Annotated in this window: 47 protein-coding genes and 2 pseudogenes (1 of these 49 running past the window's edge); 19 read left to right on the forward strand and 30 right to left on the reverse strand. The window is 59.9% G+C overall.

What is annotated here, in order from left to right; all coding sequences use genetic code 11:
- Window positions 1-199 precede the first annotated feature (199 nt).
- Together ABRP87_RS05565 and ABRP87_RS05570 are read left to right on the forward strand one after the other, a co-directional pair.
- Complete coding sequence (locus ABRP87_RS05565; protein WP_005285139.1) at window positions 200-445, forward strand: ribbon-helix-helix domain-containing protein; 246 nt, start codon at window positions 200-202, stop codon at window positions 443-445.
- The gene (locus ABRP87_RS05570; protein ID WP_349864295.1) at window positions 442-684 is read left to right on the forward strand and encodes a toxin; all 243 of its coding nucleotides are present in this window, start codon (window positions 442-444) and stop codon (window positions 682-684) included. The genes ABRP87_RS05565 and ABRP87_RS05570 overlap by 4 nt, the downstream gene beginning before the upstream one ends.
- A gap of 215 nt (window positions 685-899) precedes the next feature.
- On the opposite strand, the gene ABRP87_RS05575 is transcribed toward ABRP87_RS05570, so the two are convergent.
- The gene (locus tag ABRP87_RS05575; RefSeq protein WP_349868002.1) at window positions 900-2,726 is read right to left on the reverse strand and encodes a phosphoenolpyruvate carboxykinase (GTP); all 1,827 of its coding nucleotides are present in this window, start codon (window positions 2,724-2,726) and stop codon (window positions 900-902) included.
- A gap of 363 nt (window positions 2,727-3,089) precedes the next feature.
- Here ABRP87_RS05575 and trmB point away from each other — a divergent pair, with 363 nt between their 5' ends.
- The 6 genes from trmB (at window position 3,090) to lipS1 (ending at window position 9,625) form a co-directional block, all read left to right on the forward strand.
- Window positions 3,090-3,866 (forward strand): tRNA (guanosine(46)-N7)-methyltransferase TrmB, encoded by a 777-nt coding sequence (gene trmB / locus ABRP87_RS05580; protein WP_349868003.1) that lies wholly within the window; start codon window positions 3,090-3,092, stop codon window positions 3,864-3,866.
- A complete protein-coding gene (locus ABRP87_RS05585; RefSeq protein WP_005285198.1) occupies window positions 3,867-4,460 on the forward strand; it encodes an NYN domain-containing protein in 594 nt (197 codons plus the stop codon).
- Between the two features lie 14 nt (window positions 4,461-4,474).
- Window positions 4,475-6,628 carry an MMPL family transporter gene (locus tag ABRP87_RS05590; protein ID WP_349868004.1) on the forward strand — a complete coding sequence of 718 codons (2,154 nt, stop codon included), beginning with the start codon at window positions 4,475-4,477 and terminating at the stop codon, window positions 6,626-6,628.
- Window positions 6,629-7,657 (forward strand): lysylphosphatidylglycerol synthase transmembrane domain-containing protein, encoded by a 1,029-nt coding sequence (locus tag ABRP87_RS05595; RefSeq protein WP_349868005.1) that lies wholly within the window; start codon window positions 6,629-6,631, stop codon window positions 7,655-7,657.
- Window positions 7,654-7,992 (forward strand): DUF3054 domain-containing protein, encoded by a 339-nt coding sequence (locus ABRP87_RS05600; protein ID WP_239275399.1) that lies wholly within the window; start codon window positions 7,654-7,656, stop codon window positions 7,990-7,992. The genes ABRP87_RS05595 and ABRP87_RS05600 overlap by 4 nt, the downstream gene beginning before the upstream one ends.
- Before the next feature lie 238 nt (window positions 7,993-8,230).
- Entirely contained in the window at window positions 8,231-9,625 is a 1,395-nt protein-coding gene (gene lipS1, locus ABRP87_RS05605; protein ID WP_349868006.1) for a triacylglycerol lipase LipS1, read from the forward strand.
- 254 nt (window positions 9,626-9,879) lie between these two features.
- Here lipS1 and ABRP87_RS05610 read toward each other — a convergent pair whose 3' ends face one another.
- From ABRP87_RS05610 to ABRP87_RS05635, 6 genes are all read right to left on the reverse strand, one after another.
- Window positions 9,880-11,436 (reverse strand): acyl-CoA carboxylase subunit beta, encoded by a 1,557-nt coding sequence (locus ABRP87_RS05610; RefSeq protein WP_349868007.1) that lies wholly within the window; start codon window positions 11,434-11,436, stop codon window positions 9,880-9,882.
- Complete coding sequence (locus ABRP87_RS05615) at window positions 11,411-16,171, reverse strand: beta-ketoacyl synthase N-terminal-like domain-containing protein (protein ID WP_349868008.1); 4,761 nt, start codon at window positions 16,169-16,171, stop codon at window positions 11,411-11,413. The genes ABRP87_RS05610 and ABRP87_RS05615 overlap by 26 nt, the downstream gene beginning before the upstream one ends.
- A gap of 90 nt (window positions 16,172-16,261) precedes the next feature.
- Complete coding sequence (locus tag ABRP87_RS05620) at window positions 16,262-18,007, reverse strand: FadD32-like long-chain-fatty-acid--AMP ligase (RefSeq protein WP_349868009.1); 1,746 nt, start codon at window positions 18,005-18,007, stop codon at window positions 16,262-16,264.
- 36 nt (window positions 18,008-18,043) lie between these two features.
- Entirely contained in the window at window positions 18,044-18,988 is a 945-nt protein-coding gene (locus ABRP87_RS05625) for a cutinase family protein (RefSeq protein ID WP_349868010.1), read from the reverse strand.
- A gap of 33 nt (window positions 18,989-19,021) precedes the next feature.
- Window positions 19,022-19,549, reverse strand: coding sequence for a hypothetical protein (locus tag ABRP87_RS05630; protein WP_349868011.1), 528 nt, complete (start codon window positions 19,547-19,549; stop codon window positions 19,022-19,024).
- A 2-nt stretch (window positions 19,550-19,551) separates the two neighbouring features.
- The gene (locus ABRP87_RS05635; RefSeq protein ID WP_349868012.1) at window positions 19,552-21,501 is read right to left on the reverse strand and encodes an alpha/beta hydrolase-fold protein; all 1,950 of its coding nucleotides are present in this window, start codon (window positions 21,499-21,501) and stop codon (window positions 19,552-19,554) included.
- Window positions 21,502-21,808: 307 nt separating this feature from the next.
- Here ABRP87_RS05635 and ABRP87_RS05640 point away from each other — a divergent pair, with 307 nt between their 5' ends.
- Complete coding sequence (locus ABRP87_RS05640) at window positions 21,809-22,633, forward strand: GDSL-type esterase/lipase family protein (RefSeq protein WP_349868013.1); 825 nt, start codon at window positions 21,809-21,811, stop codon at window positions 22,631-22,633.
- Window positions 22,634-22,763: 130 nt separating this feature from the next.
- Here ABRP87_RS05640 and ABRP87_RS05645 read toward each other — a convergent pair.
- The 7 genes and pseudogenes from ABRP87_RS05645 to ABRP87_RS05675 all read right to left on the reverse strand — a co-directional run.
- A pseudogene (locus tag ABRP87_RS05645) lies at window positions 22,764-23,009 on the reverse strand (IS3 family transposase); the annotation flags it as partial.
- Window positions 23,010-23,248: 239 nt separating this feature from the next.
- Window positions 23,249-24,283, reverse strand: a complete 1,035-nt coding sequence (locus ABRP87_RS05650) for an alpha/beta hydrolase (protein ID WP_284772114.1) — start codon at window positions 24,281-24,283, stop codon at window positions 23,249-23,251.
- A gap of 139 nt (window positions 24,284-24,422) precedes the next feature.
- On the reverse strand, window positions 24,423-26,117 hold the full coding sequence (locus ABRP87_RS05655) for an arabinofuranosyltransferase AftB family protein (protein WP_349868014.1): 1,695 nt from the start codon (window positions 26,115-26,117) through the stop codon (window positions 24,423-24,425).
- Window positions 26,118-26,179: 62 nt separating this feature from the next.
- Window positions 26,180-27,160, reverse strand: coding sequence for a decaprenyl-phosphate phosphoribosyltransferase (locus ABRP87_RS05660; RefSeq protein ID WP_023024308.1), 981 nt, complete (start codon window positions 27,158-27,160; stop codon window positions 26,180-26,182).
- A complete protein-coding gene (locus ABRP87_RS05665; protein ID WP_349864198.1) occupies window positions 27,153-27,668 on the reverse strand; it encodes a phosphatase PAP2 family protein in 516 nt (171 codons plus the stop codon). The genes ABRP87_RS05660 and ABRP87_RS05665 overlap by 8 nt, the downstream gene beginning before the upstream one ends.
- Window positions 27,658-29,610 (reverse strand): glycosyltransferase, encoded by a 1,953-nt coding sequence (locus tag ABRP87_RS05670; RefSeq protein WP_349868015.1) that lies wholly within the window; start codon window positions 29,608-29,610, stop codon window positions 27,658-27,660. The genes ABRP87_RS05665 and ABRP87_RS05670 overlap by 11 nt, the downstream gene beginning before the upstream one ends.
- Window positions 29,611-29,753: 143 nt before the next feature.
- A pseudogene (locus tag ABRP87_RS05675) lies at window positions 29,754-30,342 on the reverse strand (three-helix bundle dimerization domain-containing protein).
- A gap of 166 nt (window positions 30,343-30,508) precedes the next feature.
- Between ABRP87_RS05675 and ABRP87_RS05680 the strand changes: the two are divergent.
- Window positions 30,509-32,356, forward strand: a complete 1,848-nt coding sequence (locus ABRP87_RS05680; protein ID WP_349868016.1) for a chorismate-binding protein — start codon at window positions 30,509-30,511, stop codon at window positions 32,354-32,356.
- Window positions 32,353-33,105, forward strand: a complete 753-nt coding sequence (locus tag ABRP87_RS05685; RefSeq protein WP_349868017.1) for an aminotransferase class IV — start codon at window positions 32,353-32,355, stop codon at window positions 33,103-33,105. Before ABRP87_RS05680 ends, ABRP87_RS05685 begins: the two co-directional genes overlap by 4 nt.
- Before the next feature lie 121 nt (window positions 33,106-33,226).
- Here the strand turns inward: ABRP87_RS05685 and ABRP87_RS05690 are convergent, their stop codons facing one another.
- The 4 genes from ABRP87_RS05690 to glf all read right to left on the reverse strand — a co-directional run bounded on the left by ABRP87_RS05690 (window position 33,227) and on the right by glf (window position 35,655).
- Window positions 33,227-34,021 (reverse strand): alpha/beta hydrolase, encoded by a 795-nt coding sequence (locus tag ABRP87_RS05690; RefSeq protein ID WP_349868018.1) that lies wholly within the window; start codon window positions 34,019-34,021, stop codon window positions 33,227-33,229.
- Window positions 34,005-34,157, reverse strand: a complete 153-nt coding sequence (locus ABRP87_RS05695; protein WP_349868019.1) for a hypothetical protein — start codon at window positions 34,155-34,157, stop codon at window positions 34,005-34,007. Before ABRP87_RS05695 ends, ABRP87_RS05690 begins: the two co-directional genes overlap by 17 nt.
- Window positions 34,158-34,180: 23 nt before the next feature.
- A complete protein-coding gene (locus ABRP87_RS05700) occupies window positions 34,181-34,396 on the reverse strand; it encodes a hypothetical protein (protein ID WP_023024323.1) in 216 nt (71 codons plus the stop codon).
- A 62-nt stretch (window positions 34,397-34,458) separates the two neighbouring features.
- Window positions 34,459-35,655: a UDP-galactopyranose mutase gene (glf, locus tag ABRP87_RS05705; RefSeq protein WP_349868020.1), complete on the reverse strand. Its 1,197-nt coding sequence runs from the start codon at window positions 35,653-35,655 to the stop codon at window positions 34,459-34,461.
- Window positions 35,656-35,813: 158 nt separating this feature from the next.
- Here glf and ABRP87_RS05710 point away from each other — a divergent pair, with 158 nt between their 5' ends.
- On the forward strand, window positions 35,814-37,715 hold the full coding sequence (locus ABRP87_RS05710; RefSeq protein ID WP_349868021.1) for an N-acetylmuramoyl-L-alanine amidase: 1,902 nt from the start codon (window positions 35,814-35,816) through the stop codon (window positions 37,713-37,715).
- Window positions 37,716-37,734: 19 nt separating this feature from the next.
- Here ABRP87_RS05710 and ABRP87_RS05715 read toward each other — a convergent pair whose 3' ends face one another.
- From ABRP87_RS05715 to serS, 6 genes are all read right to left on the reverse strand, one after another.
- Window positions 37,735-38,565 (reverse strand): HAD family hydrolase, encoded by an 831-nt coding sequence (locus tag ABRP87_RS05715; protein WP_349868022.1) that lies wholly within the window; start codon window positions 38,563-38,565, stop codon window positions 37,735-37,737.
- Between the two features lie 22 nt (window positions 38,566-38,587).
- Window positions 38,588-40,135, reverse strand: coding sequence for a glycerol kinase GlpK (gene glpK, locus ABRP87_RS05720; protein ID WP_349868023.1), 1,548 nt, complete (start codon window positions 40,133-40,135; stop codon window positions 38,588-38,590).
- Window positions 40,136-40,164: 29 nt separating this feature from the next.
- Window positions 40,165-40,902 (reverse strand): MIP/aquaporin family protein, encoded by a 738-nt coding sequence (locus tag ABRP87_RS05725; protein ID WP_284772108.1) that lies wholly within the window; start codon window positions 40,900-40,902, stop codon window positions 40,165-40,167.
- A 12-nt stretch (window positions 40,903-40,914) separates the two neighbouring features.
- Window positions 40,915-42,639, reverse strand: coding sequence for a glycerol-3-phosphate dehydrogenase/oxidase (locus tag ABRP87_RS05730; protein ID WP_239269309.1), 1,725 nt, complete (start codon window positions 42,637-42,639; stop codon window positions 40,915-40,917).
- A 301-nt stretch (window positions 42,640-42,940) separates the two neighbouring features.
- Entirely contained in the window at window positions 42,941-44,572 is a 1,632-nt protein-coding gene (locus ABRP87_RS05735) for a lysophospholipid acyltransferase family protein (protein ID WP_349868024.1), read from the reverse strand.
- A gap of 27 nt (window positions 44,573-44,599) precedes the next feature.
- A complete protein-coding gene (gene serS / locus ABRP87_RS05740) occupies window positions 44,600-45,856 on the reverse strand; it encodes a serine--tRNA ligase (RefSeq protein WP_349868025.1) in 1,257 nt (418 codons plus the stop codon).
- 65 nt (window positions 45,857-45,921) lie between these two features.
- Here serS and ABRP87_RS05745 point away from each other — a divergent pair, with 65 nt between their 5' ends.
- From ABRP87_RS05745 to ABRP87_RS05755, 3 genes are read left to right on the forward strand one after another with little or no spacing between them, the layout of a single operon-like run.
- The gene (locus tag ABRP87_RS05745; protein WP_349868026.1) at window positions 45,922-46,671 is read left to right on the forward strand and encodes a GntR family transcriptional regulator; all 750 of its coding nucleotides are present in this window, start codon (window positions 45,922-45,924) and stop codon (window positions 46,669-46,671) included.
- 27 nt (window positions 46,672-46,698) lie between these two features.
- On the forward strand, window positions 46,699-47,748 hold the full coding sequence (locus ABRP87_RS05750; protein ID WP_349868027.1) for a septum formation family protein: 1,050 nt from the start codon (window positions 46,699-46,701) through the stop codon (window positions 47,746-47,748).
- Complete coding sequence (locus ABRP87_RS05755) at window positions 47,749-48,096, forward strand: metallopeptidase family protein (protein ID WP_349868028.1); 348 nt, start codon at window positions 47,749-47,751, stop codon at window positions 48,094-48,096.
- Here ABRP87_RS05755 and ABRP87_RS05760 read toward each other — a convergent pair.
- Both ABRP87_RS05760 and pheA read right to left on the reverse strand, forming a co-directional pair.
- On the reverse strand, window positions 48,093-48,746 hold the full coding sequence (locus tag ABRP87_RS05760) for a histidine phosphatase family protein (protein WP_349868029.1): 654 nt from the start codon (window positions 48,744-48,746) through the stop codon (window positions 48,093-48,095). The genes ABRP87_RS05755 and ABRP87_RS05760 overlap by 4 nt on opposite strands.
- Before the next feature lie 9 nt (window positions 48,747-48,755).
- Window positions 48,756-49,664: a prephenate dehydratase gene (pheA, locus tag ABRP87_RS05765; RefSeq protein WP_349868030.1), complete on the reverse strand. Its 909-nt coding sequence runs from the start codon at window positions 49,662-49,664 to the stop codon at window positions 48,756-48,758.
- 33 nt (window positions 49,665-49,697) lie between these two features.
- Here pheA and ABRP87_RS05770 point away from each other — a divergent pair, with 33 nt between their 5' ends.
- The 3 genes from ABRP87_RS05770 to ABRP87_RS05780 are packed head-to-tail and all read left to right on the forward strand — an operon-like array spanning window position 49,698 to window position 52,863.
- Window positions 49,698-50,834: an amidase gene (locus ABRP87_RS05770; protein WP_349868031.1), complete on the forward strand. Its 1,137-nt coding sequence runs from the start codon at window positions 49,698-49,700 to the stop codon at window positions 50,832-50,834.
- Window positions 50,831-51,541: a CPBP family intramembrane glutamic endopeptidase gene (locus ABRP87_RS05775; protein WP_349868032.1), complete on the forward strand. Its 711-nt coding sequence runs from the start codon at window positions 50,831-50,833 to the stop codon at window positions 51,539-51,541. The genes ABRP87_RS05770 and ABRP87_RS05775 overlap by 4 nt, the downstream gene beginning before the upstream one ends.
- A gap of 59 nt (window positions 51,542-51,600) precedes the next feature.
- Complete coding sequence (locus ABRP87_RS05780) at window positions 51,601-52,863, forward strand: LCP family protein (protein ID WP_349868033.1); 1,263 nt, start codon at window positions 51,601-51,603, stop codon at window positions 52,861-52,863.
- Window positions 52,864-53,146: 283 nt separating this feature from the next.
- Here the strand turns inward: ABRP87_RS05780 and ABRP87_RS05785 are convergent, their stop codons facing one another.
- The 3 genes from ABRP87_RS05785 to ABRP87_RS05795 are packed head-to-tail and all read right to left on the reverse strand — an operon-like array spanning window position 53,147 to window position 55,736.
- Complete coding sequence (locus tag ABRP87_RS05785) at window positions 53,147-54,067, reverse strand: DUF5926 family protein (RefSeq protein WP_349868034.1); 921 nt, start codon at window positions 54,065-54,067, stop codon at window positions 53,147-53,149.
- 17 nt (window positions 54,068-54,084) lie between these two features.
- Entirely contained in the window at window positions 54,085-54,789 is a 705-nt protein-coding gene (locus ABRP87_RS05790; protein WP_239269321.1) for a glycerophosphodiester phosphodiesterase family protein, read from the reverse strand.
- Window positions 54,789-55,736, reverse strand: a complete 948-nt coding sequence (locus ABRP87_RS05795; RefSeq protein WP_349868035.1) for an L-lactate dehydrogenase — start codon at window positions 55,734-55,736, stop codon at window positions 54,789-54,791. The genes ABRP87_RS05790 and ABRP87_RS05795 overlap by 1 nt, the downstream gene beginning before the upstream one ends.
- A gap of 87 nt (window positions 55,737-55,823) precedes the next feature.
- On the opposite strand from ABRP87_RS05795, the gene ABRP87_RS05800 reads away from it, so the two are divergent.
- Window positions 55,824-57,566: an alpha/beta-hydrolase family protein gene (locus ABRP87_RS05800; RefSeq protein ID WP_239269323.1), complete on the forward strand. Its 1,743-nt coding sequence runs from the start codon at window positions 55,824-55,826 to the stop codon at window positions 57,564-57,566.
- Here the strand turns inward: ABRP87_RS05800 and msrA are convergent.
- Window positions 57,563-57,671, reverse strand: partial view of a peptide-methionine (S)-S-oxide reductase MsrA gene (msrA, locus tag ABRP87_RS05805; protein WP_239269324.1) — the final stretch only. 539 nt of this gene lie beyond the right edge of the window; the window shows 109 of its 648 coding nt (coding positions 540-648); its start codon lies off the right edge, out of view — the gene reads right to left on this strand; it ends in the stop codon at window positions 57,563-57,565. The two genes, ABRP87_RS05800 and msrA, sit on opposite strands and share 4 nt — an antisense overlap.

The raw sequence follows: 57,671 nt of genomic DNA on the forward strand, positions 1-57,671 counted from the left end.
CCGCGTCCACAAAGTCCCTAGACTCCGAGTCCAAAAAGTAGCTGGACTCCAAGTCCAAAAACCTCATGGACATAACACTATCGGGCTAAGGAGTCCCTGCGCAGCGGGAGAAAGAAGCGCTAGTTCAGTAGCCGAGGTAGGACCTAAACTCACAACGCTTCATATCGACAGCGCACAATTTTCGTTATACGATATTTTCATGCCTGTGAACATCACTCAAGACCAACTCGACAATTGGGTTTCCGAAGCAGAAGAAGGCTACGATCCAGAAGTGTTGAAAAAGCGCGGACGTGGACGCCCCGGTCGCGGGGCGGAGCCTGCTCAGGTCGTTGCTGTGCGCCTGACTGCCGATGAACTTAGCGCCCTAGATCGCCTGGCTACGGAAAAGAATCTCACCCGATCCGAGCTTGTCCGCCAAGCAATCAGCGCACTCACGGCGGCATGAGAGCAGCCAAATCTGCCACAAAGCACGGTATCGCAGAAACCGACGGAATCCATGCTGCTTCCTATCCACTGTGGATAGAGCCTCTTGATGATGACCCTAGTCAATGGCGAGAACTCCGCCTCGGTTTTGATACCCATGCTCGACTGCTGGAAACCGTCGTGGTTGTTGCCTCCGACGGGGACGAACTATTAATCCATGTAATGAAAGCCCGACCACACTACAGCAAGCTCATCGAATAACGACGTCCCGATCCTCACCGGTTGAGGCACTCGCCGAGGGGCCCTGTTGGATCCGTGACCAATCCTAGAGACGATTTATTCCCACTTTCGTAGTGCAGGAATCGTTCCGAGGCCTAAACCACAGAATGTGTTGTTTAACCCCAACAAAGATCTAACCCCAGAGCATTACGCTGCTGGGGTTAGCTTTATGCGGGGAATTACCGCGGATAAACGCGTTAGGAAGCTGCGTCCTCCACGCGCTTCTTCAGGGCGCGGAACTGGTCCCACACTTCCTCAGGCACACGGGAACCCAAGAAGTTCAGGTACTCGGCGTTGTCTTGCATATCGCCTTCCCATTCCTTCGGGTCAACGGCGAGTGCGGCGCGAACGTCGTCGACTTCAAAGTCAAGGCCTTCCAAGTCGATGTCCTCGGCGCGGGCGGTGCGTCCGACCACCGTGTCCTCGGCTTCCACGTTGCCTTCGATGCGGTCGATGATCCACTTGAGGACGCGGGAGTTCTCACCAAAGCCCGGCCACAGGAAGCGGCCGTCGTCGCCGCGGCGGAACCAGTTAACCAGGAATACCTCTGGCATGCGGTCGCCGCCCTTTTTGCCCATGTCAATCCAGTGCTGCAAGTAGTCACCGGCGTTGTAGCCCATGAACGGCAGCATGGCCATCGGGTCGTGGCGCAGCGCGCCAACTTCGCCCTCTGCGGCTGCGGTCTGGCCGGAGGACAGCAGTGCACCGATCATGGTGCCGTGGTCCCAGTCGAAGGACTGGGTGACCAGCGGAACCGTGGTCTTGCGGCGGCCGCCGAAGAGGATGGCATCGATCTTGACGCCCTTCCAGTCGTCGTATTCCGGCGCGGCGGTGGGGCACTGGGAAATCGGTACGCAGTAGCGGGAGTTCGGGTGTGCGGCCTTGGTGGACGATGCCGGAGTCCAGTCCTCACCGGTCCAAGAGATGAGGTGCTCTGGTGCCTCCTCGGTCATGTCCTCCCACCAGACGTCGCCGTCATCGGTAAGCGCAACGTTGGTGAACAAGGTATTGCCCGGCTTCATGGTATCCATGGCGATCGGGTTGGAATCGTAGTTGGTGCCAGGGGCAACGCCGAAGAATCCGTTTTCCGGGTTCACAGCGTAAAGGCCGTCCTCGCGCAGGTGCAGCCAGGCGATGTCATCGCCTACGACCTCAGCCTTCCAGCCAGGAATGGTGGGGGTGATCATGGCCAGGTTGGTCTTACCGCACTGGGATGGGAATGCGGCGGCGACGTGGTAGTTCTTTCCTTGAGGGTTGGTCAGCTTCAGGATGAGCATGTGCTCAGCCATCCAGCCTTCTTCCTTAGCCATGACGGACGCGATGCGCAACGCGTAGCACTTCTTGGCCAAGATGGCGTTGCCACCGTAACCGGAACCGTAGGACCAAATCTCCTTGGTCTCTGGGAACTGGGTGATGTACTTATTGTCGTTGCACGGCCAGGCAACGTCTTCTTCGCCTGGCTGCAGCGGGGCGCCGACGGAGTGGAGGGCGTGGACGAAATCGCCGTCCGTACCGATCTTGTCCAGTGCTTCTGCGCCCATGCGGGTCATGATGCGCATGGACAAGACCACATAAGCGGAATCGGTCAACTGCACGCCGAGCTTGGGCTCTGGATCGCTAATCGGGCCCATGCAGAAAGGAACGACGTACATGGTCCGGCCCTTCATGGATCCACGGAAGGCCTCCGTCATTTCTTCCTTCATGGCCTTTGGCGGTGCCCAGTTATTGGTTGGGCCTGCATCTTTTTCCTTCGAGGTGCAGATGAAGGTGCGGGATTCCACGCGGGCAACGTCCGCAGGGTTGGACCGCGCCAAGTAGGAATTCGGGCGCTTTTCCTCATTGAGCTTGATGAGGGTGCCTTTATCGACCAGCTCTGCGGCGAGGCGGTCAGCCTCTTCCTGTGAGCCATCCACAAAAGCCACCTCGTCCGGCTGGAAAAGCTCAACGCTTTCATTAATCCAATCGATCAGTTCTTGATTGTCTGTAGGCAGCTCTCCAACGAGGCCCTGAATGGTGGCGGTCATGAAAAATTCTCCTCTGGATAGGATGTGAAAATCGGGGCATATCACGGCCCAACTTTGCCTTCCGCCTCCAGATTAACCGGCAAAGACAAAATATTGGTCACATTAAGTGTCATTTTTCCCACTCCGGTTATATCCACCGCCGTGAGCGGACATTTACCGAGCACACTGTGGATAATTGTGATATCAAGCGTGATTTTCTCCACACCATTTCGGGGGTATTAAAGTTTCCTATTTACCCATTCTATGCCACAAAGAACCACCCCCGCAGAATCCACCAGTTATCCTCCCTCCCCCCATACGGTGGGGAAAATACCCGGCGCGGCATATTGCTTGCCATGCCTGGACAGGGAAAAATAGGGCGCAATGAATAGCACGGATAATTCTCAAAACACCCCTGCCGGAGAAATGCCGCCGGGCCGCCCGCCGCAAACGGACTTCAATACGGTCTTTGATAATGACCTGGACTACCCGCGCCTGGGCAATGTCACCTTCCGCCGCGGCACGCTCACGGATAACCAGCACCAGCTTTTTGAGCAACGCTGGCCCGAGCTGGGCCGCGTCTTAAGCGATGAGCTTATCGATGTCGATGAGTGGTTCGGCCGCACCGGCGCCAAGACCATCGTGGAAATCGGCTCCGGCACCGGTACCTCCACCGCGGCCATGGCACCGCTGGAGCAAGACACCAATATCATCGCGGTAGAGCTCTATAAGCCTGGCTTGGCCAAGCTCATGGGGCAGGTGGAGCGCGAGGGCATCGATAATATCCGCATGATCCGCGGAGATGGCGTGGAGGTCATGGTGCGCATGATTGCCCCGGAATCCCTGGACGGCATCCGCGTCTTTTTCCCGGACCCCTGGCCCAAGGCGCGCCACCACAAGCGCCGCATCATCCAATCTGGCACGCTCAACCTCTTTGCCTCCCGATTAAAGAAGGGTGGCGTCCTGCACGTTGCGACCGATCACGCCGGTTATGCCGAATGGATAGATGAGCTCGTGCACGTTGAGCCCAGCCTGGAGTACAAGGGCTGGCCGTGGCCGGGTTGCCCGCAATTGGTGGATCGCCAGAACATCACCAAGTTTGAGGGCAAGGGCCTAGATAAAGAACACGTCATTACTGAATATCTGTGGGAGAAGAAGTAAATGAGCACCTATCTACTGGTGTGGGACGCACCCAATATGGATATGGGGCTCGGCTCGCTGCTCGGCGGGCGCCCCACCGCGGCACACCGCCCGCGTTTTGATGCCATCGGCCGGTGGCTGGTCTACCGCGCGGTGGATGTCGATGCGGATCCGCAGGCCGCAGTATTTACCAATGTCTCCCCCGGTGGCGCCGATGTGATTCGCCCGTGGGTAGAGGCCATCCGCAACGTGGGCTTTGGCGTCTTTGCCAAGCCGAAGATCCACGAGGATGATGACGTGGATCCGGATATGATCGACCACATTGAAAAACTGCGCGATGATCTCGCCGGCGTCGTGGTGGCCTCTGCCGATGGTCAGAACTTTCAGCCCTTGTTAGAAGAGCTCATTGATGAGGGCCTGCCTGTTACCGTCCTGGGTTTCCACGAACATGCCTCTTGGGCCGTGGGCCACCCCGAGATCGAGTTCGTTGACTTAGAAGATATTGACGGCGTCTTCCGCGAGCCGCTGCCCCGCGTCAACCTGGATAACCTGCCTGAAGGTGGTGCATGGCTCCAGCCATTCCGCCCGCTGGCTGCGCTACTAAATAATAGCTAGGAGGCTTACCCCACATGTTTGAAAAATGGGGACGATTTTCCTACGCGCACCGCAAGGTCATTCCCATCGTCATCCTCGGTGCCATCCTTGCCCTCTTCGTAGGCTTTGGAACCCAGCTCGAGGAACGCATGAGCCAGGAGGGCTGGGAGGACCCGAAGGCGGCATCGACAAGCGCGGCGCAAATCGAACAAGAAACGTTCGGCCGCGATAATTCCGGCGACGTGATTTTGCTCTTTAGCTCGCCCGATGAGAACTTCGATGCCGCCAAGGAGCACTTGGCGCAGCTCAAAGAGGATTACCCGGACCAGATTGACTCTGTCACCAGCTATTTCGATAGCAAAAATCCCAACCTGGTCAATGATGATCACTCGCTAGCCTTTGCCGCCATTGGGCTCAAGAGCGATGACGAACAAACGCTGAAGGATTTCCGCGCCATCGAGGGTGCGCTGACGGATACCTCCGCGCCGGTCGAGGTTGCCGGCGCCACGGCCGTGGCAGACGCACTCGATGAAGGCATGGCAGAAGATATTGCGCGCGCGGAAAAGGCCGCGCTCCCGCTCGTTGGCCTGCTGCTTCTGGTGGTCTTTGGTTCCGTAGTGGCGGCGTTCATGCCGCTTATCGTCGGTGGCCTATCCATCCTGGGCTCGCTGGGCATTTTGGCCGTCCTGGCCGGTTTCCTGCAGGTCAACGTCTTTGCCCAGGCAGTGGTCACGCTGCTGGGGCTGGGCCTGGCCATCGATTACGGCCTATTTATGGTCTCCCGCTTCCGCGAGGAACTGAACAAGGGAAGCTCCACCAAGGATGCCGTGGCCACCACCACCGCCACCGCCGGGCAGACCGTGGTCTTTTCCGCGGCGATGGTCGCCGTCGCGCTCTCTGGGCTCTTCCTCTTCCCCCAGGCCTTCTTGAAGTCCGTTGCCTATGGCTCGATTTCCGCCGTCGGCCTGGCGGCCCTTTTGTCCGTCACCGTCTTGCCGGCCCTGTTTGGCATGCTCGGGCCCAAGATCGACCTGTGGTCGGTACGCCGTACCTCCCGCACGGCCCGCACCATTCAGGACACCTGGTGGTACAAGCTGCCGCGCTGGGCCATGCGCCGCGCCAAGGGCCTGACCCTGGCCATCTGTGGCCTGCTCATTGCGCTCGCACTGCCGATCATGAGCATCACCTTCGGCGGCATCAACGAGACCTACCTGCCACCCAACCACGACACCCGCGTGGCGCAGGATACCTTCAACGACGAGTTCCCTGCCTTCCGCACCGAGCCGGTCAAGCTCGTGGTGGAAGGCGCCACCAACGAGCAGCTTGTCGATGTCGTCATGCAAGTCCGCGGCCTCGACGGCCTTACCGAGCCCATGGGGCCATCGACCGCCACCAAGGACGGAACCACGGTCCTTTCGGCCGGCATTAAGGACCGCGAGGACTACGCGCGGATCGTCCACGAGCTCGAGGACGTCAAAGCGCCCGAGGGCGTGAACCTGTATGTCGGCGGCACGCCAGCCATGGAGGTGGAATCGCTCGATGCGCTCTTCCACAAGCTGCCGTGGATGGCGCTGTACGTCGTCCTCGCCACCTTCATCCTCATGGCATTAGTCTTTGGCTCCTTCGTGCTGCCGATTAAGGCCATTGTCATGACGCTTCTGACCTTGGGTGCCACCCTGGGCATCCTGACGCTCATGTTCGTCATCGGCGTGGGCTCTGGCGCGCTGAACTTCTCGCCCGGCCCGCTGATGAGCCCCATTCTGGTGCTGATCATCGCCATCATTTATGGACTGTCCACCGACTACGAGGTCTTTTTGGTCTCCCGCATGGTGGAGGCGCGGCGGCGCGGCGATTCCACGGATGAGGCCATCGCCGCAGGCACCGCGCATACCGGCGGCATCATCACAGCGGCGGCCCTGATTATGATCGTGGTGGCGGGCGCGTTCGGCTTCTCCGATATCGTGATGATGAAATACATCGCGTACGGCATGATTTTTGCGCTGCTTATCGATGCCACCATTGTCCGCATGCTCCTCGTACCCGCCGTTATGCACCTGCTGCGCGAGGATAACTGGTGGGCGCCTAGCTGGTTGCACCACTTGACCACTAGGCTTTCTGGTAGTACCACCCGCCGTGGGAAGACCATTCCCTTCAGTGAGTTAAAGCGGCGCCTTGAAGGAGATAAATAATTGAAAAATTGGCTGCAAGTCATCGCCTCGCTCGTCATCCTGGCCATCCTCATCTATGTCTTCCGCGATGAGCTGGACTTTTTAAGCGAAGGCTTCTCCCGGCTCTCCCACGCCGAACCAGGGCCGGTAACGCTCGTGGTCGTTGCCTCTATCCTCTCCGTCGTGGCGATGGGTGAGGTCATGCGCCTGCTTATCCGGGCCGGTGGCGTGGAGGTGGAAGCGACGGAAACCGCCGCCCTTACCTTTGCATCCAATTCTTGGTCCACCACGATGCCCGCAGGCCCAGCCTTTTCTGCCATTTTGACCTTCCACGTGCAGCGCACCTGGGGCGCCTCGGTGGTCCTGTGCGGCTGGTTCTTTGTGCTGTCATCGGCCATTTCCACCCTGTGGCTGGTGCTTATTGGGCTCGGCGGCGTGCTCTTCCTCAATGCCGATATGGCCCTGTGGTCCCTCATCGGCACATTGGCAGCGATGCTGGCGCTCTCCGGCGGGCTCTTCTGGCTAAGCAACCACCCCGAAACGCTCGAGCGCTGGGTAAAAAAGCAGCGGCTGATAAAGGGTTCCAAGCGCGAAGCACTGCTCGAGCACGTAGAGAGCCTCAAGGAAGTGCACCTCACCCGCCGGCAATTCGCCTGGGCGTCGTTCTACTCCTTGGCCAACCGGCTCATTGACATGGTCGCGCTCTGGGGCTGCGTCTGGGCCGTGACCGGCCAAATGCCCACGACCGACTCGGCCGATAACACCACCACCATCGCCGGCGTCGCGCTGGCTTATCTCACCGCCAAGCTGGCCGGCTCCGCCCAGGTCACTCCGGCGGGTCTCGGCACGGTGGAAGCGGCGATCATCGCCACGCTCGTGGCCACGGGCATGACCGCAGTCGATGCCACCAGCACGGCGATCATCTACCGCCTTATCTCTTTTGCCTTCATCACCGCTATTGGCTGGATCATTTACTTCTGGCACTATGCCCGCAAGGGCATTACCTACGCCGCGCTATCCCGTAAAGAAAAAGAAAAGGAAACCGTATGACTTCCACGCGTATCGCTCCGCTCATTGACATCATCGCCTTGATGATTTTCGCCATCGCCGCCCGCCTCGCCCACGGCGGATTGAGCTTTTCCAGCTGGGTCGATGCCTTCTGGCCTTGGGCGGTAGGCGCGCTCATCGGCTGGGCCATCATCCTCGCCACAAAGGTCCAGGGCAAGTGGAAAGAGGGCGTTGTAGTCTGGCTGTCTGCCATCATCGGCGGCATGGCCCTGTGGATCATGGTCAATGGCCGCCTGCCCCATTGGAGCTTCCTCATCGTTGCGACCGTGATGTCCGCCCTGTTCTTCTTTGGCTGGCGGCTATTTGCCCGTAAATAAATACGCCCATCCCATGGGAAAGACGCTTTCCCTAGGGCACACATCAGTCAAATTCAATCATCAGTTTTTGGCTTTGCGCTGTCCACCTCGCCTCTTGTAGGGGTGATCGGCTCAAAATAACATTTCAAACTAATAGTACGGGAAAAGCTTTTAGTGAATAATTGCCCGTATCCGAACACAGAATTTCAAAATCGGATACCGCTCAATTATCCCTACAAGAAGTTGAAAGGCTCCCGTAGTGAAAGCTGCAACCCGTAACTATCTAGCGCTTGTGGCCTCAGGGGTTCTCATCACTGCCGCTAGCCCTGTCGCCGGGGCTATCGATTCTGTCGAATCGGCTCCACCGATTGAAGAGAATTCAGAGCTTCCAGAATCCGCTTTTATTGACGAAGCCCTTAAAGGCTCAGCCCCGGCCAAGAATTCACAAGAGGCGGCGTCAATCGCCGAAGAATCCTCCACACTACCTCCCCTTTCATCAGGGCTGTTGGGTTCAGGTGACCATATTGGAGACCAATACACTGCTTTCTATCATGATCCGGTAGACCTCGATTTTTCGGAGCCAGGACAGCTCTTCCGAACAGAATCTGTGCGCAATCCCAAAAACCCACTTGGCATCAACAACGTTGGCCCTTATAAGGCAGAACGCATGCTCTATTCATCCACCAACCACTCCGGAGAAAAGATCCAAGTAAGCGGGATGGTCATTGAGCCTAAAACCGAGTGGGACGGAGAGGGCCCACGCCCTGTCGTGGCATTTGCGCCGGGTACTCATGGTTTAGCGGACCGTTGTGCCGCCTCCCGTAAAATTGCAGACGGGGTAGGAGACTACGAGCAGTTCTATTTCCATCAGTACCTTAAAAAGGGCTATGCCGTAGTACTCACCGACTATGAGGGGCTTGGCACCCCTGGCATGCACACGTACATGGATCGCGCATCCCAAGGACACACGGTCCTCGATAGCATTCGAGCTGCGCAGCAGCTGGATGGCTGGGACATTAACGAATCCAACCCAGTATTTATCAATGGCTATTCCCAAGGCGGAGGAGCCGCTGCCGCTGCCGCCGAGCTATATGACGACTATGCTCCGGAGCTCAACATCAAGCTTGCGACTATTGGTGCTGCCCCAACAGATCTAACGTTGTTGCCTTCTGCCCTCGATGGATCATTGTATTTCCTCTTCGAGGCGTATGCCCTTTTGGGACTAAGCAACTCCTATGGCGAGGATCTGTACTCGCATCTCAATGACAGGGGCACACGAAAGCTACAGGATGCGACGAATACCTGCACCATGGGGCTTCTTAAAACCGCCGGCACTACCGTGGAGCGGATCAGCAACGATGGCAGGAACGTGCAGGACTTTATTGACAGCGAGCCTTTCCAATCGATACTGGCAGAGCAGCATATTGGCTACGATGCACCCGCTATTCCAGTCGTCATCACGCATGGCCGCGGTGACGACGTTATTCCGTTTTCTACCGCTGAAAAGCTCGTCGATGAATGGACTGAGCGCGGCGCCGATGTCACTTTCATCCCCAATAACGCCCACACTCACCCGACCGGCACCATCCCGCACATCATCGAATCAGTAAAGGCGATCGACGCCGCCCTACAGCACGAGAAGGGAAGCCAGTAAATACTTGCTCTCCCCCTACACCATGTAAAAAGGCTCCGAGGCGAACAAGCCTCGGAGCCTTAAATATGTGCGAAATATTCTCAGCTTAGAACGGCACGTTGATTGGCAGGCCCGCTACGAACTGGTTGTACGCCCAGTAAGCGTAGCCAATGATCTCACCAATCAGGTCGAGAGCGTAGAGCAAATTAAACAAGGGATTCTCCTTCAGCTGTCACGAAACTCTTATTTAGGTATCGCGACGCCGTAGCACCGCGTTACATCGGCGCAATATTGTGCTTTTTGGGCAGGTCATGCGCCGTCTTCGTGGCCAATTGCCGCAGCGCCTGGCGCAGGGCAATGCGCGATTGATTCGGCTGAATCATGGCATCGAGGTAGCCGCGCTCCGCTGCCACGTAGGGCGCAGTCATGGTCTCATCGTAGAAGTCCATGAACATCTTCTTGGTCGTCTCGCGCTGCTCTGGGGTCTCGGCGGCCTCGAGCTGCTTGCCTGCGATCATGACCACGGCGGCGGCCGCGCCCATGACGGCGATCTGCGCGGTAGGCCACGCCAAATTAATATCGCCGCTTAAGTTCTTCGACCCCATGACGGCATAGGCGCCGCCGTAGGCCTTGCGCACGATGAGCGAGACCTTTGGCACGGTCGCCTCCACGACCGCGAAGGCAAACTTCGCACCGCGGTGAATCAGGCCCACCTTCTCTTGCTCCACGCCCGGCAGGTAGCCCGGCGTATCGACGACGAAGACGAGCGGAACGTTATAGGCATCGCAGATGCGGATAAATCGCGCGCCCTTATCGGCGGCATCGGCATCGATGCAGCCGGCCAAGTGCATGGGGTTATTGGCCACAAAGCCCACCGTTTTGCCGTCGATGCGGCCAAAGGCGGTGATCATATTCGGCGCGAAGTTTTCTTGGATTTCGATGAGCTCATCGTCATCGCCAAGCTGGGTGAGCAAATCCATCATGTCGTAGCCGGCGTTGGTGTCATCCGGCATGAAGGAATCTAGATCCTCGTCTTCGGTGATTTCGGCATCGGAAGGAGCGGGGAAGGTCGGCGACTCGTCAAAGCAGGTCAGCGGCAGGTGATCCAAAATATCGCGCACCATGTCAAAGGCGTCTTCCTCAGAATCCACCACGGCAGAGACGTTGCCGTTGAGCTCCTGCTGGCGGGCACCGCCGAGTTCAGCGGAGGTGACGTCTTCACCGGTCACCTCACGGATGACGTTGGGGCCGGTGACATACATTTCCGCTTCCTCATCCACGGCGATGACAAAGTCAGTGGTGACCGGCGCGTAGACCGCGCCACCTGCGGATTTCCCCATCATGATGGAAATCTGCGGGCTGCGGCCAGAAAGCGGCAGCTGGCGGCGGGCAATTTCGGAGTACATGGCCAGCGAGGTCACCGCGTCTTGGATGCGGGCGCCACCGGAATCTTGGATGCCGATGACCGGGCAGCCAATCTTGATGGCCATATCCATGATCTCGGTGACCTTCTTACCAAAGGTGACACCCACGGAACCGCCGTAGACTGTCTTATCGTGGGCATAAATACACACGGGGCGGCCGGAAACGCGGCCGTAGCCCGTGACCACGCCATCGGAATAGATGGCCTCCGGGTCACCCGGGGTCTTGCCCAAGGAGCCGGTTTCGACGAAGGAACCTTCATCCAAGAGCTCGTTGATGCGCTGGCGAGGAGTGGTACGGCCTGCCTCGTCGCGGCGTGTGCGGGAACGCTTGCTGCCTGGATCTTGCGCTTCTTCTAGGCGCTTGCGCAGGTCAGCGAGTTTCTCAGCGGTTGTTTGCTTGGCCGCCACGTATCTTCTCCTCGATCCAATCATTCATATGCTTGCCCACGGTGCCAATGGCTGGCTCGTCCGGCACTGCCAAGTGATCGCCGGGCAGCTGCACAATATCTAGATCCTTAACGATAACGCCCCAGCCGCCATCCGGATCAACCTCAGCGTAGCGCGGCTCCAGCTCGATCGCACCGTCATGCATCCGCTCGGAGCGGAAAAGCAGCACGGGAACGTTGACATCGGCCCAGCGGTGGAAATCGATCTTGGCCAAAATCTGGTTATCCACGAAGGACGCGCGCTGGTGCTCCAGGACGCCGGCGGATAGGCCGTGTTCGGAGGCATCCGTCGTGGCCAAGAATTCCGCCAGCATGGTCATCAAGGCATCCTCGCCCATGGTTTCCAACATCTCGTACGGCGGCTCGAAGTCCAGGCCATAGGTCTTCTTGGCAAAGGCAGCGTAGCGCTCCCACCGGGCGCGGGTTTCTTCCGGCGTATCCGGTGCCGGGTGGGAGGGCTGCGTGGTATCGAGCAAGGAAATGAAGGCGACCTCGGTGCTCTCCTCCCCGCGCTTGCTGCGCTCTGCCAGCTGGTAGGCCACCTCATAGGCCAAGGCGCCACCGAAGGACCAACCGCCAAGGACGACCTTGCGGCCGCGCGCATAGCGAACGATGTCCTCGATATAGGCGGCGGCGCGCTCTTCTAAGGAGCCTTCAATCCTTTCGACGCCGTAAACGGCGACGTCAGTTGGCAGCCGACGGGTCAGCGGCTGGTAGACCACCGTGGTTCCACCGGCCGGGTGGAACATGAATACGGCTGGCCCATCGGCCTCGCGCAGGACGCGAATATTGCCTTCCACCTCGGTTTCAAGCCCCTCGCGGACCAGGTCAGCCAAGGTTTCCAGCGCCTCGGCGTCGAGGACCTGCTGCGCGGTGACGTCGATGTGGGCGCGCTCGCGCAAGCGCTCGGCGATCTGTGTGGCCACTTCTGCAGAGATTTCCGGAAGCGGCGAGGTCACGCCCGCCGGGGCCTTGCTGGTAATGCTTGCCCAAGTGCCAAAGACCATGCGCTCAGAGGCATCGCGCGGGGCGACGCCGACGCCCTGCTCTGAGTCTTGGGTGGTGTCGTCTGCTGCGGCCGCGGGCTCTGTAGCTGTCGGTGCAGCTTCGGCGCTAGCGTCACTATTATCAAAGCGGCCGCCGGCAACGGCCTCCTCAACCATGGTGATGACGTCTGCCAAGGAGGCATCGCGAAGCGCCTGCACCTGCAGCGGTGGAATCTGGAAGTCATTTTCCACGCGGTTTTTAATTCGCATGCCCATTAAGGAATCGAGGCCCAGGTCAATCAGCGGCAGCTCGCGCGGCAGATCCGAGACGTCATAGCCCATGGATTCGGACACGATAAGCGCCAGGCGGTCCTCGACGGTCTCTTGGCGCGGATCCCAGCGCACCGCGTCTACATCCGCGTCATCGGCAGTCGGCTCCGGGGCGGCGCTGCCCTCTGGCACCGCTGCGACCCCAGGGATCGCACCCGCGCCCAAGTCCAAGCCGGAGGCAAAACCTTCCGCCAAGAGCTCAGTCCGGGTCTCCTGCACGCTGTAGACGGCGATGGACATGCCGCCGATGGACGTGGTGACCACGGTGGTAATTTCCCCGTATGGCGGGAGATCGCGGTGTTCCTCCGCGGCCACGATGTGTGCCCCAGGCTGCACCGCTTCTGCGGCGGCCTCCACGATAGCCAGCGCGGACGGGGCTTGGTCGGCGTTGGTGGAAAAGGCCACCTTGCCCTCCGGCAGGTTCACGCGGGTACCGGGCAGGCCGGATACCCCGGCCGAAGGCCGCGCATTGGTCCAGAAACGCTGGCGGTTGAACTGCGTGTACGGCGCTTCCGCCTGCGCGCCCGAGCCCACTACGGCGGCGAAATTCACCGGGTTTCCGGTTACGTAGAGCTTGCTCAATAGATCCAACAAGGACTCGGTGGGATCCACCTTGCGCTTTAGGCTATACAGCAATTGCGCATCTGCCTTGCCCACGGCAAACGCGGTAGACATAAGCCCCATGAGCGCCACCGGGTTCGGCGAAATCTCCACCAGCTGGGTGTGGCCTGCGGCAAAGGCCTGTTCCGTAGCGTCCTGCAGATACACCGGGTAGCGGGTCATGCGCAGCCAGTAATCCTCATCGTGGACGGTGGCGCCGGGGCGGTAGACCTCGCCCTTATCCACGGAGGAAAAGAGCGTCGTGTGCAGCGGGCGGGCCTCCATGCCGGCGATGGCAGCTTCGAGCTCGCCCAAGATCGGATCGACGGCGGAGGTGTGCCCCGCCGCCTTCACGTTGAGGGCGCGGGCGAATTTTCCTTCCCCATCGAGTTTTTCCACCAGGTCCAGTACCGCCTGGCGCGGCCCGCCCACGGTGGTCATGCCGGGCCCGGTATAGACGGCTGGTTCGATGGCTGCATCGAGGGCGGCGATGTCCTCGGCGGACAGCTCGACGACGGCCATGGCGCCTTGGTCGGCCTCGCTAAGCGATGCTTCTCCCTCACCCATCAAGCGCGCGCGGTGGCAGGCAATAATCATCGCATCCCGCGCGGAAATGCCGCCCGCAGCATAGGCCGCGGCGATTTCACCCATGGACATGCCCATAACGCCCGCCGGGCGCACGCCGAAGGAGGCCAATAGGTCCGTCAGCGCGATCTGGATGGCGGTGATGGCAACCTGCGCCGTTTCCGTGTCATAGGTTTGGGAATCGTCCTCAACGATATCCAGGATCGACCAGCCGGACTCGAAATCGACGATAGCGTCGAGTTCTTTCAGCCGCGCGCTAAACAGCGGCGAGAGGGCGATCATGTCCTTCGCCATCTTGCGGTGCTGGGAACCAAAGCCTGAATACACGAAGACCGGACCTTGCACGTGCGGGGAATCCGCCGCGGCAATGCCGACAGACACCTTGCCCTCGGCCACCTGGCGCAGGCGCTTAATGGCATCTTCAGTGGAGCTGGCCATGACGACGGCGCGCGAGCGCGCGTGGTTGCGGCGCGCGACCGTGCGCGCTACATCGGCCAAGTCTGGTTGTTCTGCCTCGAGGAAATCCGCGAGCAGGCCTGCCGCACGCGCGCGGCGGGAGGGCAAGAGGCCGGAGACCGGCAGCGCCACCGTGTCGGTGGATAGCTGCGGCTCGGTGGTACGCGGGGTGCCCTGGTAATCCGTCAAGACGACGTGGGCATTCGTGCCACCAAAGCCAAAACCCGATACGCCGGCCACCTTTTTCCCGGAGTATTCCGGCCACTCGCGCGGGTCTTCAACGACCTCGAGGCGCTCGGCCACGAAATCGATATAGCGGTTCGGACCAGCGTAATTGATATTTGCCGGGATGATATCGTGCCGCATGGCCTCGATGACCTTGATGAGACCCACGACGCCCGCGGCGGATTCGGAGTGGCCGATATTGGTCTTGGCAGAGCCCAAGAGCACAGGCGATTCAATCCCGCGCCCAGCGCCCAGCACGCGACCGAGCGCGCTGGCCTCGATGGGATCGCCCAAGATGGTGCCCGTACCGTGGGCCTCCACATAATCCACGTCCTCGGGCGCCACGCCCGCATCCGCGTAGGCGCGGCGCAGCACGTCTTCTTGCGCTTCTGGGTTAGGCGCGGTCAGGCCATTCGAATGTCCATCAGAGTTGACGGCAGAACCCTTGAGGACGGCTAGGATTTCATCGCCATCATCCTCCGCGTCCTGTAGGCGCTTGAGCACCAGCACGCCGGCGGCATCGGCACGCACGATGCCATCGGCGTCATCAGAAAAAGCATGAATGGCGCTGGTAGGAGAGGTCACGCCGAGCTCCGAAAAGGCGGTGGAGGCGTGCGGAGCGGCCAAGATATTCACGCCACCCGCCAGCGCTACATCGGCGGCGCCGGTGCGCAGATCCTTGATCGCATGGTCAACCGCAACCAAGGAAGACGAGCAGGCCGTGTCCACATTGATGGACGGGCCGCGGAAATCCAGGGCATAGGAAATGCGGTTAGCAACGACCGCCGAGGAATTACCCGTGAGCGCATAAGGGTGCATCTCCGTGGGATCGGCCGTAATCAGCATGCCGTAATCATTATTGGTCGAGCCCATGTACACGCCCGTGTGCGTGCCGCGCAGCTCATTGGCGGGAAGGCCCGCGTTCTCCAGCGCGTGCCATACCAACTCAAGCAGGATGCGCTGCTGCGGATCCATGTTCGCGGCCTCCAGCGGCGATAGGCCAAAGAACTCCGCATCGAAGGATGCAACATCGTCGATATAACCGCCGTCGGTATTTTGCTGCGCGATCTTCTCGCTCATTACCGGATCCGCGCTGTACTCAGACCACCGCCCCACCGGCAGCGGCCCCGTGCCCGCGCGCGATTCCGCGAGCATGGTCCAAAATTCCGGCACATCTTTAGCGCCTGGGAAACGTCCGGACAAGCCGATAACCGCAATATCAGAACCCTGCGCGGCGCGAGTTGTGCGCTGCACGCGCGGGGCATCGTCGCGCCGGCCCGCGGGCTCAGTAAGCAGGCGATTGGCTAGGAGCTCAATCGTGGGATACTCATACGCCACCGTGGCATCGAGCCGCGTGCCTAAAAGATTTTCTAATTCACCCGACAGCACCACGGCATCTCGAGAGGAAAGACCATAGTTTTCCAGTGGGGTGGAATCTAAAATCTCTGTGGCGGCAACGCCCGTGGCCTGGGATACCCAGTCACGCAGCCATGCACGAAGTTGCTCGATGGTCATAAACCGTCTTTCCTAGTGGGGTTAATAGAACGACAAATACCTATATCGCTCTATTTTGTCACCTCGTTAACTTAACGTCCGAATCCGGCTTTAAGCTTGGTAGTCCTTTTTTGCTGCGCGGCGGGCAATCTTGTGCGAGGAGGTGCGCTTGATTTCGCCCGGTGCCTTCCACACGATATCGCTCGGGGTAATGCCGTGATTCTTAGTTACGGCCGTGCGAATGGCCTCGCCAGCGGCGGCGTCGCCGGACGGATCCGCGTCATCGGCGCGCTCCACCAAGAGCACCAAGGACTCTGAGTTCTCGCCCTCCACGGCAAAGGCGGCGATGGAATCTGGGCGCACGTGCGCGGATGCCTCCTGCACGGTGCCTTCAATGTCTTGCGGGTAGTGGTTGCGCCCAGCGATGACGATGAGATCCTTGAGGCGCCCGGTGATATACAGCTCGTCCTCAATGATGGTGGCGAGATCGCCGGTGGCCATCCACCAGTCGTCTTCTGGCAGGCCATCCTGGATGCGCTCGCCCAGGGTATTGCGGAAGGTAGCCGCGGTTTCTTCCGGGCGGTTGAGATACCCAGTTGCCATATTTTGTCCATGCACCCAGATTTCACCGATGGTGCCCTCTGGGACCTCAGCCTTGGTTTCAGGATCTACGATGGCCAGGTGCTGGAACGAGACGCCCTGGCCATTCGAGGCGAAGGCCACCGTTGCAGCGGACTTTTCTTCAATAACAGCGTGCCCATCCGCCAGTTTTTCGCGGTTGAAGTGGGAAATGACGGGGCGTTTTTCACCCTGCGCGGTAGCAACGATGAGGGTTGCTTCCGCCAAACCATAGGAGGGACGCAGCACGGAACGCTCGACGCTGAAGGTGTCTAAGAATTTCTGCACCGCTGGTTCCGTCACCGGTTCGGAACCAATGAGGATGCCATCAACGTTGGAGAAATCCGCGTCCTTGCCGTAGCGCGCGGCCAATTCCAGGGCAAAATTGGGCACGGCGGTATAGGTATACTTCTCTTCACCCGGCTGGCGGCTGATGCGCTCAACCCACCGGTTGGGATGTTGGATGAAGTCGCGCGGGGTCATCATGTCCAATTCGATGCCCAGAATCGTGGCGAATAACGCCAGGATGATGCCCATATCGTGGTGCATCGGCAGCCACGAGACCACGCGCGGTGGGAACTCTAGGTTTACGGCCCGGAAGATCTGCAGCACATTCACCAAAATCGCGCGGTTGCTGAGCTCCACGCCGGCGGGGGTGCGGGTGGAACCGGAGGTGTACTGCAAGAAGGCGGTGGACTCCACTCCCTCTCCAGCGACCGGCTTCCACGACGCTGCCAAGGAGTCAGGCAGCGCATTGATGGAGATGACGCGCGGGCGCTCCCGCTCGGTGGAGAAATAGGCGCGCACCGCCGCAGCCGATACGCGGTTGGTCAACACGATGGGGGGCTCGCAGTCAGCAAAGACCGCTTTGAGGTGATCCGCATGCCCCGGCTCATTCGGATCATAAAGCGGAATCGGGGTCATTCCCGCATATATCACACCTAAGAAACCAAAGAGGTACTCGGGGGAGTTGCCCGCCAGAATGGCCACGCGGGTACCCGGTTCTGCAACTTGTTGCAGGCGCGCTGCCACCACTTTGATCCGGGTATTGATCTCTTGGCGGCTGAGCTCACGGACGGTGTCTTCCTCACCGTAGAGCCACTGGCGCATGACTATCTGCGAGGTATCCGCGTCTGCTTGGTAGAGGGTCTCGGTCAGGCCTGCCAAGGTGAGCTCTGCGGGGAGGGCGATATTGCCCTCGGCGTCAAAAAACTTCCCCATGAGTTGCTGTAAATCCATCGATTCTCCTTTAGTAAATGCTTTTGTCTTAAAAAATTATCGATGCTGTAGCGCCTCATGGTACACGGCGTCAATGACCTGGTGTGCCCAGTCCACAACCCACTGATTCGCGGTAGTCCCATCAATCACGCCCTCGTTGCTGGCATATTGCGCGTGCACTCCATTGGCCCCGATCAAATCCTTGGCGCGTTCCAGACCATTGCCCACGCCGGTGGGTGCATCACACACGGAGTCATCGGGGGCACAAATCTGGAAGGTCCTATCCGCGAGCTCACCGAAGCCGTGCGGGCGCGCGCCGCGCATAGTCGCTCCGGGCACGATGGGCTGAACGAGTCCGGAGACAGGTTCCAAGGCAATCTCGGCACCGATTCCGCCGAGCTCGTGTCCCGGATTTTGGCCCACGCCGTTTTCACGCCGGCCGTCCGCGATCAACGCCACGCCCGCGATATTCTCTGCGGGGATTGCGCCTTCGCCACCACCAATGTCATCGGCCACATCGCCGGCGATGACCGCGCCTTGAGAAAAACCGCTCAAAATAAACTTGGTCTGCGGGCAGCTATCATGCATGCCGCGCAGCTCCTCATTCATCTTCGCGGTGCCCTCATTGCGGGAATCGTCGTAGCTCATTTCCTCCTGCGCATTGATATTTTTAAATTGCGCAGTATAAGGAAGGGTCCACACCTTTACATCATCCCCGTAGGCCTCCTGCAACGGCTGCGTAATAGACAGCATGAACGAGCGCGGATTGGCAGAAGGGTTGAGGGGATCATCGTCGGCAGCGGATTCCCAGGTACCTGGCGCGGAGATGAACTCCGCACTCGGGCACCAATCCGGCTGGGATTCCTCCGGCGGCTGCCCGGATTCTGGCCCCTCGGGGGAGCTAGGCCCCGCCGAGTCCGAGCTCGTGAGGTAATGCGCAGCCCCCGCGCCGATAACGACGAGGAGAGCGAGGACGGCAACGACGGTTATGATTTTTCGCATGAACTAGTTGTACCCGGAAAACCTCAAAGAAAGCTAGCAAAGAGTTGAACGTGCGTTGTCTTGGAGAAGCTTGGTGAGCTCCTCATAATCCATGTCAGAGCGTTGCTGTTCAATCAGTTGCCCAGCTACCGCAGGAATAGTGATGCCATTGTCACCGCAGGCCCCCTGACCGGCGCCGAGGAGCTGATCTTCTACCCCATCGACATTCACGCCGGCATCCTTCAACGAATCCAAGTACGCAGCCTCTTCCTTGGGCAGCTGCGCGGAGGGGATCTCTGAAATCTCGCGCGCACCGCGATCCTCTGGGGAGTTCACTGAACGGGACCCATTCGTCGGCTCCGCGGATTCCTTGGAACCGTCCTTGGATTCGGATGGCTCCTGCGAGGAGGAAGCGCTGCTGGATGCGGACTCGCTACTACTCGTGGTCGATTCTTCGGAGGTTTTTTCGCGCGACAGCGGCGCCACCGAGGTGTCATTGCCGGAGTCACTATCCACGGTGGCAGAGTCACACCCTGCCAATCCGAGGCATAAGACCGCTCCGACGAGGGCTAATTTACGCATGTTTACTTCTTTTCAGTCTGTACGCGGCCCATGACTTCACTGATCGTCCCGTGCTGGAACTCCTGCTTCAATCCACCAGCTGCGATTTCGGAGTAATCAGAGGTGGGCCAGCCAATCTCGCCTTGCTCCCAGCCCTTCTTACCCCATTCATCCATAATGGCGCCCTTCAAGATGTAGTGCGCGCCGGATTCTGGAGACCAGTAGATGGAGCCATGTTCAAACTCCTGGAAGAAGCCGCCCTCGACCTTCTTCTCACCGTCCGTGGGGAAGCCCAGTGGGGAGTCAGCGCCACCCATGTCCTTGTACTTTTTGCCAATGGCACCAAAGGAGACCTGGTTCTTGCCGTCCGGGTTGCGGGTCAGAATGCCACCTTGGAATTCCTGGACAAGGCCATCGCCCACCTTCTTTACCGGGCCGGTCGGGAACTTCAGATCGCCGCCTTCGTAGCCCTTCTCGCCCCACTTCTTGTACATGTCGCTGGTAATTTCCCAGGCGCCTGTCTCTGGGCTCCAGTAAATGGAACCGTGTTCAAAACGCACGAGGCGTCCCTTGCCATCCATCGTCTTAGTTTCACCGGACTTAGGGAAGCCCAACCAGGAGGTGGGGCCACCGATTTCCGCATAGCGGGCGCCAATACGGCCGTACAGCGCATGCGCACCATTCTCCGGGGACCAGTACGCCGTACCGGTTTCGAAGTCTTGTGCCTTGCCCTTACCGGCAACATCATATTCGTTATTCAGGCAGGAACCGAGTATGCCTTCTTTGGTGGCCTTGGCGATATCGCCTTCGGTATTACAATCCGCACCGCGGTCAGCCTTGTCAAGGTCGAGGGCATCAGCAATGTGCGGCCATGCATTTTGCATCTCAAATTGCCAGTATTCCCAGCTGTGCACGCCGGAGGGCCGGAATTCCACTACTGGTTCCACATTGGCGCGCTTCGCGTAATCCACGAAGGTCTGGGTGGACATCCGAGAGATAACTTCCAGCCCCATGCCGGCCAGACTTGCCTGTCCCTTGGCCACCGAGTCTTCCTGGCCAAAGTCGTCCTTGCCGTTACCAGCAGAGACATAGACCTGCATGTCCTTGAGGTTTTCGATGCCCAGCTTCGGATCGTGGTCGATCCAATCCTGCGAGCCCGGCTCGCCCCACATCTTGCGGGAATCGTAGCCGCCAGCATCGCGCTGCGCAGCCATGATGGCCTGTGGCATGCCACGGGTAGTCATATCGAGGTAGCCGGAGAACGAACCCACGAAATCAAACAAGTGCGGGTTACGCTCCGCCAAGTTGACCGCTGCGGTACCGCCCATGGACAGCCCAGTCACCGCGCGCTTCTGGTTGGAGCGGTATTCATGATCCAAAATTGGGACCAATTCCTTGGTAAGGAAAGTCTCCCACTTGTAGTTCTTCCCTGCATCCGGCTGCTGCCAATCGGAGTAGAAGGAAGATTCGCCACCCACCGGCATGATGAGGTTGACGTTGCGATCCGCATACTGGTTGAGGATATTGGTCTCAATGGTCCAGCCGGACTCGTCATCGCGAGCGCGCAGGCCATCAAGTGCCCATACCTCTGGGAACTTCTTCTCCGGCTGCGAATACCAGTCGCGCGCGAGCTGGATCTGCACCTTCTGCTCGTGATCCGGCATGGCTGCGGACTGGATATAAACCATCAGGTGACGGTTGGACAGGTACTCCACACGGTTGATCTTTACGCCATCCGGCAGCCCCTCCACCTGTGGGTATTCGGTCTCCACTGGGGTACGGGCCGGCGGATCCTTAGGCGCAAAGTGATCAGACAGGCTGCTGCCGTTGCCTGGCTGAGCGGAGCTCATGTCACCAAGAGAGCTTTGGGCAGTGGCATTGGGCAGCAGGGCAAGTCCAACGGCAATGGCGGTCGGCATGGCTGCTACCGCGAGCCCCTTGCGGGCCTTGCCCGGGGAAGTGTTTTTGCGCATAGGTAAACGTCCTTGAAGATTTACCGCGGCCGCATTCCGAAGGTTCCCCTCCTCCGGACTGCTACCTGCGGCGTGAGCTGTCTATTGTGCGCTTAAGTTTAAGTTGAACTTGAAGCTTTGGAAAGGCTGACACGCCGTGCAAAGTTATATCACCATTTATCTCGATGCAGAGGCTGTCCCCCGGAATCGCCCAATAAGCAATCTCCCAGCTCAGCCACAGACTGGACTTTCACCACAAAATCACTAAAATAGCCGCCGCACGCACGAAAGTGCACTCTGTAAACATTCCCTACCAAAGGCGAAAGATATGAAAAACATAAAGACCAAAATCACCGCCGGACTCATCGCCCTCACCACAAGCCTCACCATGGCCCAGACTGCAAATGCGGACCAAGGCAAGGAAATGGTCACCTTCGGCGATTCCTTCACCGCCAACGGCGGCGCACCAGGAGACCGAGGATCAGCCTCTCCATATAAGCGCCCCTTCCATCCCTGCTTCAACGACAAACACAACTGGGCGCACCAAACCGCCAACAACCTCGACCACAACCTCGCCGACTACTCCTGCAACGGAACCAGCGTCTGGATCAACCAATACGTCGACGACGCCATCGAAAAAGGCAACATCGGCCAAGACACCAAAGAAGTAGTGTTCATGTACGGCGGTCTCCAGCAAGGAACCTACTTCGATGCCCTAGCCAACGCCACCCTCCCCGACGTTCCCAAAGCCTCCACCTACCGCGGACTACTAGACTTCCAATTCAACAAAATTCGTAAAGCCGCACCCAACGCCCGCATCACCATGGTCAATTACGTCCCAATGACCGTCAACGACACCCTGTGCGTTGTAAACCACGACCAGCTGCAGCTCCCTGTAACTATCCCGGGCGCAACAATCGCAGAAGACGAATTCAACCGCGAAATCGGACGCGCAGCACACGACCTCGGAGTCAACTTCATCAACCTCCACGACCAAGCAAAGACCCACGACCCCTGCCAACCAGACACCAACCAGCGATGGGCCACGCTCGTGCAGACCCCAACCGTCCCATCCGTCATGCCACTACACCCAACAGACGTAGGACACGACGGAATGACCCAAATCATTACCCGAGAACTCCAAAACCACTAACCAAAGCACGAACCCGCAACACCACCGAAAGCGCCATGAACTAGTCCCCAAGAGTTAGACGGGTTTAATTCAAGAAGGTTTGGGGAGCAAGGGCCTGACTCCGATATTGCATCGGGGTCAGGCCCTTAAGTCATTGTTGGGTGCGTTCGGTGTTGTACTACTGGATGTAATCTTCGATCGCCTGGGTGAACTCCTCGACGGTGCTGAAGTCTTCTCCGTGGTATGTCTCGCTTTTCAGGTGACCGAAAGCGTTCTCTATTACTGCGTTGTCGTAGCAGTTGGCTGTACGCGACATCGACTGAACGCCGCCGTTGTCGTGGATCAATGTCCGCCAGGTTGAATGCTGGTATTGGAAGCCTTCATCTGTATTTTTCAGCTAGGCATTTTCGGCCGGCAACAGTTCGTTTTTGCGACGCTGTTTGTCTCCTTCAGTAAGCCCCTCCGGCTTGGTGCCCCTGCCCTGTTCGAAACGCTCCACCATTTGCTCGCGCTGCGTTTCACTTAGCGAACTTCATAGTCCCAAAGAAAAATGCTCCCCACTAGTTGGTAGCTGATTTCTCAGTCCAACTACTGGGGAGCAGTTCAAACGGCGCGGGGATAGTCCGTTAGTGAGCCTTACCAGGCATTCAAAGCGTTGAGAACGCGTGGCTTGGAAGCATTGAGCTGGTAGTCCCATTGGTACCAGTTATGCAAGCCCTCGGCCGGGTAGCTCACCGTTGGGTTCAGCCCCTGCAGTCGAGCGGCGCCTTCCCAAGCGCGGGTGGTCAGCTGAGAACCAACCTCCAGTGCGACACCCGGTGCTTGGAACTTCGGTGGGAGGGTTTCCTTATCCAATTGACCCGGCATACCGGATGCGGCTGAAATATAAACATCGGTACCACCATCGCGCAGCTGCGGAATCAGCATGAGCGGGTCATTCTGGAAACGCCTTGGGTTAAATAGGGAACCGTACATGGCATTGACATTGAACCCGCCTACATCCAGCATGGCCAAACGAAGGACAGTCTGGGCACCTGGAACCGTCATAGTCAAGTAACCAGAGTAGGACAGTACCTGCTTGAACTGGTCAGTGTGCTTAGCAGCCAAAGTCATGGCGGAACCGGCACCCATGGAGAGGCCAGCGATCGCATTGTTGTTGCGGGCCACGCCAAAGTTCTGCTCGAGGTAGGCAGGAAGCTCCTGGGTAAGGAAGGTCTCCCACTTGTAGTTAACCGGATCGTTCGGATCATACTTGCCCGGTGCCTGCCAGTCGGCATAGAAAGAAGACTCGCCACCTGCCGGCATCACGAGGGTGAGGTTGCTGTCCGAGTAGGTCTTTGCGGCATTAACCTCGCTATGCGGGCTAACCCAGCCGCTGGTTGCGTAGGTAGCGCGCATGCCATCCAATAGGTAGAAACCAGCGTTGCCGCCATTCTTTGCGGGCTGAATCTGTACCGGGATATTACGGTTCATGGACGGGGACCAGACATCACAGCGCTGAACCCAAAATCCAACTGGGTCCCATTCACAGGTGCCAGTATTATCCGGACGCAGCCAATCGCGGTTTCCCGCGTGTGCCTGCTGCGTGCCGCCTGCCACTACGGCGAGGCCAAGCGCTACGGCCACCGCCATGATGACCGATAGGACGCGTCCCCTCAAAGATGCAGTCATCTTTCTCCTCCACAAAGTACTCAATTATTGTTCTTTGGCTTTATCGCTGGGAACCTGTGAATCGTTAACACCCCTCAGCGAAAACCTCACTGAAAGGCAGTGTAGTTCACTCACAGGCTTTTTGCCTCATTATCAACCATCATTGCAGGTAATCCCCCGGATCGGAGGAAAAGGTTAGGGTCCTTCCCTCTGTCAGGGAAAATTTAACATTTTCTAAGAATCGGCCCCAGGTTAGCGGTTGCCTATAGGTGGCAAAGAGTTTCTGGAAATTGGCATCATTAAGCGCAGTGCGTGCTTGCCACGCGGAATCTTTATCCTGCCCCAGCAATAGGGAGTCAATATCCACTGCAGAATCGGCAATCTGCCACGCCACACCAAGGCTCTTATCATGGCCAATGCGCCCGCCCTCGATGCGGGGCTGGCGCGCTGCTAGGGGATTACTGAGCCCAATTTCATCGAGCACGCGCACCTCAAGCGGGGCATTCATAGAAGTAAGACCGAGGCTAAGAAAATACACAGTGGGAGGATCGGAGCGTTCCGGATCCGCGGGCACCGTCGTCCACGATGGCTGGCCCCCTTCCTTGATATAGCGGAAGGTCATGGCATCGCCGGCTGCCAAGTCCTGCACCGCTTTTTCGTAGTCATTCATCAAATCCATACCCAGGAAATCCTCGGCCCGGCGAGGTGGTTCCTGCCGGTTGGTGATATCGGTCCAATAGTCCCGCTCATCCACAACAGTAAGCTTCCCCGCGTACGCAGCGCGGTCTACCGGGTGGCCATGCACGACAATAACGAGAGCCCACACCGCAGAGAATACGGCAGCCCACCAGGTTCGTAGATTAACTACGAAGATGGGCAGGAGCGCGGCAAAAAGCGGAAGCAGCAACATGCGTCCATGCATAAAGTCGCCGCCCACGTGCACAACATACAAGGCATGCAAAAGCGCAGCGCCCAAGAAGATATAAACCACAGTCTGCAGCGAGCGCAGCGCCGGCGGGCGAAAATTGGCTTTCCATAGCGCCGCCACTGCCAGCACGATGAGTGGGAGGTACAGCGCGTAGGGCATCATAAAGTCACCCAGATACGCAAACCCTTTGCCCCACGCGGAACCGGCCGCGGATTTCGCAACGGCGGTATGAGGCGTAAGCAGGCCGTAGTAGCCCATGCGGAAGACTTGATACCCCAGGGGCAGGGGCAAGGCGGCAGCGATAACCTTCCACGAACGCGTGCTCACTATGAGTACAACGCCAACCAAGCCGCCATACAGGGCGAGCTCAGGGCGAATGAGCCAGGACAGCCCCGCCCAGAATGCCAACCCATACACGAGAGGCTCGGGCGGCAATTCTTGTCGCGGTCGCGCCCATGAAATCAGCATCCACCACAAGACGGCCAAGTAGAAAAGACACAGGCTCCATTCCAAGCCGGAGGTAAAAAAGTCCCGTGCCGGTGGCAGGGCCAGATACACCAAGGCACCAGCGGGAAGAACAATTCCCTTGTGCATGCTTGCCGATGCCCACGTGCCCACCACCATCGCCGCAACCGCCAGGATAAGCCCGAGGTAGATGGCGATCGTTTCGAGCTCAGCACCGCTTACCCACCGCGCTACAAAGATGAGGTATTGCCAGACCGTGGAGGTATTGGCCTCGACGCGCTCGCCCACATTGAACACAGGCCCGTTGCCGGCCTCTAAGTTGCGGACGGTGCGCAGGACGATGAGTCCATCATCGGCGATCCAGCGGCGGGCAAAGCCACCCCACAAAGAAAAAACACCGATAATAAGAACCGAGGCGGGTACGCTCCAACGTACGATTCTCTTGTTACCGGTGTTAACCACGTGGGGTGAGTATATCAGGTCCCTCAAGATCTTCTAGTTCAACACGTCTATGCCACCGCTGCTTAGACCAATGGCATAATGTAGACGGCCATGGCGATGCAGGCCAGCCAAGCGATGGCGAGGATCTGCAGGGTGCGGTCCCCCAACGCGATTTCTTCCGGCGCACCACCTTGGCCGCGGTCCACATCGGCGGCATAGCGCAGGATGGCGATGGTAAACGGCACCATGGAAATCTGGTACCACACGCCACCGGAGGTTGCGGCATTAGCCAGTTCAAAGCCCCACAGGGAGTAGAAGACCACCACGGCGGTGGCCGCTAGCGTCCAGACAAAGCGCAAGTAGGTCGGCGTATAGCCCTGCAAGGATTTGCGAATCTTCGCACCGGTCTTTTCCACCAGTAGGATTTCGGCATAGCGCTTACCGGAGGCCATAAACAGCGAGCCAAAGGCAGCAACCAGCAAGAACCACTGCGAAAGCTCAATATCGGCCGCCACGCCGCCGGCCATGGTGCGCAGCATGAATCCGGAGGACACCAGCGCAATATCGATGACCGGAATATGCTTCCAGCCAAAGCAATAGCCCAGCTGCAGGGCGATATAAACCGCCATGACGATGGCTAGCTCTAGTCCAGCGGTGGCCAAAAAAGACAGCCCGATGGACAGGCCAACGAGCACCACAGCCATGACATAGGCCACCTTGATGGGCAGCACGCCCGAGGCAATCGGGCGGAAGCGCTTGGTCGGGTGCTCCTGGTCCTCGCGCCAATCCTTGGCGTCATTAATCAGGTAGATGGAAGAAGCGCCGAGGCAGAAGACGATGAAGGCTAGGAGGACATCGACAAGCACGCGCCCGTGAAAGAGCGAGTCCGCACCGGCCGCAGCGGGCGCGGCCAGCACGAGAATGTTTTTTACCCATTGCTTCGGGCGCAGGGCCTTGACCATGCCATCGGCCAAATTCTTCGGCGGCTTGCGCTTGCGTCCGGTATCGACGCCGGACGTATGCGGCTCCGAATGGAGAAAGTGCTGGTTGCCGTCCTCACTCATGCGTCTTTCCCTTCGTCATTGCCCGCGCGGTAGCAGCGCCAATGGCTGCGCCCGCAACGGTATCGGTTGGATAGTGCACCCCGAGCACCATACGCGATGCCATCATCACCGGCACTCCCACAAGCGGTGCCTTGGACCCCGTCAGGCGGGATAGGCCCACCAAAAAGGCCGTGGTGGAGGTGGCATGCGAGGACGGGAAGGATAGGCGCGAGGGGGTTTTGACCCCAACGCGCACGTAGGAATAATCGGGCCGCTTGCGCCGGACGATGCGCTTGAGCACCACGCTTGCCGCATGCGCGGTAAACGCCGCGGCACCGATCCGAATCCACTCCTCCCGGCGCTGCTTGTCCAAACTGGCCCCAAGTGCCGCGCCACCCATCCAGCCCAGGGCGTGCTCGCCCAAGTGGCTTAATCCGCGGGCGGTGGGCAGCACTCCCGGCACGTCAAAGGCGGCGTTCTGAATGGACTCCAAGACGTGGGATTCTGCGATGGAAAGCTTATTGGGCATCAAAAACCTTCTTCCAGGAAGACCGCGCGGTCAGTTCTGGCAACGCGGCGCGGTATTGTGCCCGCAGGTCATCGAAGTTTTCTTCAATTTCTTTCAGCAGGCTGCGGGTTTCAACGATAAGCTCCTTGGCCAAATCGCGGTCGCGCTTGCGGAAGGCCACGCCCGTGCCGCCGGCCGTGGAAACGGTGGCGGAGTCAACGCGGGAAAGGGTAAACCAACGCGCCTCGTCCGGGGTGAGGTTCAGCTGCGGCGCCGCGTGATGCGCGGGATCCTCCTTACTCAGCAGGTGCTTAAGCCCCTTTGCTGCCCACGGCAGCTTCTTGACCTTGGCCAAGCGCCCGCCCACATTGCGGGTGGGAACGCCCGGCGCGCCGGTCGGCGCCGGCAGCTGGTCTGCGGATTCGATGATGACCGCATCCGAGTAGTTCTTGCGGATCTCCGCGATGCGCGGCAGCGAGGTATCCAAGATATCGAAGAGGTGGTCCGGCCCCGCCAGGAAGTCCTTCATGGCCTCAATTTGGATGGCCATGGTGGAGTATTCCATGCACATGGTGTGCTTGAGCGTGGACTTAAAGATGGACTTGGTAATGCCAGATACTGCGCCATCGTGGTACAGTGAGGCCACGATCAAGCGGTTGCGCAGGTGGAAATAGGCCTGCCAGTCAATGGCATCGTCCTTATCCGCCCAAGCCATGTGCCAGATGGCCGCGCCCGGCCAGGTCACCGTGGGGAAGCCATTGCGGGCGGCGCGCAGGGAGTACTCGGTATCGTCCCACTTGATAAACAGCGGCAGTGGCTGACCGTTGGTCTCTGCCACCACGCGCGGGAAGAGGCACATCCACCAGCCGTTATATTCCACGTCCACGCGGCGGTGCAGCGCGCGAGAATCGTACTTCTTTGGATCCACATGGGTTTCTGGCGTGCCAATGGCGCGCAGCGGGTACTTGGCAAAGTCGTGGTCATACACGGCATGCGGCGCGGCGCCCCACATGAAATCGGAGCGGTTGACCTGCTCACCGGTGGTGCGCAGCTGGGAGCGTTCCTGCAGGTTGAGCATCTGCCCGCCAAAGATGATCGGCTTTTCCGCATAGCGTGCGGCTTGCACCGCGCGCAGCACGGAGTCCGGTTCGATGGCAATGTCATCGTCCATATACAAGATGAAGGGCGAATCCGTATTCTCCAGCGCCTCGTACATAATGCGGGAATAGCCGCCGGAGCCGCCCAGGTTGCCCTGACGGAATTCGCGGAAACGCTCGCCAAAGTGGGCCACCGCCTCGTCGTAACCCGGCTCATCGGCCGGGTGCTGGTTGCCTTGGTCCGGCATGAGGACGAAGTCAATGATCTCATCCACCACGGGATCTTCTGCCAGGGCCTGCAGGGCAGCGACGGCATCCGTGGGGCGGTTAAAGGTGGGAATACCGACGGCGACGCGCTTTTCGGAAGGGGCGAGCTCGGTGCCATCGGGAAGCGTTTGCGCCGCTGGGGCCTGCGGGGAGCACCAGGCTGCATCCGACACCGTGGTTTCCTTTTCCGCGGTGATATCGAACCACAGCCAGCCGCCGTCCTCGAAGTTTTTCAGCGGCAGCTCAAACTCGTGGTGGCCGGTGCCCACGAGGTGGTTGGCCACGGAGATGCGCTGGCCATCCTGCTTGGAACGGTACAAAGAAACGTTGGCCTGACCCTCGATCTCTAGGCTTAAAACCACCGAGCGCAATTGCGACCAGCGGCGCCAGTAGGAGGCTGGGAAGGCGTTGAAGTAGGTTTCAAAGGAGGCTTCTTCGCCGGCCGGGATGGTCACGGCGGTGCGGTTTGTCCAGCTCAAGCGCTCGCGGTTTTGCTCCGCCTCGATGAGGTAGAGCATGCGTACATCAAAGGGTTCGCCGCGCTTGGGCAGCAAGATTCGCTGCAGGGGCTCATAGGCCGAGGTGTTGTTGGCAGTCACGATTGCTTCGATTCTCCAAACGATTCAAACAGTAGTCAGCGACCTAGCGTAGTTGCTTTCGCGCGCCTGCTCGGGTTTACACGCGGACAATAAAAGAAGGGCCGAGGAATTCCTCCTCGGCCCAGGGCTTATGGTGCCTCCCCTTATGCATTCACGCGCTCGGTTACCGGGTCGATGCCCAGCTTGTTCAGCATGTAGTAGACGCGGGCTTCTAGGTCATCGGCAAGCTCGCGGGCCTGCTCAACGGTCTCAGCCGGGGCGATGTCCCAGATTTTGATGTCCTTGCCGGCCTCATCGCGCTCGACCTCGCGTCCCAGGTAAACGATGTAGTCCGGCATGGCCACGGTGCGCACCTCTTCGAGGTACTTCTTAGGAGCTTGGCCCATGCCGCGCTCGCTCATGACGTGGGCCAGGTGGTCATTGCCGTCATTTTCCGGGTGCGCGGCGGCGGTATCGACGTAAAGCGCCTCCCCCGGCGTGCTTCTTAGTGAGGTCCGCTGCGGCCTTGGCCAGGGCGTGGTTATTGCCCGCGGCGAAGCGAACGTGGATGCGGTGGGCGCCGAAGAACTCGCGCACCTCGCGCTCTACCAGCACGGGGATGAATTCCACGAGCTCGGCGTTGGCGGTGTGCTTGGCGATGACCTCGTCCAACTTCGTATCGATTTCAGCACGGGTATATCCGTGACCGTACTTGGTGTGCAGGTCATGACGGAGGGTTTCAAACTGGTTCATTGTTATCCCCTTTCCTGAATTCTTTCCCCGTTTGCTTGTTGTTAACTTAAAGTTAACTTTACAACGTAGTGTGACATACGTCAATTAGTTGGTCATCACCCAATAGTTAGACCTCCCGTGGAGCAAGTTACGCGTGGGGCGCACTGGGCTATAGACTCTGCCTTTGATGATCCTGCTCATTGATAATTACGACTCGTACACGTTTAACCTTGCGCACCTCATCGCTGAGGTCTCCGGAACCGAGCCCCTCGTCGTTCCCGCGGGCGAGGCCGCCGACATCCCAGATCGCGTGCGCGCCGGCGAATTCAGCCACGTGGTTATCTCCCCTGGCCCCGGAACCCCGGAGGAAAACAACGACTTCGGCATGTCCCGGCGCGTTATCGAGGCGGCCGCCGCAGCGCGAATCCCCCTGCTCGGCGTCTGCCTTGGCCACCAGGGGCTGGCGATGCTCGCCGGCGCCCGCATACGCCGCGCGCCCGAACCGCGCCACGGCTTCGTGTCCACCATTAGCCACTCCGGCGAGGGGATTTTCGCCTCCATCCCGCAGAACTTTCAGGCGGTGCGCTACCACTCGCTGCACATTGAGCCTGCCCCGGGCATCACCGTGCACGCCCGCAGCGAAGATGGCACCGTCCAAGCCCTCAAGGTCGATGGCCTGCCGCATTGGGGCGTGCAATTCCACCCCGAATCGGTACTCACCCGGCACGGCGCGACCCTGCTGCGCAACTTCCTCGGCGGTTTTCGCCTCCTCCACCGCGAGGTCCCCGGCGCGATTGACTGCCCACGGGTCTTCGCGGCGCTGCAGGCAGACGGCACCGACGCCTTCTTCCTCGACTCCGTCGACGCGCGCGGGCGCTATAGCATTCTTGGCGATGCCACCGGTCCGCTTAGCCAATCCTTTCGCTACCGGCTTGGCGAAGCCCCCGATATCCTCACCGCCCTCGAGCGCGAGCTATCCACGCAGGTCTTTGACGCGCCGGATTTGCCGTTTACCGGCGGGGTGGTAGGTTTCCTCGGCTACGAATGCGCGCAGCTTACCCTGCCCATCCAGCTGCGCCACCGCTCGCCGTATCCCGATGCCTACTTCATCCGGCCGCAGTCCTTCCTTATCTACGACCACCACCGGCAAATGGCGCACCTATGCTGCCTGGATGGCGACGGCGCGCAGGGCCTTCTCGACCGGTTGGAGGCAGCCCTGGAGGGCGGGCAGGTGGGAAACGAGGGGGCATCGGCAAGCGCGGGCGCCTGGCGCGCCACCGACTACCTTGACCGAATCCAGCGCGCCCAAGAGCTCTTGCACGCTGGGGAAAGCTACGAGGTATGCCTGACCGATACCTATACCGCGCAGGCCACCGGCGATATTTATGCTGCGCTGCGCCGGCACAACCCGGCACCGTACGCGGCGCATCTGGTCTTCGACGGCGTGGAAATCTGCAGCGCCTCGCCCGAGCGTTTCCTTAGCGTGCGCGATAACCGCGTCGAGGCCAAGCCCATCAAGGGCACCATTCCAGCCCACCAGGACCCCGCGCTGCTTCGCGATGACCCCAAAACCCGCGCCGAGAACCTCATGATCGTGGACCTTTTGCGCAACGATTTATCCCGCGTGTGCGAGCCCGGCACCGTGCGCGTTCCGGGGTTGATGAACGTGGAAAGCTATGCCACCGTGCACCAGCTCGTCTCCACGATCACCGGCCAATTGCGCCCCGGCGCCACCGCGCTCGACGCCATCCGCGCCGCCTTCCCGCCCGGTTCTATGACCGGCGCGCCGAAGCTGCGCACCTGCGAGATTATCGATGCCCTCGAGGCAGGACCCCGCGGCGTCTATTCCGGCATCGTGGGCTACCTCGGGTATTCCGGCGAGGCTGATTTCAGCGTGGTCATCCGCACCGCGGTGCGCGCGGGTTCCGAGGTCACCGTCGGCGCCGGCGGGGCCATCGTCCTCGATTCCGATCCCGCAGCCGAGCTGGCCGAAAGAAACCTCAAGGCCCAATCGGTCCTCGGGGCGTGGTCATGAGCTCCTATATCTGGCGCGACGGCGCCTTCATCCCCTGCACCCCACCGGCTATCCCCTGCGCCGTGGCCGATTCTTGGCGGCATTCGCAAGGCCGCACGCACGGTCTCCACCTGCACTTGGAGCGCTTCGAATCCGCCGCCGGGACCTTGCCCGCAGGCTTCGTTCCCGCCATGCTGGAGCTGCTTTCAGGCGGCGAGCTCTTTCCCCGCATTGCCCTCATAGCCGACGAGCTATACCTCGATATCCGGCCCGCACCGGCTCCGCGCGCCCACACGCGCCTTACCTACGTTAAGGCCCCCGATCCCCGCGTGCAGCCTCTCATTAAAGGCCCGGACTTGCCCGCCCTGGCCGCCTACCGCAGCCGGTATCAGGAAAGCGGCACCGATGACACCGCGATTGTCGATGCCCACGGCGCCATCGCAGAAACCACCACCGGCGCGCTCATCGCCTGGGACGGCGACACGCTCCTGCTTCCCACCGACGTGCGCCTGCCCAGCGTGACCCTGCGCCAGATCCTGCACCGCTGCAAAGAATTGGGGATTTCCACCGCGCAGCGCCCGTTGACCCCAGCACTCGCTGCGGAATGTCCCCTGTGGTTTATCAACTCGCTGCACGGCATTAGCCCCGTCAGCTCCATACACACACCACACGACACCATCACTCCACCGCCGCACCCGGAGGCCGCAATCTGGCAAAACTGGTGGTGGCAGGGTTTTAACCCCGAAACCATGGGTGAACACTACACATAACACTCAACACAACACTCAACATGTGCAGTGTTGTGTTGAGTGTTGAGTGTTGTGTTGGTGTTGTGTTGAGTGTTGGGTGTTCACGCCGCGCTTTCCTTTAGCTCCGGCAGATCGCGGCCTTTTAGCTTTGGCCTCGCAACGCACGTTTCAATTCGCTGCCAATAATGGTGCGCGCGATCAATGCATCCGAAATAATCCCGCCCATCTGGACGAACGGATGGACCTGGCCCTTAAATTCGATAGAGCTTACTACATTTCCCGCATTGAGCATCCGCTCAACGTAGTCACTTACTTCAGAGACCAACGGATCGAGTTCACCGGTGATCACAGTCGCTGGGGGCAGCCCCGCCAGATCGCCATTCCTGCCGGGAGACATACGTATATCCGTGCGGTCTGCAGCGCCAGCATAAGAATCGTAAAAATAGTTAAGGTGCCGCCGGGTGAGGTAGTAGCCGTCGCTAAAATCCGAATGGGATTGCGTGTCAAAGGTGGATAAATCCATGACGGGATAGATCAACACTTGATGAGCCAGCTGATCGCGGAGTTCTTGTGCGATGACCGCTGCGATATTGCCGCCCGCACTGTCTCCGCCCACGGCAACGCGCGCTGGATCGACACCAACTCTCAATTCTCCTTGTAGCACCCCGTCTACTACCGCCCGGCAATCATCTAATGGTGCTGGGAAGGGGTGTTCCGGTGCACGGCGATAGTGCACGCTGATACAGATGATTCCCGATTCTGCGGCAATATCACGCACGGTTGTATCCGTGGTTTCTAAATCCCCCAGCACCCAGCCGCCGCCGTGGAAGAAGATGAAGGCGGGCTCTGCTGGTGGGGCATCGGAAAGCGTGAGCCCCTCCGGTACATAAACCCGCACCGTGACACCGCGCACCGAAGTCTCATATACGGAAGCCATCGGGGGTTTTCTTGCCCCAAGCCGCTGCCGTCTTCAGCTGGGCGGCACGGTTTTCTTCTGGGGTACGCGTGTCCAGCTGTGGGGAGTTCCTGTTCAGGTCGAGGAATTTTTGGGCTTCGGGCTGAATAAACACCATAAAGATACTTTCCAGTACTGCACCTAATGAGCGATGCGAGCACTCATAATAGCTGGGTTGAATAGCGGAAAGGCCCGCCGGGTGTTCCGGCAGGCCTTCTTTGCTTGCTGCTTTTTCTTATCGGGAATGCGCGTTGCGCGGCTGCGCAGTTTCAAATGCTCCTGGAGCCGCTCCGGGGACATCTTCCACATGCTGCGGTCCGCGTGCCCGGGCTTGGTGTATTTCTTGCGTTGAGCCATGCCGTCACCTCCTAACCTGTGAGGTGACTAAGCATAGCGTGCCCAGGGCAGATTAGCAGCTCTTAGTGCCCGCGCTCTTGCTCGATGGCCTTGCCCTCGTTCCAGAAGGGCACGAGCTTGTTATCGAATAGGGACAGCGCGGCGCCAATGGCCATGTGCATATCCAAGTACTGATAGGTGCCCAAGCGGCCGCCGAATAACACCTTGTTCTGCTTGGCTTCTTGGGCGGCTAGTTTGCGGTACGCCTCCAGCTTGGAACGGTCTTCCGGGGTATTGATGGGGTAATACGGCTCATCGCCCTTATCGGCAAAGCGCGAGTACTCTTTCATGATGACCGTCTTATCGGAGGGGTAACGGTCCTTGCGCTCTGGGTGGAAGTGGCGGAACTCGTGGATGCGGGTGAAGTCCACGTCGGCATCGTTGTAGTTCATCACCGGGGTGCCCTGGAAGTCGCCAGTATCGAGCACCTCGAGGTCGAAGTCCAAGGTGCGCCAGCCGAGCTCGCCTTCGGCGAAGTCGAAGTAGCGGTCCAACGGGCCGGTGTAGATAACGGGAGCATCCGGGGAATCGGCGCGCAGATCCTCGCGAACATCGAACCAATCGGTATCCAGGCGGACCTCGATGTTTTCATGATCCGCCATGTTTTCTAGCCACGCCGCATAGCCATCAACGGGCAGACCTTCGTAGGTGTCGTTGAAGTAGCGGTTATTGAAGGTATAGCGCACCGGCAGGCGGGTGATATTGCTGGCCGGCAGTTCCTTGGGGTCGGTCTGCCACTGCTTGGCGGTGTAGTCGCGGATGAACGCCTCATAGAGCGGGCGTCCGATAAGCGCGATGGCCTTTTCCTCCAGGTTTTTGGCCTCATCCGCAGAGAATTCGCCGGCCTGGTCTTTGATCAGTTCGCGGGCCTCATCGGGCGAGTAGTACCGCCCGAAGAATTGGTTGATTAGCCCCAGCCCCATGGGGAATTGGTAGGCGGTGCCATCGTGCATGGCAAAGACGCGGTGCTGGTAGTCGGTGAAATCGGTGAACTGGTTGCAGTACTCCCACACGCGCTTATTGGAGGTGTGGAAGAGGTGCGCGCCGTATTTGTGCACTTCAATTCCGGTGGTGGGTTCCGCCTCGGAATAGGCATTGCCGCCCAGGTGCTCGCGACGCTCGACGATGAGCACCTTCTTTCCCAGCTGGCTAGCGGCCCTTTCCGCAACGGTCAGGCCAAAGAATCCGGAACCAACAACGATGAGGTCATAAGAAGTCATGGCTTCCACTTTATTGCACTCCAGAGGGGAACACGGGTCATCGGCGTGTCGCAACAAGATTCACAGTTGTCACACTCGTAGCATCACTATCAACTGTTAACTTTTGGCAACCGTTTTTACAGCTACATCGGCACCTAACTCAACCCAGGGAGAATAGAGTGAAGCAACGACGTCGACTAGTCCCCACGAGGTCAACGTGGACCACACCCGTCATCGCGACGGTTTCCTCCATTGCCCTCGTCATGGCGGCCGCATTCGGCGGCCAACAGGTCCTCAAAACCCAGGACTCTGGGTCCGGCGGCCCCATCGAGGTGAAAAACGCCTCAGAAAGCTTCAGCGACGCCGACTCCGTCGTCGTTGATGATCCCGCCGTAGCAGCGCAAGGCGATGGCGAGGGCCCACGTGCCGTCAAGCACTTCCACCGCGACGAGGCGTTCAACATGTTCGCCGTGACCTGGGAGGGCAAGCGCGACGTGCACTCCTTCGTCCGCTCCAAGCAGGAGGACGGCTCCTGGAGCGAGTGGTTCGATATGGATGCCATGAACTACGGTGATGGCAAGAACGGTACCGAGCTTATTTACGTGGGCGATACCAACGATGTGCAGGTATCCATGGCCAATGTAGACCTAGTAACCGGTTCCAACCTGGATGACGATGCTGAGTTGCCCGATAAAGCAGTCGGCGCTGCGGATGCCAACCGCGCCGCCTCACAGCCTTCTAACGTCGGCGATATCGCCCCTGTAGCTGATGAAAACAACACCGACCGCACCACCGTGTCGGACCTGGATGCCGTCTTTATGGACGGCAATGCCCAAGAAGGCCAAGCCATCGAACCTACTGCTGCCACCGATGGCATGCCCAAGGTAGTGTCCCGCTCTGGGTGGGGCGCCGATGAATCCAAGCGCTGCCAACAGCCCACCTACGATGACGGCATCAAGGCGATGACGCTGCACCACACCGCGGGCTCCAATAACTACACCCCGGCACAGGCTGCCGCACAGGTTCGCGCTGCCTACGAGTACCACGCCCAGAATCTGGGCTGGTGCGATATTGGATACAACGTGCTCGTGGATAAGTTCGGTACCATCTACGAGGGCCGCTACGGCGGGCTGGACAAGGCCGTCCAGGGCGCACACGTTGGTGGCTTCAACTCCCATAACTGGGGTATTTCCATGATTGGCAACTACGAAATTGAGGAGCCATCACAGAAGATGCTGAACTCGGTGGCAGAAATTGCCGGGTGGAAGGCAGCAATTTCCGGCATCGATCCCACGGGCACCGCTACCCTGACCTCTGGCGGCTTTGGCGGCTCCCGCTTTCCAGCCGGTGCGCAGGCAACCGTGCCTGCCTTCAGCGGTCACAATGATTTCCACTACACCCAGTGCCCGGGTCGCTACACCGTGCAGCACTGGGACGAGATCCGCAAGAACACCAAAAAGAAGTACGACGCTGTTAAGGCTGGCGGTAACTCCGCAGCAATGAACTGGGATAAGAAGTCGCCATCGAGTGGCGGCGATCATTCCACCTCGGGAGATACCACCTCTTCCATCGCTGGTGTCGATGTCCCAGTATCGACCATCCAGGCCTTGGCTGGCATCGCCGCCACCGTGTTCGGCGTCTTGGTTGCCAATGACCGCGTAGCGCAGCCGGATGCCGATAAGAAGGTTGCGGGTGAGCTTACCGTCGGCGAGATTCCGAAGATCGTCAACAAGGTTGTGCAGCTTTCTAATAACGAAGGCCTCAAGGAATCCTGGACCTCCGTCCTGAACGCCTTTGGCCCAGTCTTGGGTCTCGCCGTTGGCGGACCTGACACCACCGATTCCGGCAAGATCATGTACCAGCTCTTCAAAAACGGTGTGGTCCTCTCCTCCGAGGACTCTGGGGCAAAGGCCCTGACCGGAGAGATTGCCAAGAAGTGGGCAGAAGGCGATAACGCTTCCAAGCTCGGGCTGCCCACCACAAACGAGGTGAAAGACGGCAAGGAAATCCGCGTCCAGTTCCAAGGCGGCGAGATTGTCTACAACATGGATACCGAAAAGGTAGACATCTACACCGACTAGCCTCCCCGTGGAGCGGGAGTTAGAACCAGCGCTCCAAAACCTTTGCCACGCCCGCCTGGTGGTTGGCCACGGTGACCGCATCAGCGGCCGCCTTCACCGCCGGGAGGGCGTTTTCCATTGCCACGCCACAGCCGGCCCACGTGAGCATCTCAATATCGTTGGGCATATCGCCAAAGGCAATGGTCTCTTCCTGCGCTATCCCATGCTGGTTAGCCAACCACTCCACGCCGCGGCGCTTGGTGACGTTGGGGGCCGCGACCTCGAGCACGCCCTCCTGCATGGAGTAGGTGATATGCGCCAGCTCCGGATCAATATGGGGCGCAATCAAGTCATAGAGTTCTGGCGCGGAATAATCCGTATTCCGGATAAGCAGCTTGACCACTGGCTGCGCCACCAGCTCGCCCACGCTGACGACGCCGAAGCCTTCAAAGAGGGCATTTTCGGAGTAGTGCGGGTCGACGACGAAGAGCTCCTCGGGGGCATCGGCAAGCGAGCCACCCGCCCGCTCTGCACCAAAGCCAACCGTGCCAAGGACGCGCAGCGCTACCGCCACCACCTCTTCTAGCGCGTCTGGATAAAGCTCCCGCGCGGATAGCACGCGGTCTTCCGCGGAATCATAGAGCACCGCCCCATTTGAGGTCACGCATACCGGGCGCACCGTGAGCTGCTCCAGCACCGGCTGTATCCAGCGAAAAGGCCTGCCGGTGGACAAAGCAAAATAAGCACCCTGCTGCACCGCCCGCGCCACTGCGTCGCGGTTACGACGCGGGACGCGATGATTGCGGTCCAGCAGGGTGCCGTCAATATCGCTCGCGATGAGCCGAGGGGCCCGAGTAGGGAAAGTATCCATACCCGCGAGTTTACTTCAGGACTTAGAAGTCCAACTCATCCTCATCGGAGTCTTCCCAGTTCAAGGAACGCTTGATAGCGCGCTTCCATTCACCGTAGAGGTAATCCACCTCTTCTTGTTCCATCTTGGGCTTGAATACGGTGAGGTCACCGCGCTGGGTATCCAAGATGCTGAGGTCTTCCCAGAAGCCATTGTCCAAGCCGGCAGCAACAGCGGCGCCGGTTGCGGTGGTCTCAATGTTCTTCGGGCGGTGTACCTCCACGCCCAGGATGTCAGACTGGAATTGCATGAGCAGCTCGTTGGTGGTCATGCCGCCATCCACGCGCAGCTCGGTGATCTCCACGCCGGAGTCCGCCACCATGGCATCTGCCACGTCGCGGGTCTGGTAGGCGGTTGCTTCGAGGACGGCGCGGGCCAGGTGTCCACGGTTGGCAAAGCGGGTCAGGCCCACGATGACGCCGCGGGCATCAGGACGCCAGTGCGGGGCGAAGAGACCGGAGAACGCCGGAACAATGTAAACGCCACCGTTGTCCTTGGTCTCCCGTGCCAAGTTCTCGATGGCAGAGGAATTAGGGATGAGCTGCAGGTTATCGCGCAGCCACTGCACCAGGGAGCCACCCATGGATACGGAGCCTTCCAGTGCGTACACGGGGCGCTCACCCTCGCGCTGGAAGCAGACGGTGGTCAACAGGCCGTTATCGGAGAACTTCGGGGTGGTACCGGTGTTCAGCAGCAGGAAGAGGCCGGTGCCGTAGGTGTTCTTGGCCGAACCCGCACGGAAGCAGCCTTGGCCGAACATAGCGGACTGCTGGTCCCCCAGGATGGCGCGAATAGGTACGCCGGCGAGGGAACCGCGCTCCCGAACGGTGCGGAAATCACCCAGGGACGGGCGAATCTCCGGCAGCATGGACATCGGAATGCCCATTTCCTTGCACAGCTCTTCGTCCCACTCCAGCTTTTCGATGTCCATGAGGAGCGTACGCGAAGCGTTGGTCACGTCCGTTGCGTGCAGCGCTTCCATGTCGCCGTCGCCCTCGGCACCGCCGGTAAGGTTCCACAGCAGCCAAGAGTCAATGGTGCCGAAGAGCAGGTCGCCCTTTTCGGCGCGCTCGCGGACGCCATCGACATTGTCGAGGATCCACTTCACCTTCGGGCCGGCAGGGTAGGAGTTGATCAGCAGGCCGGTGCGGCGGCGCCACTTATCCGGGCCCTCTTCACCAGCCAGTTCCTTACAGATAGCGGAGGTGCGGGTGTCCTGCCAGACGATGGCGTTGTAGACGGGCTCGCCAGTGTTCTTATCCCACACAACTGTGGTTTCGCGCTGGTTGGTGATACCGACGGAGTCGATATCTTCTACTGTTATATCGCCATTGGCCAAAGCCTCCCCCACGGCGCGGCGAGTGTTGCTCCAGATCTCCTGCGGGTCGTGTTCTACCCAACCCTTTTCTGGGAAGATCTGCTCGTGCTCGAGCTGGCCCACGGAAATCTGATCGCCATCGTGGTTAAAGATGATGCAGCGGGTTGACGTGGTTCCCTGGTCAATAGCTGCGACGTATTTCTTATCACTCATGTGTCTAATTTCTCCTGTATAGGGTTGGATTAAAGCGCAATGGACAGTAGACCAACGGCGACGGCCGAAAGCAGCGGGCCAACAATCGGCACCCAAGCATAGCCCCAATTAGCGCTGCCCTTGTCCTTAATGGGCAGGACGAAGGCGTACATCAAGCGTGGACCCAAGTCACGGACCGGGTTGATGGCGTATCCCGTAGGCGTACCCAGGGACAGGCCAACGGCGACAACAACGAATGCCACACCGAAGTAGCTCAGCGGTCCCAGCTCGCCGCCGGCAGGGCCGAAGGCGATGAACATCAACAATACGGTGGTGGCGATGAACTCAGTTACCGTATTCCATCCATTGTGTGGGTGAGCGGGGGCAGTGAAGAAGATGCCCGCGGTTTCAGAATTGGCACCAGTGACATTGCCCTCTTCGTCGTAGTTATTCGCATCGAAGAGCTGCTTGAATGCGGCCCAGGCCAAGAAGGCACCGAACATAGCACCCAGGATTTGGCCCAGCACGTAGAACGGAACCAAGTTCCATTCGAGCGAACCATTGAGCGCGAGCATGAGCGTTACCGCAGGGTTCAAGTGACCGCCGGTTGGGTCAGCGACGCTGGCGCCGACGAAGACACCCATGCCCCAACCCAAGGCAATAACAATCCAGTCGGAGCCACGGGCGCCCGAAGTGCGGAGGTTTACCAGCGCACACACGCCGTTACCAAGAAGCATCAGCAGCGTGGTGCCGATAAACTCCCACAAAAATGCGTCAGATCCAGCCATTAGCGCCTCCCCTTATCCTTGAGTCTCGGTCGGACGAGCGGAGCCAGCGCGGACCAGAATGTCGTTAGCTTCGCGGTCAGTTACAGCTGCCTCGGCAGCCAGCTCGGCCTCGGTGTGCTTGGTGAAGGTATCCACCTCGAGCTGCTTGTCTTCCTCGCTCCAATCCAGCAGCGGAGCAACGAAGTCCGCAACAGCGGGAGCTGCGTTGACGCCACGGTCACCGAACTCGATGGCAACGCGGAGGCGACGGGTCAAGATATCGTCCAAGTGCAGTGCACCCTCGTGGGTGACGGCGTAGCGCACCTCAGCCCAGAGGTAGGACTCTGCGCCAGGAACGGGCTCGAGCAAGGACTCGTCATCCTGCGCAGGAGCCAGAACCTCGCCCAAAAGCGAACCGTAGCGGCCGAGCAGGTGCTCGATGAAGTCCTCACTCAGGTTGTAGCGGCGGGCCAAGGTAGGAATCTGGTTGGCCAGTGCGTGGTAGCCGGCAGCGCCCAGAATCGGGGTGTGCTCGGTGATGGACTCCGGCACCTTGCCGCCGAGTTCCTTCACGGCTAGGTCAACGGCATCCTTACCGATGACGCGGTAGGTGGTGTACTTACCACCGGCAACGGAAACCATGCCTGGGGCCACGCGAGCCACGGCGTGGTTGCGGGACAGGTTGGTGGTGGAATCGGACTTACCGGACAGCAACGGGCGCAGGCCAGAGTAGACACCGACGATGTCATCGCGGGTGATCTGGCGACGCACGCGCTGGTTGACCTCATTCAGGATGTAGTCAATATCTGCCTTGGTGGGGGCGGGATCCGGAAGGGATAGACCCTTCTCCCAGTCGGTATCGGTGGTACCGATGATCCAGTAATCACCCCATGGAATGACGAAGAGGACGGACTTTTCGGTCACGAAGCACAGGGCTGCTTCTGCATCCAGGGCATCCTTTGGCACGACGATGTGCACACCCTTGGAAGCGTGAACGGTGAACTTGCCTTCCACGCCGGCCAGCTCCTGGATCTTGTCGTTCCAAACACCGGTGGCGTTGATGAAGACCTTACCGCGCACGGTGGCCTCGCGGCCGGTGGCGGTATCGCGGACCTTGGCGCCAACGATGCGGCCACCGCGGTCCTTATCAAAGCCGATGACCTCGGTATTGGTGCGCACATCGGCGCCGTACTCGGCGGCGCTGCGCAACACGGTCATCGTGTGGCGGGCATCGTCCACCAGGGTGTCGTAGTAGCGCACACCACCGACGATGGCGTCTTCCTTCAGGCCAGGGGTGACCTTAAGGGCGCCCTTGCGGGTGAGGTGCTTTTGCATCGGCACGCTCTTTGCACCGCCCATGAGGTCATAAAGGGTAAAGCCGCCGAACATCATGACGCGCTCCCATACGTGGTGGGTGAGCGGGAAGATGAACTTCAGCGGCTTAACTAAGTGGGGAGCCAACGTGGACATGTTGAGCTCGCGCTCCTTTAGGGACTCTGCCACGAGGCGGAAGTCAAACATCGCAAGGTAGCGCAGGCCACCATGGAACATCTTGGAAGAGCGAGAAGAGGTACCAGCGGCGAAGTCGCGGGTCTCCAGCACTGCGGTCTTCAAACCGCGGGTTGCTGCATCCAGTGCCGCGCCGGCACCTACGGAGCCACCACCGATGATGACGACGTCGTAGTCCTCATCCGCGTAGCCGTTCCACACATTTTCAAAATATTCGGGGTTAAAGGATTGGTTGCTTTGCTGGGTCATTAGAGACCGCATCTCCTTCCTTGGTGCTCATGTGTGCTTGCTCCGACAAACGATGAATGAGATGGCGTAAGCACAGCTAAAAGCAAGTTTTGGATGATTCATGATGGCGACTATTGCGCTCTAAAAAGTAGAGCCAATATCTCCTATCTCCTATGCTAGAGGTCACCGGGCAAACATTCACTAGAGGTTTCTCACACGTAACTTCCGGCCCCGTAAGCAGTCAATTTCCACCCTTTGCTTAGCCCCCCCAAAAAGAAAAACACCCCCTCGCGGGGGTGACAACGCCAACGTTTGCACGCGGCTAATCTTTTTGTAGCCGGGCCATCGCTTCCAAAACCTCAGACATACCTGCGCGCTCGGCGGAATACGTCACAGCCTGCGCCTCCTTGACCACCTCGATGGGTGCGGTCTCTAGAGCAACGACCGGGATGTGATTCAAAAATTCTTCATCCCCTGGTTCATTACCAAAGACCAAAGTCTCGCTCGGCTTGGCTTCCAAATCATCTAGGATGCAGTCCACGCCGGCGGCCGCCGTGGCCGAGGTAACCTTCATCGCCTCCTTATCCACGAGCGGCTTTTCGGCCTGCTCATCAAGCTGGATATGCCACACCGCCTGCGGGACATCGAGATCCGCATCGCACGACACCGCGATGAGCACCTCCGCCGCGGGGTAGATGCCTTCTAGCGCGGCCTTCAACCGCGGGGTCAGGGCATCGTCTTCCCAGTTCAGCGTGCTTTGATGCGCCACTACTACGCGCGGGATGTCAGAAAACTGGGCCTTGAGCCGGTGCGGCAGGCGAGAAACGATCAGGCGCGACTGTGTCGCCGCGGCGAGCAATCCTTGCTCTACCACGGATCCTTCCCAGATCTCCTTGCTGCTTGCGGCAATAGAGGCCTGGGCCTGCGCCACGTCGGACTTCAATTGCGCCATGACATCGGCGACCTTATCCTTGCCTTCATCCAAGCCACGGGTCGCCTCTTCCACCACGGCATTGAGATTGGTTTTGACCCACTCCAAGGTATCGGCCGCGATATGCTTCTTTTCCTGGGGCTCGTCGCCAACGTGTTCTTCCTGGCCTTCCTTACCTTTGGCAGAGGCCATGTGGTTGCGCACGAGTTCAACGGTGGAAACGGAAACGCGCTCTTTGAGCCCTACCAAGTCATCGCGCAAACGACGCACCCGGTGCCGCTCCGTTTCTACCTCCGCATCGCGAGCTTCGGCCTCTTCCAGGGTCGGGGCAGAACCGCCCTTGCGCGCGGGAACCCAATATTCGCCGGCGGGCATGGGGCCGAACTCCGCCTCGTAATCCTCCCAAAGTCCCTCTAGGGCCTCCTGCATGCGCCGTCGGATTTCAGCTGTATCGGCTTCTGGGTCCCCAGTGGGGTAATACGGCTCGAGCGCGGAAATAAAGACCGGAGTCTTGGTGCGTCCCAAATTCTTCTTGTGGCCCTTTGTCCACAGGCGCTGCGAACCAAACATCACTTGCGGGACAACCGGTACGCCCGCTTCAAAAGCGATGCGAGATGCGCCGGTTTTCATGCTACGGATTTCAAAGCTGCGGGAAATCGTGCCCTCCGAAAAGACACCGACGAGCTCGCCGGCTTCGGCAAGCTCTACCGCCTTGCGCAAGGACTCTTTGCCATCGATGCGGTCTACCGGCACGTGCCCCATGGCGCGCAGCAGGGCACCCACGCCTGGCGCGCTAAAGATGCTGGCCTTAGCCAGAAAGCGCACCAGCCGTTTCTTACAATAGGCAATGAACGCGCCGAACAGAAAATCCATGTACCCGGTGTGATTGCACACCAGGACGGCACCGCCGTCATCGGGAATATTCTCTTCCCCAGACAGGCGCATCTGCAGGCCTTGGGCCAAGGTGAGGCCGCGCCCAATGTGGGTGATCTGGCGGTACAAGAAATTCGTCGCAGCGTTCATGGTGCTCCTTTAGCTTGATTCCGCAGGCTACTGCGGCGTGAGAACATCCTTGCCCACGAATGGGCGCAAGGCCTCTGGAACAACGACGGAGCCATCGGCTTGTTGGTGGTTTTCCAAAATCGCCACGATCCAACGGGTGGTGGCCAACGTGCCGTTCAAGGTGGCGGCTACCTGCGTCTTTCCGTTCTCATCGCGGTAACGGGTGGACAGACGGCGGGCCTGGAAGGTGGTGCAATTGGAGGTGGAGGTCAGCTCGCGGTAGGTGCCTTGGGTTGGCACCCACGCCTCGTTATCGAATTTGCGGGCCGCCGAAGAGCCCAAGTCACCGCCGGCGATATCGATGGTGCGGTACGGCAATTCCATCGCAGCCAGCATTTCCTTTTCCATATCGAGGAGCTTTTGGTGCATGTCCTCTGCGTCTTCCGGCTTGCAGTAGACAAACATTTCTAGCTTGTCGAATTGGTGCACGCGCAGGATGCCGCGGGTGTCCTTACCGTGGGAACCGGCCTCACGGCGGAAGCAGGAGGACCAGCCGGCGTACTGCAGAGGACCATTGGACAGATCGATGATCTCATCCTTGTGGTAACCAGCCAGGGCAACCTCGGAGGTGCCCACGAGGTAGCGATCATCGACTGGCAGGTAGTAGATCTCATCGGAGTGCTGGCCCAAAAAGCCCGTGCCGGCCATGATCTCTGGGCGCACCAGAACCGGCGGAATCATCAGCTGGAAGCCGGCTTCCCGTGCCTTCTGCGCCGCCAACATCAGCATGCCGAGCTGCAAAAAGGCGCCATCGCCGGTGAGGTAGTAGAAGCGGGCACCGCCGACCTTCGCACCGCGCTTGACGTCAATGAGCCCCAGGGATTCGCCGAGCTCAAGGTGGTCCTTGGGCTCGAAATCGAAGTGCGGGATCTCGCCTACTTCTTCAACGAGGACAAAGTCGTCCTCGCCGCCGGCGGGTGCGCCTTCGACGACGTTATCGATCTTGTACTGCAGCTCTTCCACCGTGGCCTCAGCAGCCGACCGAGCCTCTTCTGCCTCTTTTACCTTGGCTTTCAGCTCATCTGCGCCTTCCAGCAACGCCGAGCGCTCTTCCGGGGAGGCTTGACCAATCTTCTTGCCCAGGGATTTCTGCTGGGAACGCACCTCGTCTGCCTTCTGGATGGCAGAGCGACGCTTCTCATCGGCTGCGAGGAGCTGATCCACGAGAGAGGGGTCTTCCCCACGGGTGACCTGGGAGGCGCGGACAACGTCTGGGTTTTCACGGAGTAGCTTGAGATCAATCACGGAACTGATTCTAGCGCACTGCCATTGCCTTGCCGTGGTAATAACCACCGAATTATTATGGAATCATGTCCTCCCTAGAATTACCGGCCCGCGAAATCAGCGATGGCCCCACCCCCAAGCACGCCCAATTGCACGATATTCTGGAGGATTTATGTAATACCACCCTCAAACCCGGTGATATCCTCCCCGGTGAGAGGCTCCTAGAGGAAACCTATGGCGTCTCCCGCATTACCGTGCGCCGGGCCATCGGGGATCTCGTTGCCGCCGGTAAATTGCGCCGCGTGCGAGGTAAAGGCACCTTCGTTGCCCCCAACCCCTTGGTATCGCGCCTTCACCTGGCCTCTTTTTCCGATGAAATGAGTGCCCAGGACGTGGTGGCTTCCTCCAAGATCCTGAATAGCGGCCGCGCTAACGCACCGGAGGCGGCCACCCACTTCTTTGGCACCCCTGCCACAGAGGAACAGATTCATTTGCGCAGGCTGCGCTTGGGCGATGGCGAGCCTTATTCCATCGATGACGGCTGGTACAACTCCACCTTTGCGCCGAGCCTGCTGGAAAATGACACCTATAACTCTGTGTACTCGATTTTGGATAAGACGTTTGGCGTCCCCATCACGGACGCGGACCAGACCGTCTCCGCCATTGCCGCCAATGAGGAGATCGCGCCGCTTCTCGATGTCCCCGTGGGTTCCCCACTGCTGCACATCGTGCGCTGCTCGCGCTCGGGGGATAAGCCCGTGGAGTGGTGTTCCTCGGTCTACCGCACCGATAGGTACCACCTGAATACCCGGGTTTCCCGGGATACCTCAATCTAGAAAAGACCCTGCTTAAGGGGTAAGATAATGGGCCTTATGAAGAAATCACCTGCGTGGCGTTCCGCTGTGGCCGTCCAGATTGCCTTGATCTCAGCAATCGCGGCGGCCGTTTTCATGGGTATCTACGGCATTGTCAGCAACCACGGCTCCAACGGGGCCGATAATACGGCCTCTTCCGAGCAGTCCGCTGAGGGCGGTGCGGGTGGCTCGGGATCCTCCGATCCGAAGACGGAGCCTTTTACCTCCGCTTCCGCTGGGTCCTGCGTGACGTGGGATATCAACGAGGATGGCTCTGCCGCTTCCTTCAAAGAGGTGGAATGCTCGGAGCAGCACCGCTTTGAGGTCTCTACCGTGGAGGATCTCAGCGTCTACCCCACCAGCGAATTCGGCCCAGATGCCTCGCGGCCCGCGCTTACCCGCCAGCACCAGCTGCGCGATGAGCTCTGCGAATCCGCCACAGTGAGCTACCTGCACAGCAAGTGGGATCCGCACGGCAAATACGATATTGCCTCCATTTTGCCGCCGGAATCCGCGTGGGATAACGGTGACCGCACCCTGCTGTGCGGCCTACAGACCACCGATGATCACGGCGTGCCGCAATTGACCACCGGCAACGTCGAGGCCTCCGAGCAGGCCAATCTGGCTAAGCCGGGCGAGTGCTTGGCCATCGATGATCAGCAGGTACCGCACGTCGTGGACTGCGGCCAGCCACACCAGCTGGAGACGGTATCCGTCATCGACTTGGGCAAGAAATTCCCCGACGCGTACCCGGACGGCAAGGAGATGGATAAATTCCTCTCGGATACCTGCACGGCCGCCGCTGAGGATTACTTGGGCGGGGAAGAGCAGCTCTACCAATCCACGCTGCAACCGTTCTGGGGCACCGTATCGGAAGAGTCCTGGAATGGTGGCACCAAGTCCGTGAACTGCTCGCTCGTCCACGCCCGCGATGATGGCGGCTTCTCCTCCATCACTGGTACCGCCACCGGTGGCCGCCAGGCGCTCTCCATCGATGGCAACCCGCCGGAAGAGCGCCCTGAGCGCAACCCGATTCGCGATAATAAGCCGGCGCCGTAAATGTATTCCGTCTCGCAAGAGCGCTTCGAGGAGATGGTCAATGACGCCCTCGATCAGGTGCCCGATGAATTCGTGCGCAAGATGCGCAACCTGGTGATCCTGGTGGAAGAGGAAAACCCCGATAATCCCACCTTGCTGGGACTCTATGAGGGCGTCGCTTTGCCTCGGCGCACATTTGACCACACCGGGTATTTGCCCGATGCGATCTTCATCTATCGCAGCACGCTGCAGCGCTGGGCCACGTCAGAAGAAGACCTGGCCGAACAGGTCAAGGTCACGGTCTTCCACGAGCTAGGCCATTACTTTGGCATGGAAGAACACGAACTGCACCAGCTGGGCTGGGGTTAGAGCTCAATATCGGCCCAGCGGGTAAGCGTCCACTCGCCAAATTTCTTGCCGCGCGGTTCCATGACGGTAAAGCGGCAATTGGGCATATAACCGGTATAGGCAAAGTCCGCATCCGCGCCGGTGGCGTGCTTGGTCACCACCCGGATGGCGGCGCCGTGGCTGACGAGGATGACATCGCGGTCATCGGCAAGCTGCGCCGCAATCTCTTCCAGCGCGGGCTGGAAACGCGAAAGCACGTCGTGGAGCCGCTCGCCGCCTTCCATGGCGGCCTGGCTATCGCCGTAGCACCAGCCGCGCATGGCCGTATCGTGGCTGCGGTGGGCGGCCTCGCTGGCATCGAGCTCCCAATCGCCGGCGAAAATCTCCTGCACATTCGGGATGACATCGATGGGAATGGAAAAGCGCGGCAGGTTCCGCTCCTGTTCAAAAGCGCGCGCCGCCAAGGTGGCGGTCTGCTGCGCCCGCAGCGCAATCGAGCACTTGAATTCGACCTCGCGATCGCCCACAAACCCCGCTAGTTCCCGGCCCACCTCCGTGGCCTGGTTGCGCCCCAGATCCGTAAGCTCCGCGCCCGGCGGCCGGGTATCAAGCAGCCGGGAGACGTTGGAATGGGTTTGGCCATGGCGCAGCAGGATGATTCTTCCAGTCATGCGTCCAGATTATTGACCCCTGCGCGCCCTCGCCACCCAGGCATCCGCCTCAGCCAAGTCCCGCGGTGGATGGCCGGCGGGCGTCGCGGTGGGCCAAGAGCCCAAAAAGCGCAGTTCCTCCGCCCGCAACCACACCGCGCGCAGGGCCTCAGCAACCGGCTGGTCATCGATATGCCCAATCAAGTCCACATAGAAGCGGTAGGTGCCAAAGGTCTGGCGCGTCGGCCGCGACTCGATCCGGGAGAGATCCACCCCGCGATGGGCAAAGTCTTGTAAGGCCCCCACCAGGGTTCCCGGTTGGTTGGGCAAGGTGAAAATGACGCTGGTGCGATCCTGGCCGGTGCGCGCGGTCGGGCGCCCCGGCAGGCCCACCAGTACAAAGCGGGTGGCCGCTCCCTGCACGTCGGCCACGCCGCTCGCCCTGGTTTCTAGGCCGAAGATTTCTGCCGCCCGCGCTGGTGCCGCCGCCGCGTCGACCTCGCCGCGCGCTACGGCCTGCGCCGCCGCCGCATTCGAGCTAGCCGGCACGAATTCCACGCCCGCCGCGTTCTCCGTTATCCAGCCACGGATTTGTTGGAAGGCCACCGGGTGCGTGCTCAGGCGCGCGATGTCTTTCGTTCCCGGGCGGGTCATGATGCTGAAGGTAACGGGGATATCTACCTCGCGGTAAATCTGTACGGGATCGCCTTCTACCAGTGCATCAAAGGTCGTCGTCACCGCACCATCCACGGAATTTTCGATGGCGACGCAGGCATAATCGGCCTGCCCGGCGCGCACGGCCGCCACCGCCGCTGATGGCGAGTCCACCGGCAGGGTCTCCACGGTCTTCCCGCGCGCTTCCCACTCGGCGGCGAATTTGTGCACGGCGGCCTCCGTGAACGTACCGGCGGGGCCTAAGAAAGCGATGGTTGTAGTCATGCCCGTCACCTTAGCCCACTAGACTGGTGCGCCATGGACTTTTCCATAGAACGACTGCGCGCGGATGTGCAGGGCATGGGCCCCGCAGAGCACGGTTTTACCTACCTGGATCTGCCGCGCGCGGCTACCCGCACCGGACGGCTGCGCGGGTGGGTCCTATCTGCAAAGGATCTCAACGATGTCGCGGGCATGCCCACCACTTTGGGCAATGCCAAGCGCACGTACTATCCCGCGGTCAGCGAGCCGTTCATCGCGACATTGGAAAAGCAGGGCGCGATATTCATTGGCAAGTCCTCCACCCCGGAGTTGGGCTTGCGCGTCGATACCGAGCCGGTGGATCTTCCCCACCCCGATAATCCCCTTTATCCAGGACGCACCCCGGGCGGTTCTTCTGGCGGCGCGGCCGTCCAGGTAGCCCGCGGCCTCGTGCGCGCGGCGCAGGCCAGCGATGGCGGCGGTTCCATTCGCGTTCCCGCGGCGGCCTGCGGGGTCGTGGGCTTTAAGCCTGCGGGCAGCAACCTGGGCGCGGAGGGTTTCATCACCCGCACCGTGGCCGATAATGCCTTTCTGCGCGGCCACCGCATGATCACCCCGCGCGCCCGCATTGGGCTGTTGCTTGAGCCCCTATTTGCCGCGACTCGGGTAGAGTCCCACCACCTGCGGGCGGCACGCGAGGCCGCGGATCGTCTGCGCGCTGCGGGGTTCGAGGTCGTCCCCATTGCGCCTTATCCGCAGGCAGGGGCCACGTTTGCGCATTTCCGCGAGATCTTTACCTCCCGGTTTGTGGGGCTGCCGCAGGCAGAGGGCTACGCGGCTTGGGTGGCCCAGCAAGGCGCTACCGTATCCGCCGCCGAGCTGAGCGCGGCGCAGCGCCATGTCCGCCACCTCCCGGAGCTTCTTGCGCAGCAGTGGCGGGTCGATGCCATTATCACGCCCATGCTCACCGCGGATCCCCCGCCGCGGGGGCATTTCCTGTCCCTTCCGCACGCGGAGAATTTCGACGCCCAAACGCGCTGGTCCCCGTGGGCTTCGCTGTTTAATATGGCCCAATTGCCCGCCATCTCCGTTCCTTGGGCCATCCCCGCGCACCCGCCCGTCGGCGTGCATGTGGGAGGCATTACGCTTTCCGATGCCCAACTTTTAGGCCTCGCCCACATCCTACACCCATGACCAAGAAACTACGCGCCGAGCTGCTCATCGTCCTCACCCTGACCTTTGGTATTTCCGGGGTCAGGGCGGTGTTGCGGCTGATCAATTCGCTGGCTGCTCCGCAGGCGCTCAATGAGCAATCCGTCACGCTCAACTCCAGCCAATCCAGCCTGGCGTGGGTGGATTTGGGCCTGCAATTGTGCTCGGCGGCGGTCCTTTTTGCCTATGGTGCGCTGGTGATTTTCCTGCTGGCACAAGACCACATTAAACCGGCCGCCTACCGCGCCTCTGATTGGTTGCACGGCGCGGGACTTGCCGCGCTCATCGGCATCCCGGGCCTAGTTTTGTATTTCGTCGCAGTGCAGTTTGGCTGGAGCAAAGAGGTCATCCCCGGTGACTTCGATAATGCGTGGTTAGAGATTCCGGTCTCCCTCATCAAGGCCGCCGCCAATGCCTTTGCGGAAGAGACCGTGGTGGTCATGTGGCTAATGACCAGGCTGCGCCAAGCGCGCTGGACGCTGCCGGCCGCCTTGGCGGCAAGCTCCATTCTGCGCGGTTCATATCACCTGTACCAGGGGGTATCGGCCGGCTTTGGCAATATCATCATGGGCGTAATCTACGGCTACTACTATCACCGCACCGGCCGGGTGTGGCCACTTGTCATCGCGCACTTTCTTATCGATGCGATCGCTTTCCTCGGCTATTCCTTCGGCCTTTCCGTACTTTAAGTGTGGCGTGCTCGCGAGGAAAACGGGGGAATTGGCCGGCGCCTTGTAAGGTATAGCGCATGACTGAATCAGGACGAGATCCGCATCGGGAGGCGCGCCGCGCTGGCGATAGCTCATCCAGTGAGTTCGTCCTTGGGGCCGATGGCCGTCCCCTCAAGGACCGCTACGGTCGGCCCATCCGCCGCCGGCCGCGCACGAATCGTGCCGAGCCGCAGCAGCACATCCCGCGCCAGGAAACCCCTACCCGCTACCCCAGCCAGTACCGGGCCCAGCAGCGTTCCGCGCAGCAGCCACCACAGCGGCCACCACGGCGATCGCAGCCGCAATCGCCGCAGCAGCTGCAACAGCGCTACCAGCCACAACAAGCGCAGCAACCGCCTCGCCGCCACTCTAAGCCGCACAGCCGCCGGAAAAAGACCAATCCGGTCAAGCGGTTCTTTGGGTGCGCCGGCATCTTTGTCCTCGTCGTCGTGGTCTGCAGCCTCATCTTCGCACTGTGGGCCGATACTCGCCTGACCCGCGTGGATGCCCTCCCGGATGAGCAGGTGGCCAATACCTCCGGCACCAATTGGCTGTTGGTGGGATCCGATTCCCGCCAGGGCCTATCCGAAGAAGACCAACAAGCCCTCGGCACCGGTGGCGATGTGGGCGAGGGACGCACCGATACCATCATGCTCTTGCATATCCCGCGCTCCGGCCAAGCCCAGCTGGTCTCCATTCCGCGCGATAGCTACGTGGAAGTACCCGGCTTCGGCATGGATAAGATCAACGCCGCCTTTGCCTACGGCGGGCCAAAGCTCTTAGCACAAACCGTGGAGGGCAATACTGGCCTGCACATTGACCACTATGCCGAAATCGGCATGGGTGGTTTGGCCAATGTGGTCGATTCCGTCGGTGGCGTTGATATCTGCGTGGCAGAGCCCATCAATGACCCCCTGGCGGGCATCGATCTGCAAGAAGGCTGCCAGAAGCTTGAGGGCGGCGATGCGCTGGGTTATGTGCGCACCCGCGCCACCGCGATGGGCGACCTCGACCGCGTGCAGCGCCAGCGCGAATTCTTCGCGGCGCTGCTAGATAAGATCACCTCCCCGGCCACGCTGATTAACCCCTTCCGGTCGATTTCCCTGATTAACCACACCGCCTCCTCCTTCATCGTGGGCGATGGCGACCACGTATGGCACCTGGCCCGCGTGGCGCTTGCGATGGGCTCCGGCGTGGACACGGAAACCGTTCCCATTGGCGGGTTCCAGGACACCGTCGTGGGCAATGTCGTGCTCTGGGACGATGAAGGTGCCCAACAACTCTGGGACTCCATGAAATAGGCCTGAACTCAATCTTCGTATCGAAAAAACGTTATTGAGAAACTAACAAGTGTGGTTGCTATGAAGAATTCAGGGTAAATTCTCCATTCCACAGGATCCATAGAAAGCATCCTAATTATGCCAAGCATGAAGGCTATTGCGCTGGCGGCTGCGAAAGCCCAGGCTATGCACCGCGGCCCTGAGTTTTTCTTGTTCATGCCTTAACCCATCCTAGCTAGATTGCGAAGAAAGCGGCCCTTTCCTCCTCGTTTTATAGGGAAAGGGCCGCTTTGATGTGGTGCGTTTAGCGCAACGTCACCTGGCGGGACTTGATGTTTTCTAGCTGCTTGCGCTCTTCTGCGTTCAATTGCGCATCATTGGAGATTTCTTCTTCCAAGGCCTTATCTACGCCCGCGAGCTTGTCCTCATAAGAGGAGCAATCAACCTCGGGCTGCACGTCAAAGACGGGAGCGATGAGGCCGTGGGTGCGGAATACTCCGGCGAACTTGGTGTCCTCGCCCAAGTTCAGCTCGCCGCGCGCGGCGACTCGCGCCAGGGCATTGAGGAACGCGGCCTCATCGTCGTTCGGGCGCACCCAGCGCACGTGCGCTTTGCCGCCGCCGGCATTGGCCCAAAAGGCGGTGCCGGTAATGTTGTTGCCCACCTGGTGGGATTCGATAACCGAATCATTGGCGGCGCGCATGGACTGCGATACCTCAGGGGTGACCTGCGCGCCTTCCGGAATCCACCAACTGAAGTCCTGGTGGACTTCGATGTCGAGGGTGGTTGCGGCATCGATAAGCTCACTAAGCGCCGGCTGCGAGCCATCGGCCGCGGTCGATTCCAAGGTAGAGCCTGGCTCGTTGTTCTTGACCCAGTTCAGGGCGAAGGCCAGATCCCGGCCAGGGTTGTGGGTGTGGGACTGCACCTGGAGTGCCACAAAAGCATCGCCGCCGAATTCCTCATCGCGGATCAGCGCCGCGGTGGCGCCCGGGAGGACGGTGGAGACGTAGACGTTCCTATCGCAGCCCTTCACGTCGAGCTTCGCAAAAGCAGAAGGCACGAACTCTTGCATGGCAACAAGGGAGGCCTCCGCTGCGAGGCCGCTATAGGGGCGCGGGTCTTTTTCCAAGGCGGCGCGCTCTTTGGCGCGGGCAGCAAGCTTCGCCTGACGGCGGGACATGCCCTCAGGCAGGTCTTCTTGTTTCTTTTTCTTCTTGGCCATGCCTCCAAGATACCTGCCTACAGCTCAATAGCGCGCAGGGCCACCTCCGGCTGATTGGTGGCAAGCATGTCCACGCCATTGGACCAGGCCCACTTCATGTCCTCCGGCTTATCAACGGTCCACATATACGTGGGCAAGCCCTGCGCGCCGATAATGGCCGCCTGCATCTTGGCGCGCAGCAGGGAAACCCCCAGGGCGCTCGGCCGCGACCACATGAAATCCGAGCGATTAAAATGGCGTTCCCAGTCTCGGCGCAGGTAAATGCGGTCAATATGCGGTGCCAAAATCTTCATGCGCCGGATGGCTTTGTGGGAAAAGGAAATAACGTGAATGCGCGGATCCTCATCGAGCCCGGCGGCGCGCAGTCGTTCCATGACCCGCTTTTCCAAGGCGCTACCTTGCCCGGAGGGGTGCTTGGTTTCAATATAAAGGTGGTGGGGCTTGTCCCCCAGCATGGCCAGGAGGTCATCGAGAAGCATCATGCGCTGCCCCTTGCCGATGTCGACCTCGCTCAGCTCCTGCCAGTCCATCGCCGAAACCCGCCCGGCGCGCCCCGTCGTTCGCTCCAAGGTGGGATCGTGCTGGACCACCACCTTGCCATCGCGGCTTAACCGCACATCGCACTCCACGCCATGGATGGGAAGCTCCATGGCCTTTTCAAAAGCTAAGGGGGATAGCTCCGGATATTTTCCGGAATATCCCCTATGCGCGACGATGTGCACTAGCCGAAGAACTTCTCTTTGATGTCATTGAGCGTCTTTGCAGAAGCGTCGAAGCGTTCCTTTTCGTGCTCGTTGAGCTGCAGCTCTACCGGCCGAACGATGCCGGTGCGGTTCACGATGGCCGCGGTACCGATGTAGAGGTCTTCCACGCCGTACTCGCCCTGCAGGTAGGCCGAGACGGGAAGCGCCACGTCCTGGTTTTGGATGATCGCGGCGGTAATGCGCGCCAGCCCCATGCCGATGCCGTAGGAGGTCGACCCCTTTGCATCGATAATGGAGTAGGCGGCGTCGCGGGTTTCTTCAAAGATCTTTTCAATGCGCTCGGCGTATTCCGGATCCTTTTCCAGCTTCTGCGAAAGCGGGACACCGGCGACATTCGCGGTGGAGACGGCGGGCAGCTCAGAATCGCCGTGCTCACCAATGATGTAGGCGTGCACGGACTTCGGGGCCACGCCCTCCAATTCACCCAGCATGTAGCGGAAGCGCGCGGAGTCCAGAATCGTACCGGAGCCGATGACCCGCTTGTGGTCAAAGCCGGAGGCCTTCCATACTGCATACGTCAGGATATCGACCGGGTTGGTGGCGACCAAGAAAATGCCGTCGAAGTCATTAGCGATGACATCTCCGACGATGCTGTTCATGATCTTGACGTTCTTATCCACCAAGTCAAGGCGGGTTTCGCCGGGCTTTTGGGCGGCGCCGGCGCAGATGACGACCATGTCAGCGTCCGCACAATCTTCGTAGGTGCCCTTGGTGACGCGGGTACGCTGTGGCGACCAGACCACACCGTGGTTGAGGTCCATGACATTGCCTTCCAGCTTCCGCTCATCGATGTCGATGATGGCCAGGTGGTCGACGATGCTCTGGTTGACAAGTGCGTAGGCGTAAGCGACTCCCACGTCACCCGCGCCAATGAGAACGACTTTATTTCCTACATGATTTGCCATGACCCCATTGTGCAACGCCGGGCGGGGTTTTGCATGCGGAATGTTTCACACTGCGCAACGAGGCATGTTCTGGGATAATGGGCAACCATGAAACGCGCCTTCAGCCGCGCTGCACTAATTTCTCTTGGCGTAGTCGCGGATCTCACGCCCGTCGTCCGCATGACCAGCCGGCAGACGTTGCCGCCCCATATGTCGGCCGGAATCTTAGGCGCAGAGCTGGCCACGTGGGCCGCGGTATCGCCGTCCTTGCTGCCCCGCCCGTGGTGGGTGACGGCAGCGAATGTATCTATCGGCCAGGCCATCGGGCACCTCGGGGCGGCCACGACGAGTTTCGTGCTCAACCGGCTGGGCAAGCGTCCCCAAGACCGCTTGGGCCCGCAGCACCGCCAGATTTTGCACTTAGCGATTGGCGCCGGCACCGCCTTCAACGCGGCGCTCTCACTGCGCAACCAGGAAAAGCAGGCGGGTTTGGTCAATAAGCAATTGGTTCGCGGTCCGGCTACCGCGGCCATCGGCCTAGCCGCCGGCACCGCCGGATACGGCGCGCTGCTCTTGGTGGGCGAGGCCGCACAACTGACCGTGACCAAACTATCGCGCCAATTGGGCCGCTGGGTTCCAGCACTCGTGGCCTGGCCGGTCGTTACCGCAGGCCTAACGGTGGCCGCGGTGGGGCTATCGGACCGCGTGGTATTCCGGCGCTGGATCCGTTCGCTCTCCCACAAGGCCCAGCGCCTGAATAAACAAATCTTTCCCGGCACGTCGATGCCCTGGGAGCCGGAGCGCTCCGGCAGCCCGTGGTCACTTGAACCTTGGTCCGCGCTGGGGCAACAGGGGCGGCGGTTTGTCTCCAACGGCCCGCGCGCCCGCGATATTCGCAGCATCACCGGCGCTCCCGCCAAAGAACCCATCCGCATTTATGCCGGCTATATCCCAGGGCGTTCTTTTGCCCAGGCGGCGAAGAAGGTGCGCTCAGAATTGCAGCGCACCGGTGCGCTGCGCCGGGATACCATCGTCATTCAGATGCCCGCGGGATCCGGGTGGATCAATAACTGGGGCGCGAGCTCCTATGAGTTTTTGACCGCCGGTGATTGCGTCACCGTCACCATGCAGTATTCCTACCTGCCCTCGGTTTTTGCCTACCTCGTGGATAAAAACGCGCCCAAGCGCGCCGCCGCGGAGCTCATTTCCGTGGTCCAAGAAGAAATTGACAAGCTCCCGGAAGAAGACCGCCCGCGGCTCTACCTTGCGGGGGAATCCCTGGGTGCCTACGCCATTATGGATAACTTCCAGAACAAGGAAGAACTCCTGGCCGCCTGCAGCGGCGCGGTCTTTTCTGGCCCACCGCGGATGACGCACTTTACCCAGCGCCTGCGCCGCGATATCGGCTCGCTCGAGCGGCTCCCCGTCATCGATGACGGGCAACACGTCCGCTTTGTTGCCCAACCGGAACACTCGCGCCACGATGCCTTTGGCAACGATTTTCCTTCCAGCTGGCGCCGACCTCGCGTGCTCATCGCCCAGCATGCCTCCGATGCCATCGTGTGGTGGGACCTGAACCTGATGTTCCGGCGTCCCACCTGGATGCACGAACCCCAACCGGAGACACTCCGGGCGGATACGCTCCGCCACCTGCGCTGGGCGCCGTTTATTACTTGGTGGCAGATTGGCCTGGACCAGATCAACTCCCTGAACGTCCCAGGTGGCCACGGGCATAACTACTTTCAGGAAATGCTCTGGTACTGGGACGAGGTCCTAGGCTCCCAATCGCGCCTGAACCTCACTTCAAAGTTAGCCGGCAAAATCGCCGGATTTATCCGGCTCGACGCCTAATCGCACTTCACACCGGTGCTGTGGTGCGGGCAGTATCCGTTCGGCACCTTGTGCAGGTACTGCTGGTGCTCGTCTTCGGCCAAGTAGTACTCGCCAGAGTCCGTA

The organism is Corynebacterium sp. KPL2830 (genome assembly GCF_040225635.1).
In the GTDB taxonomy this organism is placed as follows: domain Bacteria; phylum Actinomycetota; class Actinomycetes; order Mycobacteriales; family Mycobacteriaceae; genus Corynebacterium.

Excerpts from the sequence above, each read along its gene's own strand:
- ABRP87_RS05565 (WP_005285139.1), top strand. The coding sequence starts at position 200 with ATGCCTGTGAACATCACTCAAGACCAACTCGACAATTGGGTTTCCGAA.
- ABRP87_RS05570 (WP_349864295.1), top strand. The coding sequence starts at position 442 with ATGAGAGCAGCCAAATCTGCCACAAAGCACGGTATCGCAGAAACCGAC.
- ABRP87_RS05575 (WP_349868002.1), bottom strand. The coding sequence starts at position 2,726 with ATGACCGCCACCATTCAGGGCCTCGTTGGAGAGCTGCCTACAGACAAT.
- trmB (WP_349868003.1), top strand. The coding sequence starts at position 3,090 with ATGAATAGCACGGATAATTCTCAAAACACCCCTGCCGGAGAAATGCCG.
- ABRP87_RS05585 (WP_005285198.1), top strand. The coding sequence starts at position 3,867 with ATGAGCACCTATCTACTGGTGTGGGACGCACCCAATATGGATATGGGG.
- ABRP87_RS05590 (WP_349868004.1), top strand. The coding sequence starts at position 4,475 with ATGTTTGAAAAATGGGGACGATTTTCCTACGCGCACCGCAAGGTCATT.
- ABRP87_RS05600 (WP_239275399.1), top strand. The coding sequence starts at position 7,654 with ATGACTTCCACGCGTATCGCTCCGCTCATTGACATCATCGCCTTGATG.
- ABRP87_RS05615 (WP_349868008.1), bottom strand. The coding sequence starts at position 16,171 with ATGACCATCGAGCAACTTCGTGCATGGCTGCGTGACTGGGTATCCCAG.
- ABRP87_RS05620 (WP_349868009.1), bottom strand. The coding sequence starts at position 18,007 with ATGGATTTACAGCAACTCATGGGGAAGTTTTTTGACGCCGAGGGCAAT.
- ABRP87_RS05625 (WP_349868010.1), bottom strand. The coding sequence starts at position 18,988 with ATGCGAAAAATCATAACCGTCGTTGCCGTCCTCGCTCTCCTCGTCGTT.
- ABRP87_RS05630 (WP_349868011.1), bottom strand. The coding sequence starts at position 19,549 with ATGCGTAAATTAGCCCTCGTCGGAGCGGTCTTATGCCTCGGATTGGCA.
- ABRP87_RS05635 (WP_349868012.1), bottom strand. The coding sequence starts at position 21,501 with ATGCGCAAAAACACTTCCCCGGGCAAGGCCCGCAAGGGGCTCGCGGTA.
- ABRP87_RS05640 (WP_349868013.1), top strand. The coding sequence starts at position 21,809 with ATGAAAAACATAAAGACCAAAATCACCGCCGGACTCATCGCCCTCACC.
- ABRP87_RS05650 (WP_284772114.1), bottom strand. The coding sequence starts at position 24,283 with ATGACTGCATCTTTGAGGGGACGCGTCCTATCGGTCATCATGGCGGTG.
- ABRP87_RS05660 (WP_023024308.1), bottom strand. The coding sequence starts at position 27,160 with ATGAGTGAGGACGGCAACCAGCACTTTCTCCATTCGGAGCCGCATACG.
- ABRP87_RS05665 (WP_349864198.1), bottom strand. The coding sequence starts at position 27,668 with ATGCCCAATAAGCTTTCCATCGCAGAATCCCACGTCTTGGAGTCCATT.
- ABRP87_RS05680 (WP_349868016.1), top strand. The coding sequence starts at position 30,509 with ATGATCCTGCTCATTGATAATTACGACTCGTACACGTTTAACCTTGCG.
- ABRP87_RS05685 (WP_349868017.1), top strand. The coding sequence starts at position 32,353 with ATGAGCTCCTATATCTGGCGCGACGGCGCCTTCATCCCCTGCACCCCA.
- ABRP87_RS05690 (WP_349868018.1), bottom strand. The coding sequence starts at position 34,021 with ATGGCTTCCGTATATGAGACTTCGGTGCGCGGTGTCACGGTGCGGGTT.
- ABRP87_RS05695 (WP_349868019.1), bottom strand. The coding sequence starts at position 34,157 with ATGGTGTTTATTCAGCCCGAAGCCCAAAAATTCCTCGACCTGAACAGG.
- ABRP87_RS05700 (WP_023024323.1), bottom strand. The coding sequence starts at position 34,396 with ATGGCTCAACGCAAGAAATACACCAAGCCCGGGCACGCGGACCGCAGC.
- glf (WP_349868020.1), bottom strand. The coding sequence starts at position 35,655 with ATGACTTCTTATGACCTCATCGTTGTTGGTTCCGGATTCTTTGGCCTG.
- ABRP87_RS05715 (WP_349868022.1), bottom strand. The coding sequence starts at position 38,565 with ATGGATACTTTCCCTACTCGGGCCCCTCGGCTCATCGCGAGCGATATT.
- glpK (WP_349868023.1), bottom strand. The coding sequence starts at position 40,135 with ATGAGTGATAAGAAATACGTCGCAGCTATTGACCAGGGAACCACGTCA.
- ABRP87_RS05725 (WP_284772108.1), bottom strand. The coding sequence starts at position 40,902 with ATGGCTGGATCTGACGCATTTTTGTGGGAGTTTATCGGCACCACGCTG.
- ABRP87_RS05730 (WP_239269309.1), bottom strand. The coding sequence starts at position 42,639 with ATGACCCAGCAAAGCAACCAATCCTTTAACCCCGAATATTTTGAAAAT.
- ABRP87_RS05735 (WP_349868024.1), bottom strand. The coding sequence starts at position 44,572 with ATGAACGCTGCGACGAATTTCTTGTACCGCCAGATCACCCACATTGGG.
- ABRP87_RS05745 (WP_349868026.1), top strand. The coding sequence starts at position 45,922 with ATGTCCTCCCTAGAATTACCGGCCCGCGAAATCAGCGATGGCCCCACC.
- ABRP87_RS05750 (WP_349868027.1), top strand. The coding sequence starts at position 46,699 with ATGGGCCTTATGAAGAAATCACCTGCGTGGCGTTCCGCTGTGGCCGTC.
- ABRP87_RS05755 (WP_349868028.1), top strand. The coding sequence starts at position 47,749 with ATGTATTCCGTCTCGCAAGAGCGCTTCGAGGAGATGGTCAATGACGCC.
- ABRP87_RS05760 (WP_349868029.1), bottom strand. The coding sequence starts at position 48,746 with ATGACTGGAAGAATCATCCTGCTGCGCCATGGCCAAACCCATTCCAAC.
- pheA (WP_349868030.1), bottom strand. The coding sequence starts at position 49,664 with ATGACTACAACCATCGCTTTCTTAGGCCCCGCCGGTACGTTCACGGAG.
- ABRP87_RS05770 (WP_349868031.1), top strand. The coding sequence starts at position 49,698 with ATGGACTTTTCCATAGAACGACTGCGCGCGGATGTGCAGGGCATGGGC.
- ABRP87_RS05775 (WP_349868032.1), top strand. The coding sequence starts at position 50,831 with ATGACCAAGAAACTACGCGCCGAGCTGCTCATCGTCCTCACCCTGACC.
- ABRP87_RS05780 (WP_349868033.1), top strand. The coding sequence starts at position 51,601 with ATGACTGAATCAGGACGAGATCCGCATCGGGAGGCGCGCCGCGCTGGC.
- ABRP87_RS05785 (WP_349868034.1), bottom strand. The coding sequence starts at position 54,067 with ATGGCCAAGAAGAAAAAGAAACAAGAAGACCTGCCTGAGGGCATGTCC.
- ABRP87_RS05795 (WP_349868035.1), bottom strand. The coding sequence starts at position 55,736 with ATGGCAAATCATGTAGGAAATAAAGTCGTTCTCATTGGCGCGGGTGAC.
- ABRP87_RS05800 (WP_239269323.1), top strand. The coding sequence starts at position 55,824 with ATGAAACGCGCCTTCAGCCGCGCTGCACTAATTTCTCTTGGCGTAGTC.